We start from the raw sequence: 48,719 nt of genomic DNA, 5'->3' as shown, positions 1-48,719 counted from the left end.
CATCCAGTATCGAGCATCCAGTATCGAGCATCCAGTATCGAGCATCCAGTATCGAGCATCCAGTATCGAGCATCCAGTATCGAGCATCCAGCATCCAGCATCCAGAATCCAGCATCCAGCATCCAGCATCCAGAATCCAGAATCCAGCAACGAGGAGTAATCATGCCAGCCCCACTTTATCCGCAGGAATTGTTCAGCGAGCAGACCAGCTTCGTGATTGCGTTTCTGCTCGGCATTCTCTTTGGCTTCACGCTGGAGCGTGCCGGCTTTGGCAGCAGCCGCAAGCTGGCCATGCAATTCTATTTTCGCGACATGACCGTGCTCAAAGTCATGTTCACTGCCATTGTGGTGGCGATGCTGGGCCTGCTCTATCTCAACTGGATGGAAGTGCTCGATCTTTCGCTGGTGTCGCTCAATCCCACGTTTTTGTGGCCGCAGATCATGGGCGGCGCGCTCATGGGCATCGGCTTCGTCGTCGGCGGCTATTGCCCCGGCACTTCGCTGGTTGCCGGCGCCACGGGCAAGCTTGACGGCATGATCTATGTCGCCGGCGCGCTGTTCGGCATGTTGCTTTACGGCGTGGCCTATCCGGCCTTGCAGGGCTTCGCCGAAAGCGGCAGCCTCGGCGAGGTTACACTGAGTGATTGGCTCAATCTCCGCCCTGGCGTCGTGGCGTTTTTGGTGGTACTGATGGCACTGGGCATGTTTTACGGCGCGGAATGGCTCGAAAAGAGATTCCAACCGCAACCGGCAGCGGCCGCTGCGGGCGCGGAACGCCGCGAGCAATCCGCCGCCGCACTGCAATTGGAGCAGACGATATGAAATGGCACACCCTCCTGGATCGGCGGTTCGGCGTGGCGTTGTTGATCATTCTCGGCGGCTTGTTGGCGCTCTCGCCCGCGGGTTTGCGCACCGCCACCGCGGTCTCGCCGCAGCAGTTGGCTGAGGCAATCATCAATGAACAGGATCATCTCACCGCGGAAGAGCTCGCGGCCTGGTTGATTGACAAAAAACCGGATCTGCTGGTGGTGGATATGCGCTCGGCGGAGGAATACGCGCAGTATCATATCCCCGGCGCGGTGCATATTCCCTTCAACCGGCTCTTCGAGGCTGAAGCGCTGGAGATGATGGCAGGCGACAAGACGGTGGTGCTATATTCGAACGGCGGCACGCACGCGGCGCAGGCGTGGGTGTTGCTCAAACAGCAGGGGATCGACAGCCGCGTGCTGCTGGGAGGTTTGAATTATTGGACGGCGGCGATTCTGAACCCCACCGCGCCGGGCGAAGCCGTGGCTGATGCGGAGATTCTCAAATACGAATTTCGCAAAGGCGCTGCGGGTTATTTTGGCGGCAGCGGCGTGGCGCCGGCACCACATGATTCTACTGCGCCTGCGAAGCCCAAAGTTTCGCTTCCGCCCGCCCAAAAGAAGAAAGCCCGGGCAGGCTGTTGAAACAAACTGCCGGGGCCTAACCTGCGGCACCGAGGCGGTGAAGACAACCAGGGCCTCGCGGCGTTTGCAAGACTTTGCGAGGCCATGCCGCAGGTGATCTGCCTTTTCCGTGCCGGCCGGAGAATCTTCTCAGAGCGGCCAGTCGCGCAGAATGCGCTCGGTTTCCTCGGAATGCCCGCTTTCATCCCGCACCATATCTTCGAGCTGCACCACGAGTCCCTTGTCCCCGAACTCTTCGGCGTCACGCGCGCGCTGGGTGTAATCCTTGGTGGCGCGGCGTTCGGCTGCCAAAACCGCTTCCAGCATCTCGCGATTGCCATGCGCTGCCGGCACCGGCCGCGGCGTGGTCGTCGGTTCGCCGCCGAGCGCAACGATCTTGTTGGCGAGAAATTGGGCGTGCAGTTGCTCATCCGCAATCTCCGCCGCAAAAAACTGCGACAATTGCGGCCGGAACGGCCCGCTCGCCTTGGCGGCGTACGTGAGATACTGAATGATGGCGCCCAATTCGCCCGCCAGATCTTCATTCAAGCGGTCAATCAACATCTGTTTGTTCATTGCTTGCCTCCAGGTTGGACCGCCGGGCCGCGGCGCGGCGACCCGCTGCGGCCCGGCCGAGCTTCATACGTTTTGAATGACTTGCTCGAGCTTGCGCCGCACTTCACCGGCGATGCGACCGAGCTGTTCGTTGCGCACGGCAGCCATCGAAGCCACCGGATCGACCGCGGCCACCTCGACGCCGCCGGCTTTCTCCTGCACGATGACATTGCACGGCAACATCGTACCGATGTACTCTTCCGCCTGCAGCGCTTGATGCGCAAAGGGCGGGTTGCAAGCGCCGAGAATCTTGTAACGGCGGAAATCGACGTCGAGCTTTTTCTTCAAAGTCGCCTGTACGTCAATTTCCGTGAGAATGCCGAAGCCTTCCTGCTTGAGCGCTTCGGTCACCCGCGCGATCGCCTCTTCAAAGCCATAGCGCGTTTGCTTGACAAAGTAGTAACTCATCTCATGCTCTCCACGTGAAAGGCCCTTTTCAAACACAAGCAAAGAGGTTCTGCCCAAGAAGACTCCGGCAGAATCACAACAAGACGGCGTGGTCAGGAACGCCTGAACGCTGCCGCGCTATTGTGTCGATTCCCCTTCCTCCTGCTGCTTTCCCGTCGCAGTGGAAGCCTTGCGGCGATCCACGCCGCATGCTGACGACATTCAGGTCGGCACGCCGAGTTTGGGCAGGATCACCAACTGCAAAAGCAAATAGACAGCGAGAATCAAACCCACACTCAGAAGATCCATTGTTTTTCCTTTCGTGGCGAAAATGCTGATTGCCGGCCATGCGGTTGAATTGCGCCGCTGCCCGGACTCAGTGTTCGTGTTCTTGTTCGTGCTCGCCCACCGCTTCACCGCTCTGCTCCCCGTGCTGCTTGCCTCTGCCAAGCGTCGTCTGCAAGCCGCCCATCAACGCCTGCTTTTCTGGTTGCGAAAGCCGGGCCTGTGCGTGCAGCGGCAGGTAGAACCAGGGCGGCATTTTCCCCTTTTGCACTTGCTCAGCGGCTTCGTCAGCTTCTTTTTGTGGAAGATCCCATTCGGAGAAATTCAATTTGCGGCGGCCTTCATCAACGTCGTTTTGCACCAACCAGGATACCGGTGCAATGTTACTGTACCACGGCCATTGGGTTTGATTGCTGTGGCAATCGAAACAGGCGCGCCGGGCCAGCGCTGCTGTTTGCGGCGAATCCCAAGCCGGCTCCTGCCGCACGGGCGGATTCGTATGATTGCGGCCATAAGGCACGAATTGCATGAGAACGAAAATGCCAAGGAGAATAATGCCAGCCCAGCGAACCAAAGTTGCAAGCTTCATCGCGCTGCCTCATCAACGTAGAAATTCATGAATTGCCCTTGCCGCTTTCTTGCCGGCGCCCATCGCCAGGATAACGGTTGCGCCGCCGGTGGCAACATCGCCGCCGGCAAACACGCCCGGCTTGCTGGTCGCGCCGGTTTCGGGATCGATAGTGATGATGCCGTGCTTGCCTGTCTTCAATCCCGGCGTCGTGCGCGGAATGAGCGGGTTCGGTCCCTGGCCGATGGCCACCACCACGGTGTCAACGTCAAGAGTATAATTCGAATTCTCGATCGGCACTGGCCGCCGCCGCCCCGATTCATCGGGTTCGCCAAGCTGCATTTTGATGAGCTCGATTTGCGTCACCCAGCCTTTGCTGTCGCCCTGCACCGCCACCGGCGCTTCGAGGAAGCGAAACTCAACGCCTTCTTCTTCGGCATGATGCACTTCTTCCGCGCGCGCCGGTAACTCGGTGCGTGAGCGGCGATAAACCAAATACGCATGTTCTGCACCCATGCGTTTGGCGGTGCGCACGGCGTCCATGGCGGTGTTGCCGCCGCCGATCACGGCCACAGCCTTGCCGACTTTGACGGGCGTATCCCACTCCGGAAAACGATAGGCGCGCATGAGATTGAGGCGCGTGAGGAATTCATTTGCCGAATAAACGCCATTCAAGTTCTCGCCCGGCACGTTCATGAAATAAGGCAGGCCTGCGCCCGTGCCGATGAACACGGCATCGTATCGTCCCAGCAACTCATCTACCAATTCCGTGCGGCCGACAACGTGATTGGTGCGGAACTCCACGCCCATTTCGGCAAGCTGATCGACTTCCGCCTGCAGAATTGCCTTGGGCAAACGAAACTCCGGAATGCCATAAACCAACACCCCGCCGAGCTTGTGCAAAGCTTCGAACACGGTGACACGATAGCCGAGCTGAATCAATTCCCCGGCCACGGTTAGGCCCGCCGGGCCGCCGCCGACCACCGCGACCGACTTGCTCCGCTTGTTTGAGATATTGCTCGCCGGCGTGCCGTTGCTTTGCTCACGAACGTAGTCTGCCACAAAGCGCTCGAGGCGGCCGATGGCGATGGGCTGATACTTCTTGCCCATCACGCACACCAGCTCGCATTGACTTTCCTGCGGGCAGACGCGGCCGCAAACCGCGGGCAAGGCATTCTTGGTTCGAATGATTTCCGCCGCGCGAATAAAGTCGCCTTGCGCGACCCGGTCCACAAAAGCCGGAATGTCGATGCCCACCGGACAGCCCGCAATGCAGACCGGTTTCTTGCACTGCAGGCAGCGGCTGGCTTCAAACACAGCCTGATCATCATCGTAACCCAACGCGACTTCATCAAAATTAGAAATGCGGCGCTGCGGCGCCTGCTCGGGCATCGGTGTTTTTTCGGGGATGATTCGCTTCGCCATAACTTCTTTCAAGAGACACTATTTGACAACAAGCATTCTTTTGACTTCAAAATGATCGCCTGCTCTCAGACTGTAGAAATAGAATCCTGATCCTGCTGACAGAGCGTTCCAAAACACTCTGTATTCTCCCGCACGTTGATGACCCTCCACCAACTTTGCGACTTGTTGGCCTTGGAGATTGTGAACTGCGAGAAACACATCACCTTCTCGAGGAAGACGATAATGGATCTCCGTCCTCGCATTAAAAGGATTGGGGAAGTTTCCAATAAGGGCAAATGGTTCCAAGCCGGACTCATGGTTGTTCGAATCTGCCAGCCGTTTCTCGCTTCCGCCAGTTCCTGTAACGGCCACAGCATTTGAGTAGGCCGACAATTGCCCGATTGCATCTTCGGCTTTGACTTTGTAGGTAAGTGTCAGTCCTTGGCCGATGATCCAGTTTTCATCAGTGTACGACGTGTTGACTGTGATGGCGATCTGCGTATCATTGCGAAAAACGCGATATTGCTGTAAATCAACCTCGGTGTTGGCATCCCAAACGAGATGAGGATGCTGACCCGTGGTGGCCGTTTGAGCCAGATTCTTGGGAGCTTTGGGGGCCAGATCGTATTTCCTGTAGTAGATTTCATCGTTACTGTGTCGAGTATCAGTCCAGACAACGTGCACATTGCCATCGACATCTGCTGTAACGACTGGAGCAACATTGCTATTTGCGGTCGCCACCAAGTCATTAATGCTGCCCCAGCTTCCACCTACTTTGAAGCGGTATTGTATTTTGGCCGCTTCGGACCAAAAAACACGCACGTTTTTCTCCGGATCAACCGCCAAAGAAGGCCAAGTGTCCAAGTCTAGCTGATCGGGCTCGACATCTTCGACAGCATTCCATTGCTGCTGCTGGACATTCAAAAACCTGTATTGAATCCAACCGTATTGATCATGCTCTCTTGAGCGAGTGCCGACCACATGAAGATTACCGTCGACATCGAGCTGCGACCAACCATGTCCGCTCCTTGCTACAGAGGTTCCTCCATTTTCATCTAATTGAATCACCTTAAAAAGGTTTTGCCAAGCATTGCCCGCGTTTCGTTTGACATAGTAAATGCCATCCCCCTGGGCTTTGTTCATAAGCAAGTGCAGCTCACCGCCGGCTGAGGCCACGACAAAAGGATGCAGTTCCAAAGAACTACTGCCTACTGGTACTTCTGCTTCACTGGCCCAACTGGTACTCTTAAAACGCCGATAGAAGATTTGATCATCGTTTGGGGCGAGATCGTAAGCATAGAAAGCAAAGACGGTGTCGCCGGCGCTGCTGCTTATGAGGCTGGGCGCTGATTTTATGTCATTGTCCCACGGCACCCGGTAGCCACCCAAAACGCTGAGAGGAGTCTCTTGCTCAAGAAAAAGATTTTGATCAACATCCCAAACCGAGTAATAGACTTCATAACCTCCGTCTTTATTGTCCAACCATGCGATCCAAACCTGATTTCTCCAAGTGGGGAGCTTGGCGAGGCGAAACATTAGGGTTGGGTTAACAGCTGTAAAGCTATGTGGGCCAAGTGTAACCTGCTGCTCTGCCTGCCAGCCGTTTTTGTTACGCCTCATGTAAATGTCCCAGTCGTTTCCGCCATTACGGTTGTCACGCCAGACGACATAGATGGTATTGAAAGGGTCTACCATGACTGAGCGCGCTTGCCCCGCCAGGCGGTTTTGCTGTGTGGCGCTATTGTTGGTTACTCGAAACTCTGGTTGCCACGAGCCAGTTGATTGAGCAGAAACCGCCGACGAAATCATCACACAAATGATGATCGCTGCCCGCGTTGTTTTGATTGTCCGCTTCATACTTGCCTCCTTGAGTTTTAATGATCCGATCTACCTCAACAAGATCATTTTTGCTGTTCTTGTGCTTTTATCCACGGATAATGAGTAAAAATAAATCCCACTTGCAATCCCCTTCTCATTGTCCGTGATAGCTGACCATTTGACGATATGGTAGCCGGGGGGCTTTAATTCATTTACCAGAGTTTCAACTTCTCGGCCAAAAATGTCATATATCGTGAGCTGCACTCGTGCTGAAAAACGTAAGCAAAATGCAATCGTGGTAGAGCTATTGAAAGGGTTGGGGTAATTTCGATATAATTCGAAGAAGGTTGTGAACGAGTAAACTGATTCACCCCCTACAGCCGTCACAGGAACGTACTCTAAAAGCTGATGAGGATGGGTGCCGTATAAGATCTCACTATAACCATTATTGTTCGCGTCATACGTATCTAAATCCGACCCCCCATAATCCATAATGAAAACACATTGAAAGTTGTTGTCTGCAACAGCATTGTAAACGCGCAAGTTTGACTCACTAGCGATAACAAATTCATCAACACCATCATCATCCACATCTCCAGCCACCATTTTACCAAACCCTAATGGAAACTCGCAGAGAGTATCTTGCCAAACAATCTCATACTGATTATTACCAATGGTTTCAAACATTGTATAAAGTTTATAACCGTGCTCAAAACTTGCAGCACCTATGACAAATTCCGGTTTGCCATCTTGATCAGCATCATTAATGGCTACACCTCTCATGGCGTTCTGGACAAAGGCCTTTCCCGTCCAGTGTTGATAAAAAGAATCGTTGTCAGCAGTCTCAAAACCGTGAACAACTCCGCGTGTATCTCCGACTATAATCTCTTTAAAACCGTCCATGTCAAAATCACCAAAGATCTTATCACCATAGTTTTCGCCAACAATGAGGCGTCCGACTTCTTTGTAGCCGCTACGACCATCCCACTCCCAGATAAAGATTGCTGCCTCCTGAAGAACAGAATCGGCAAAGCCAAAAACAAATTCACGCAGCCCGTCATTGTCAAGATCCTCGTCATAAACTGTCTGTCTGACCAAGAATCCAAAATCCCACATACGCAACTGCCATTTAAGATTGATAGAATCAGGAATAGGATAAGATAAGGAGTCCAGGCTTTCGTAAACAAACAGGTTTTGCCTGTCGTCTTGGTGGGATATGGCAAGTTCCACAAGGCCGTCCCCATCACTATCTCCGATCCACTCGGGATGATCAAAGCCACCTAAAACCGTTCTGCCTTCGTATACTTGCCTTGCATATCTGTTGTCACCAGTGTATTCAAATATCTTGAGGCGGTAGCCCCCATTGGGATTCCCTAGAGGCGGACCGGAACCCACAATATCCACAAGGCCGTTGTGATTCAAATCCGCAAAGCCGCGAATAAAGCCCAGGCCAGGAATTTCACCGAGGCGAACCATATTCAAACCACTGCAATCGCCTCGTTGCGCAAACAACACTGCCGGATACGGCTCGGTGCAGGCAAGCAAACAAAGAATTCCTAAGAATCTCGAAAGGCTCATGGCCGTTTTCCTTCAAAACCTGCCTTCGTCGAATCGCTTCAACAGTACTCGCTCTTCTTCGCGATACATGCCCTGCCGCCGCACCAGCTCGTCGAAATCGACTTGATGCGCGTCGAAATCCGGGCCGTCGACGCAGGCGAACTTGACCTTGCCGCCGACGGTGACGCGGCAGCCGCCGCACATGCCGGTGCCATCGACCATGATGGGATTCAAACTCACAATCGTGGGAATGGCATGTGGCCGGGTCAATTCCGCCACCGCGCGCATCATCGGCACCGGGCCGATGCAAAACACGCGGTCGAGGTTCTCGCCGCGCTGCAGCATTTCCCCGAGCGGCCGTGTCACCAGGCCGTGCACGCCGTAGCTGCCATCATCGGTGGTGACGATGAGATGATCCGCCGCCTGCCGCATCTCCTCTTCGAGAATGAGCAGTGCGCGCGTGCGCGCGCCGATAATGGCCGTGACTTGATTTCCGGCAGCGCGCAGCGCGGCCACCACCGGGTAAATTTCTGCAACGCCCACACCGCCGGCCAGGCAAACACAGTGTCCGAAATTTTCGATCTGCGTCGGCTCACCGAGCGGGCCGCAGACATCCGGCAGAAAGTCACCGGCTTGTTTCTGTCCCAGCAGGCGCGTAGTCCGGCCCACCTCCTGAACGATCAACGAAATAGTGCCGCGCTCGGCCTCCGCCTTGGCGATGGTGATGGGAATGCGCTCACCCTCCTCGTGCACACGCAGGATGACGAATTGCCCGGCTTGACGATGCCGGGCAATTTCCGGGGCCAGCACTTCAAAGCGTTGGATGCCGGCTGCCAAAGTTTGTTTCTGGAGAATCTTGTACATCATGTCATCCGCAATAAGTGAGATTCCGGCCCAGCTCTTTCACTGCTGGCAGCGGCGGAAATCGCCGCAAGCTTTCCTGCATCTCGGCGAGCACACGGAAGAACTTCTCCTCCTCCCTGGCGGAAATCCACTCCAGGCGCAGGCGGCTCGGTGCAATGCGGTAGCTTTCCATGGCGCGCCAGAGGTTGGCGACGTGCTGGCGGACTTCCGCGCGTGTGTGCCGGCAGAATTCGCTGGCACAGGCCGCCAGCAGAATGCCGTCGGCACCGTAGAGCAGCGCTTTGAAAATCTCGCGGGCATGCACCTGCAGCAGGCATTCCACCGGTATGCCGGTGAAATGAGCCGGCAGTCTTCGCCGCGCGGGATGGGAAAGATCATTGAAAACCTGGGCGCCGCTCATGCACAAAAAGCCCACGAGGCGCGGTTGCCGGCCGGTGTGACCTGGCTCGGTGATTTCTGCTGATTGCGGTTCACTCGCGGTCACATGCACCTCCTTCATTGACAACACCTGCCATTGCGGCAACCATGATGTCCGTGGTGCCGGCGCGGCGCCGTCATTCCGCTTCTGCGGCTCGCGCTGCCGGCGGCGGACCATTTCGGAATGCCATCATCGTCTGCCAATTCGATCCTGGCAGCGCCCTGGGTAATGGTGTAGGGATAGAAATGCAGGCCGTCATCCTCTTTCTCAACCTCGCCGCGTAGCTCGGCCTCACCCTTTTTCAGTTCATAATCGTTTTGCTTCCAAAACCACTGCGGCCCGAGATGCACGCTGTATTCCTTGCCTTCGCTCTTGAAAGTGGCCTGCGGCAGAGCGATCGCGGTGATTTCTCCTTTGCGCAGAATGATCGCATCACTGTCCCAACGCTCACGCGCCGAGCCGCGCCGGCCCGGTTGCGCCCAAGCAGCCGCAGTCAACAGCAGAACCAATATGCCCGCAATCGTCACGAGTTTTCTCATTGCCGAACCTCCTGAGTTGGCGAATATTTCCAAGAGAGCTTCTCATGGCAGTAGGTTTAGACGTGACAAACCACATGCCTGAATCCAGCCCATTTGAGGGCTGCACCGGCACACTGCAAGTGTTTGAATTTTAGAGGCGTGCGCCCTGGCATCCGGACTTGCTCCGCTGCGCACGTTCGGCAAGGTTTGCAGGTATGCGAAAAGAAGTCGAAGGTTTCGCAGACTTGAGAATCAATCGCATGTCGTCGCGCTGCTTCATGCACAATGCCGCTTTCCCGGCAGTCTTGCGCTCGCGTGGGCATCTGCAAAGGCTGCGCGCGCGCCGGCCCACGAGCAGCCGGGACTGCGCAGCCGCGTGAGAGAAAACGGCATTGTGTTCATGAGGTCCGGCCGAGCAGATTCAAAATGCGCATGCGCTGCCAATTACTGCGCAACAAAATGCTGGCAAGCAACGGCGGCAGACCCATGGTCAACATCACAAAGAGAATGGTCGCGAGCGTGTTCGCCTCCCAGGTGATGATGGGATAACAGGCGAACACGAGCAAGCCTTCCCACAGCAGCAGCTTGGCGCCGAAATTTTCCCAGCGCCAGGCAATGGCAGCGGTGAGCAGAAAGATCAGGCCGGGCAGGGCAATGTGCAGCAGCACTCTTGCAGGTGCCACGCCGGCGTTGAAGCTCGAGCTCAATCCAAAAAACACCCACCAGCCGGCCCACAGCAAAGTCAGGCAGCGCGCGATCGTGCGCGTGTGGCGGCAGCGGATTGCAAGGATTTCGGCAAAGCTCGCCATGAGCGTCTCCTTCACCCCTCACCCAATTGCGTCTGAACGGTTCGCAGCGATTGAACGGAGCGCAAGCGCGGCCCGGCGCTGCGCGCGATGCCGCTGACCCCGGCAATCGCACGCAACACCACCGCCCTGGCCTTGCGCCGCGGAAACTGCAGTGAGTTCACCGCTCAGTGATAGGGCGGAAAGACTCGCGGCAGCTCCGCTTCCTTCACGTAATCGGAATCCAACACCTGCCTGGCTTCTTCGTTGGTCAAAACCCAGATGGCATAAATGCCCAGCGCCGTGCCGAGCGGGATGATCACCAGGCTGAGAAAGCCGGTCACCAAAGCCAGGGTTCGCGACCAGGCGCGGGGCTTGAGCAAGGCGAAGCCGGCCAGCAGTGCGGGCAGCGCGATGATGACAAACATGAAGGAGACCACGCCGGTGAAGCCGCTGCTGGTGGAAAGGATGCTGATCTTCCCCACCATCGGCACTTGGCCGGCGAGCGCCTGCCATTTGATCCACGCCACCACCAGCCCGAACAAGCCGAACAACAGGTAGAGACCACCGAGTGTTTTGACGTGATTCTTCATCGTATCACCCTTGCCTCAAGTCTTGCTGGAAGTTTTGGCAAAGAAGCTCGAGAGCACTTGCTCGACCTTTTTGCTTTTGCACTTTGGGCATTCCGGCTTTTTCTTGTCGTGTTCGTCCAGCCGCAACACCTCGATGAATTGATGGCCACAGTCTTGGCAGCGGTATTCATAGGTCGGCATGTCGGCTACCTCCTTTCTGTTGAAAGAGAACTTTGCCCGGGGCTTGCAAAACCGGGCGGCGGTTGGCAGCCACCCGGCCCTTTGCCGGCGCCCGCGGCAGACGGGATCATTGGGCGATGGTAAAATCCAGCACGCTGGGCTGCACCAGCTTGTCATAATCCTGATAGAGCAGGCGCATGACATCTTCGTGGGTGCCGGCGTTGAAAGTGATCATGTGATCCTGAATGAGATGGTGGCTGACGTACACCGGCAATTCATAGAAGTTCCCGAAGGGCGGCATGGCGCCCGGCTCGCAATCCGCGCAGACATGCGCCACTTCGCTCTCCGTGGCAACGCGGGCCTCGCTGGCCTTGAGCGCCTGGCGCACCTTTTCCAAATCGATTTGATCATTGGCCGGCAACACAAACATGCAGTACTTGTGGTCGACCGCCACGATCACGGTTTTGGCGAACAGGCGGCCGGGCGTGTGCGTGTGTGCGGCAGTCTCCTGCGCGGTGAAATCCCGGCGGTGGTGAACCACCTCGTAAGGAATACGCCGCGCATCGAGATGCGCCTTCAAGACTTGCAGCATCGGCATGGCGATTCTCCTTTCTGAATATTGGGTCACACTCAAAAACGATCCTGAAGCCGCAGCGAACGGGGAGTGGGGAATAGGGAATAGGGTGTAGGGTATAGGGAATTTGATGATGAATCAGAAATCAATTACCACCTACCACCCATCACCTACAACCCATCACCTACAACCCATCACCTACCATCTACCTCCTACCACTTGCCCCGCATCCCGCCGGCGAGATCAGTCTCCTCCCGGCGCATCAGCTCCGAGATAGGCGTTCATGCCCTCCAGCTCATGCGAGAGATGCTCGACGATGTGCCGCATGAGATGGCGCACCGAGAGCATGCCCTGCAGTTTGCCGAAATGATCGGTGAGCGGCAGGTGGCGGAAATTTTTGTCGGTCATGAATTCGAAGGCGTCGCTGGCTTCCATTTCCTGCGGCGCCACCAACGGGTCGCGGGTCATGACTTTTTCGACGTGCGTTTCATGCGGATCGCGGCCGGGGCGCACCACGCGCAGCATGAGATCGCGCTCGGTGAAAATGCCCACCGGCCGGCCGGCTTGATCCACCACTGCCACCGCGCCGACGCCAACATCACACATCTTCTCCACGGCGGTTTGCACGGTGTCCGCGGGCGACACCACCACCGGCGGCACACGCGCGATGCGCAAGAGCTTCATAGGCTTTCCTTTCGTTGTTTGGATGCGACACGGTGCAAGTCAACAGGTCTCAATGCACCAAAACCATCTTTCTCACCTGAACCTGTCCGCCCATCTTCAGGTGATACACGTAAACGCCGCTGGCCACTTGGCTGCCTGCCTGATCTTTACCCTCCCATCTTGCTTCATGCCTTCCTTCCAGTTGATGCGTCGCCGGAAAGGCATACACCTCTTCGCCCCGTGTGTTGTAAATAGCCAGCTCGGCCAGGCCGGCGCGCGGCAACGAATAGCGAATCGTCGTTCCCGTATTGAAGGGATTGGGATAATTTTGCGCAGACACGTACCGGAACGGAATCCGCGGTTCATCTTTGGCTGCCAGCACCGGGCCCAAGTCGCATTGATAAACACCGGCACCCTGCGTTCCCGCAAACAGCTTCTTTCTCTGCTGCTGCACGGCAAACGCAAGCGCAACAATGCGATCCGAGGGCAGGCCATCCATTTTGGTGAATGAGTTGCCGGCGTCGGCCGAACGCCAAACGCCCTCCCGCAGCGTGGCAATGAAGAATTCCTGGTTATGGCTGCAGCAAACGATACCGGATATGTCATCGTGAAACGGCAAATACGTCCAACTTTGTCCGGCGTCCTCGCTTCTGTACAATCGTGTGCCGCCCAGATAGAGGGTGCTGGGCTGGCGCGGGTCAATCCGGATAATGGTCTGATTCGAGTCCATGCCGGCGCGAATTTGCGACCAGGTTGCGCCTTGGTCAAGACTGCGATCGATGCTGCCGTCGCGCCGCAGCAGGTAGAGAATCTTGTTGTCGGTGGGATGAACCGCCAAATCCGTGGGGAAAGACGGGCTGGCTGGAATCGGCAATGGCTGCCAGGAATCGCCCTGATCGCGGGAGACTCTGCCGCTGGTCATGAAAATCAGGTTTGTATCCACCGGATCAAAAACCCAATTCCCGCCCCAATTGGCAATGCCAGCCTGCCAGGTTTTTCCAGCATCAGTGGATTTGAAGGTGTATTTCGATTCAGAGGCGTCGTGGACGCTGCAAAGCAGCAGTTGAGGGTTATGCGGGCTGATCGCTACTTGCATCACGCTGCTCATGAGCTGGCCGATCAACATCGTCGTCGGAGTCCAAGTGCCGCCTTCCAACGAATAGATTCCTCCACTGCTCGCAGCAATGATCTTTCCCGCATTTTCCGCCGCCGCCAGCGAGACCAAGTTTCCAGAAGGCGCGCTGGCAAACTGCCAGGTCTTGCCGGCATCTCTCGAACGATAAATGCCGTCATTTGACGTGCCGACGAGAATCAAGTCCGGCTGCTGCGCTGAAGTCGCCAGCGCAGTGACGATAGTCGTGATGTAGGGTACCCGAAAATGAGGCATGGCCAGGCCGGTGTTCTGTTCCGCCCAATGCTCGCCGCCATCAATGGTTCGAAAAAATCCTTCAGTCAATCCGGCAGACATGTGATCGGGATGGTGCCGGGAGATTCTGATGGCCCACGGAATGGAGTATCGGTCGAGACTGGATTTATAGGGAAGGGTTGCGGAACGGTCAAGCCAGGTTTCGCCCTCGTCGCGACTGAGGTAGAGCCTGTCATGCCCCGGTCCGTAACCGAGAACACCGACTGCCACAACCTTTTCCTGCTGCACCGTTGCAACATCAAACGACTGAACCTTCCAAAGATCTTCAAACGCGAAGAGGTGATGGGTTTTGCCGGAATCGGGGCTACGAAACAAGCCTTGCTCGCCACTGACCCAGAGAATTCCCTGATCATCCCAAAGGATTTCATCGCCAAGCATCTTGTTGTTGCGCACCACCCAAGAATCACCCGCGTCTGCAGAAAAACGCAATCCGGACTTGCCGAGGGCGAAAACGAGGCCGCCACGGACACACAGGCCATGGACCTGCATATCATTCACAATTGCCCAACTCGCACCCCCATCGTTACTGCGATACAGCGCACCAGCATCATAATAACTGGCCGTCTTGATTACCACGAACAAGGTTTCTGGTTGCATCTCGTCCAGAATCAGCCTGTGCGGCCAGCGCCTGCGATCAGCGACAGCGTCGAATTCCAGCCCGTGGGCCAGGATCTCCCAGAATTCTCCACCATCTGAGCTCTTGAGTACGCCGGAATACGGCTGAGCAGCAACAGCATAGACAATACTCGGATCGCGCGGGTGAATCACAATGGCCGTAACCTCCCCGCCGGAAGGGCCGCTCGTTCCCTGCCACTGACCGAAGCAGGGAACGACGGCCGCCACTGTCACCCACAGCAGAACTAGAATTCTGTCCTGGCCTGAAAGTCTCATGGGACTACCGCAGTAAGATCATCTTTCTCACCCGAACCTGTCCGCCCATCTTCAGGCGATACACGTACACGCCGCTGGCCACCAGGTTGCCTGCCTGATCTTTGCCGTCCCACGTCACGGCGTGACTGCCCGCTGCCTGCATGGCCGTGGGAAAGGTATAGATCTTCTTGCCCTGTACCTCATAAATCGCCAGCTCCACCGCGGCGGATTGCGGCAGGTCGTAGCGAATGACGGTGCTCGGGTTGAAGGGATTGGGATAGTTCTGCCACAGCCGGAACACCGGCGCAACCTCGCCCGGGTCTGCAATGTCAGTGAGCTGCACGCGGCGCGCTTCCTTCAACACCCAATTCTCCGGATCGAGCCGCACCGCCGCCGGGGTGGCGCGCAGCGGCAATTCGAACGTCTGCACCTGCAACGAATCCCACACCGTGAAGCGCTCAGTGGTGCGATCGAGGAAGACGATTTCCACCTCGAGCGGCATCTTGTAGAGATGATCGTAATCCGCAGACACGCGCGACTGAGTTTGCTCGATCTTCATGAACAGGGAGCTCCCGCCCGGGGACGAGAGCACGGTCGTGCCCCATTCATAGACCGGATAGTACGGCTCATAAATCCACTGCTGGAAAAACCAATCAAGCTCGCGGCCGCTCACCTGCTCGCAATAGTCGCGGAATTGCGCCGTGGTTGCGGTCTTGAACTTGAAAGCCGGGTCATTGGGATACCCGCGCAGAATGTTCATGAACACCGAATCGCCCAGCACGCGGCGCAGCATGTGCAGCACCCAGCCGCCTTTGTCGTAGACCGTGCTGTGAAAAATGTACCAGGGATTTTGCGTGTCGTAGCGGTAGATGGGATCGCGGCCCCAGCCCTGCAAATAGTTGAGCGCGGCCACCTGATAATCCAAATAGGCTTTTTTGCCTTTCGTCGCCTCGACCCATAAGGCTTCGCAATAGGTCGCGAAGCCTTCGTTCAACCAAATGTCGCCCCAGTTCTGACAGGTGACGAGATCGCCGAACCACTGATGCGCCAGCTCGTGCGCGTAGGTGTATTCCCAGTTGGTGCCGACGCCGCCGATGCTGGTCAAGGTTTGATGCTCCATCGCGCCGCCCCACTCGAACACGGCGTGGCCGTATTTTTCATCGAGGAAGGGATAATCGCCGAAGAGGTTGGAATAGACACGCAGCATGTCCGGCAGCTTGGCGAAAGCGGTCTGCGCAGCGGCCAATTGCGCGGGATAAACATAGTACATCAGCGGCATGAAGCGGCCGGGCGCATACTCGAATTGCGCGCTGAATGTGGCGTAGTTGGAAACCGCGAGTGAAACCAGGTAGGTGGTGATGGGATACTTCTCCTTCCACACGAAGGTTTTGGTCGCGTTGCCGTTGTCGATCTCCGCCACCAGCACGCCATTGGAGCCGACAACCATGTTCTGCGGCACGGTCACGGCAATGCGCACCGAGTCCGCCTTGTCGTCGGGATCATCTTTGCAGGGCCACCAGGTGCGCGCCAAATAGGGCTCGCTCAACGTCGAGATCACGAGATCGCCGTAGGAATTCTTGTCGAAGCCGAAGCCTTTGAGGCCGCCGGCGCGCGGCACGCCGGCGTAGTGCACGGTGATCTGAAAGGTTTCTCCGGGATTGTAGGGCCGGTCAAGCTGCACGGTCAGCATCCAATTGGCATGCGACCAATTGCTGACGTTACCGGTGACTTGCAGAGATTGCCACGGCGTGAGATCTTCGCGCGAGTCGAAATCGAGCGTGATCGCCTGGAGATTGGCGGCCTGGCTGCGAAACACGCCGGTCACCGTGCCCGCGAGATTGTAGGGCGCCGTCGCCAGCACCAGATTCAGGTCATAGTACACCGCGTCCCACTGGCTGGCTTGCGGATTCGACACTGCCGGCGCAGCGAGCAGCCGCTTGGCGAGGCCGGCCTGCTCGCTTTTGCGAGCGGCGCGGCTGGTGTGATACTTTTGCCAGAAATCGGCGTCAGCGGCAGTTTGCGGCAGGGCGGATTGCAACACCAGAAACGACAGCAAACACCCCCACCGCAGCAGGGAAAAACCTTTCATGTTGGTCCTCACTCGAGTTTACTTGATGGTTGACAATAATTCTTCCAGCTTTTGCTTCGAGCGCGCTTCCACCTCGGCATGCAGACTGCCGCCGTGGCTGTCCATGGTGACCACGGCGGGAAAGTCTTCCACGCGAATCAGCCACATGGCTTCGGGCACGCCGAGATCGAGCTTGTACACGTCGATCACTTCCTTGACGGATTGCGCAATATACGTCGCGGCGCCGCCAATGGCATGGAAATAAGCCGCCTTGAATTTGCGGCAGGCTTCGAGCGTTTTGGCGCCCATGCCGCCCTTGCCGATCACGCCCTTGACGTTGAACTTTTCAATCACCAGATGCTCATAAGGCTCTTCGCGAATGCTGGTGGTCGGGCCGGCGGCCACAAACCGGTATTTGCCGTTTTCCTTTGCCACCACCGGGCCGCAATGATAGATGACATTGCCCGCCAGCGCGCGCCGCAGAATCTCATACATCTGCCGCTCGCTTTCCGGCGGCTCCCGCTTGATGAAGTTTTCGATCATGTAATGATGCGCGGCATCGCGGCCGGTGATGATGGTGCCGCTCAACAAGACTTGGTCACCGACTTTGAGCGCGGCGATTTCCGCGTCGGTGGCCGGGAGTGAAAGTCGAATCATGATTTCCATCCTTTCGGCTCACAGGCTTTTCAATGAATTTCCACTTTGCCGTCGCGGACAATCAGGGTGCGCCGGCGGTCGGCCCAGCACATGTAGGACACGCTGACGAAGAAACTGGCGGGCAGGCGATGCGCCCAATCCGCCTTCACGCCCAGCAGGGTGGTTTTGCCGCCAAATCCCATCGGCCCAATGCCGAGCTGATTGGCCTTGGCCAGCACTTCGTCTTCAATTTCGGCCAGCACCGGGTTGGCATTGCGATCATCCAGCCGGCGGAAAAACTGCTTCTTTGAAATCATGTAGCTGGTTTCGCGATCGCCGCCGATGCCCACGCCCAAAATGCCGGGCGCGCAGCCTTTGCCCTGCGCTTGAAAGGCGGCGTCGAGAATGACTTTCTTGATGCCGGCGATATCACGGTCGGCGCCGAGCTTGGTGTTGGGCAGGCTGTATTGCGCGCCCACATTTTCACAGCCGCCGCCTTTGAGCATCAGCCGCACGCGCAATTGCGGCTCCTGCCATTCTTCGAAATGCACGACGGGAAACTCGCGGCCGGAATTGTTGCCGGAGTTCTTGCCGGTGAGCGAGTCCACGGCATTGGGCCGCAGGAAGGACTTGGCGGTGGCTTCCACCACGGCGGCTTCGATCATCTTGCGCAGGGGAATGGTCGACATGGCGGCGGGATAGTCCACATAGAAGATCAGCGTGCCGGTGTCCTGGCAAATCGGCGTTGTGCCGAGCTTGGACATTTGCACGTTTTGCAGGATGGTTTGCAGTGCGCTGGCGGCCGCGGAGGCGGGCTGTTCCGCCTGGGTTGCCCGCGTCAAGGAGGAGATGACATCATCCGGTAGCTCGACCGAAGTGCGGCGAATGAACTCGACCAGGTCATCTTTGAAATTGTCATTGAGATGCATAGATGCCTCGATAATTTGTGACTGCCTGGGTGGTTTCTTCGTTGCTGGACCAATGCCGGTCAGGCGCGCTCGCGCCCTCCGGGAGAGAACTCAAGCACACTTACCTGATGGAGCGACCATGCCAGTGCCGGGGAAGATGCTTGCAAACATGAGAAATAAGACAACGACTCATCATGCAAACGAAAACCGTCAACATTGGTCACGAGTTGTTTTTCAGAACCGCAGGAACGCACCGATGCCGCCGGCGGCCTGCAGTTGCTGGTCAACACTGCTGCGCACCCGCTCCACCATGCCGCCGGCCGACAGCACGCGCTCGGCCATGGGTTCGATCAAATCCTCCACCGGCTGCAGCGCGGCGCCGCAGTAGTCGCAGGACTCATGCTGGTCCGCGAACAAGCTGGCGCAATTCGGGCAACTCCTGCCGGCGGCGGCGAAGCCCTCGGCGTAGATGAGATGCCAAACCCGGCCTTCCTGCAGAGCCTGCAGGGTGTCGGCCAAACCCAGCGCGGCATGATTCTGCTTGGCCGCAGCCGTCACCAGGTCCGTAATCATTTCGCGCTTGCCGGCCGTCTCGATTTCGCGCTCGATGCTCATGGTGGCCTCGAGCACTTGGGGCTGGCCGGCGGTGACGGGCAAGTTGAGCAAACCAATCACGCGCGAGCGCAGGCGCTTGGGCAGCAACCGGCGCAGCTCACTGGTCACTTCCGGCGGGCCCGCCAGCACCAGCCGGTCAAACGCATATTGGGCTGCCAGACGATCCATCTTGTCGGAGACGTTTTTCAGGTGCCAGAGGGCGTGCCGCTCGGCGTGGCGTTGATTGGTGGGCTGGGAGCGCAGTTGATCCCGCGCGGGCGTCTTGATGTGTTTCACCTCGGCAGCGGCAAAAGCCTCCTGGGCTTCTTCGATCTCCCCGAGATAAACCATGAAGAGTCGGCTGTGCGTGCGATTGGTGAGAATCACACCGAAGCGCTCATATTCGTGCAGGGCTTCAGCCAGCGGGCTGAGATGCGGGGCCGGCTCCCACCACACGCCGCCGCGCAGCGGCACGTTGAAATCGTACCAGCGCCAAAACCCCCGGGCCTCATCACTGAAAAGGGCGAGACTTTGCCGGAAGAGTTTGTGTTCCTCCAAAAAGCGCAAAACGCGGCTGGTATTCGCGCGAAAACTGCCGAGCGCCTCCTTCGCCAGCCGCTGTTCGATCGCCCGCAGGCGTTGCTTCAGCTCGATCATCATCTGTTGTACGGCCTCCAACCCACGGGAGCGATCCTGCTGGAGGTACACGCTGAGAACCGGATGGTCGGGGTCGGGTTGATGCTGCAGCAGAGCATCCATTTCAGATTTGATCATCATGGCCACTCACCTTCTTTCGTGAGATGCAAACTGTCTGAAACTCTAATATGGGGAGCGCTGCCTGGTAACGCAGACCAAATCACAGGCTGTCTTCCGTTTCTCCTCTTGGTGATCATTTGCACAATGCCGGCCCTGCGTAGCATGCAGATTGGGCGCAAGAAGAGTGCCGCCCGACTCCGCAGATTTGTGCTGTTTTTCAAATACTTATCCCATAAGCATCAAACCCGGTCAGCAGAGCTTTTGCAGAGTTGAAAATTGCCTCGTGGAATCTCTCAGATTTGGGAAAGTGACAACGCCCGGCATGCAAAACGGCTCACGTGTCGAACCCGCGCCACAACCCGGCCGCCCGCGCCGCACGCAGCACGGCATGATATTCGGGCAGCGTGAGGCGGCGCGCCAGTTCGGGCAAGCCGTGCGCCTTGAATGCCGGCCGGTACTGATCCATGATGTTCACGTAACTGTTGCGCGAAATCTCCTCCGCGATGAAACGCAGCACTGCCTGCGAACCGGCCACCTGCTGCGGCAAAACGAGATGCCGGATCAACAAGCCGCGCTCGGCGAGACCATAGCGATTGACTTTGAGATCGCCCACCTGGCGGTGCATCTCCTGCACCGCCGGCCGCACGCGCTGCCAATAGTCTCGCACGCCGGAAAAACGGCGAGCATTGGCATCATCGGAATACTTGATGTCCGGCATGTAGATGTCAATGATGCCGTCGAGCAGTTGCAGCGTTTCCACCGCTTCATAGCCGCCGCAGTTGTAAACGAGAGGAATCTGCAGGCCGCGCTCGGCCGCCAGCGCCAGCGCCGCGACGATTTGCGGCACGAAATGGGTGGGCGTCACCAGATTGATATTGTGGCAACCGCGGCTCTGCAGATGCAACATGTGGCCGGCCAACTCCTCGATGGTCACCGGTTGCCCCATTTTCAGGTGGCTGATTTCATAATTCTGGCAGAACAGGCACCACAAATTGCAGTTGGTGAAAAAGATGGTGCCGGAGCCGCCCAAGCCCACCAATTCCGGTTCTTCACCAAAATGGCGGCCCGCGCTGGCAATCACCACTTCCGCGGTGGCGCGGCACTTGCCGATTTTGCCGGCAGCGCGATTGGCATGGCACCGGCGCGGGCACAGCGTGCAATCGTGCAGATGCGCCTGCAGCGTCTCGGCGCGGGCGGCAAGCTCGCCGCTCTGGTGGAGCGCAAGGTAGGAGGCTTGCGACATGGATAGGCAGGTCTCCTGCGCCGGCGGATTCGAGCCGGACCGCCGGCGCGGCGTCGCGTCTTATGCGGCCAGCGGCTTGAGTCTGCTGCCGGCCAGTGTGATCAAAAATTCCGTGGCCGTTTCGACCTCGAAATGCGCGGTGTTGATGGTCACATCATAAGCGAGGGCGTCGTTGGCGTGCGCATGAAAATGATGCTGCAAAAACTCCCGCCGCTTCTTGTCCGCTTCGGAGATGATCTGCCAGGCTTTCTTTTCCTCACAGTTCAGCTCTGCCATCAGCCGCCGGCAGCGCGCCTCCGGCGGAGCGACGATGCGCACGCGCAACCCGGCCTCCGGCGGCAGAATGAAATTCGCGCCTCGGCCCAGAATGATCACCCGGCCGAATTTCGCGACACCCAGCACCACCTGGGAAAGATGGCGAATGTACTGGGTGTTGTCGAAGCGCTGGCCGGTGAAGAGATTGCGCAGATAGGTATCCATCGCGCTCTGATGATGTTCATCGAAACGCGCCACCAGTTCCTCGCGGACATGCGTGCGGCTGGCAATTGCCTCGATGATCTCGCGGTCGTAGAGATGCCAACCCAGCCTCTCCGCCAGGCGCTGCGAAATCTCGTTGCCGCCGCTGCCCTGCTCGCGTGAAATGGTGAGGTAGGGCCCGAAGGTTTGCGGCGGCCGCTGCAACGATGATTTCGCCTGCTGCGCCCACTCCGTGCGTACCATTTCCCAGTGGTGCATGTGCTTGAGGATCTGCTTCTCCACCGGAATGTCGTGGAAAATCTTGCTCATGGCGACCTCCTTGCCGGTGATCCGCCCCGGAATCGTGCCAACAGTAGAATCACGGCCGGCGGATCACCCTGTACCGATCACTGTTTCTGACTCACTCACTCGTCTCTATCACGCCCTTGCCAAATTTCACACTCGCTCGAGCGCTTCGCGCAGATCTTCGATCAAGTCGTGCCTATCTTCCAACCCAATTGCCAGGCGAATGCCACCGGGTTCCATACCCCTTTTACGCTTCTCCTCCTCGGGAAGTGCCGAGTGCGTCATGGAGTAGGGACATTCGATCAGGGTCTTGAGTTGGCCCAAGCTCACCGCCAGCGTGATGGAATAGGCGTGATCAGCAGTGTAGTCGATGAAGGCCTCACCGCGGCTGCCGGCGGGGCGCGCATCCGTTTCCTTGAGCACGAAGTAGATCATGGCGCCCGGCGCAAACTTGCCTTCATAGTCGAACATTTGACGCTTGGCCAGTTCGAATTGCGGATGTGACTCCAGCCCCGGATAGATCACCCGCGCCACTTTGGGATGCTCCTGCAGGAAGCGTGCAACTCTGCCGGCTGTCTTTTGCTGGTTGATCATGCGCGTCGACAAAGTGGGCAGGCCGTACACCAAAATATTCCAGGCGCTTTTGGGTGACAACACCCCACCAAAATCTTTGCGATAGAGCATAAGCGGGCCGTAGAAACGCCGCGGCCCAATCACCGCGCCGCCCATATCCGTGCCGAATCCGCCGATGTCTTTGGTGAGGCTGTGCACGGAAAAATCTGCGCCGAGCGCGATCGGGCGCTGGCAAAACGGCGTGGCAAAGGTGTTGTCGACCACGATCTTGATCTGCCGCTCCAGCGGCCGGTCGCGGTTGACTTCATCCACGACTTTGCGCACTGCGCCGATATCGATCAAACTCAAATCCGGGTTCACCGGCGTTTCGAAATAGACCACGCGCGTTTTGAAAGAAATGGCCCGGCGCAATTCCTCTTCGTTTTGCATATTGACGAATTTGGTCACCACACCGTAGCGCGGCAGCCAATTGGTCACCAGACTGTAGGTGCAACCATAAAGCACTTGATGCGCCACGATCTCGTGGCCGGATTCACACAGCATGCCCAAAGTGGCGCTGATCGCGGCCATGCCGGTCGCAAAGGTCACGCACATTTCTCCGCCCTCGGCATAGGCAAGATTTTCCTCCAGCATGCCGCGCGTCGGCTCCTCCAGGCGTTCGTAGATGTAAATCGGCACATGCTTGGTGAAGTCGGTGGTCTCGCTGGCAAACTCGAAAAAGCCCTGTGCCCCGCGCTGCGCCGAGCTGAGGCGGTAGGTCGCGGAAGAGGACATTGGCGGCACGACGTGGTGATCGTAGTCCCATTTCTTGCTGTCATAATTGCCGTGAATCAAGTGGGTGCGCATGCGGTATTCCGCTTTGGCTCGTTTGCGATTCCTGGGCTTGTCAGTCATGGGGGTGGTCTCCTGGTTTGTGGCTCTGCGAAGGTTGGGGATGAGATTGGCTCTGGCAGGCGGGAAAACACCAGAAGGTCGCTCACGGGCAGAACGGCACAAGCCACACCGCCAGTGCACACTGATCCACTTTGTTGAATATCAATAAGTGTACCGCAAATAAATCAGAGCCACGCGAAAACGGGGTATGATTATCAGGAGGTTAGAGCGGTGGGGTTGCCCGGCTGAGTGCGGAATTCCCCGAGATTGCGAATCGGGCGGGAGAAGATTCGCAGTTCTGAAAAAAGCGGAACCGCCAGCCGGCAGCCAAAGGCGGGCGCGATTAGAACGCCATTAGCTGAGCGCCCCGCGCCCGCTCCGCGAGCGAGAATTCCCCCGCCCTGCCGCGCGGTGCCGGTGAACGTCGAAGCCGTTTGATGGCGCACCGTCGAAGGCGAAAACCTACTGCCCGCCTCACAATTACGCGACAACCGGTTGCGCGCTGCGAGAGATTCGTGGTCAATGCACCACGGCCGCGACGGGTTGATTTTCAGCAGAGGCCGGTTTGTAGGCAAAGCTGGCCACCGCCTCCTCCACGCTGGTGTAAGCCTCCACCACGGTTTCCAGCTTGGTGAGATGGAAATACCGCTGCGTCATGTGATGCAGATTGGCAAAACGGATGTCGCCGCCATGATCGCGCAGGGCGGTGAGACAGGCAATAATAGCGCCGATGCCGCTGCTGTTGATCCACTGGACTTGGCCAAAGTCCATCACCAGGCAATTCACGCCGCCGGCAATCATGTCCTTCAGCCGGATGCACATCATTTGCGTTTCCGGATCACCCATGATCTTGCCCTGCAGATGAAAGATCTTGATCGGGCCGCGGTTTTCTTCGGTGCAACTCATTGGTTTCCTCCTGGATTTTTCAGTTTAGACGCGAGTGGTCCTCGAAAAGATGGCAGCCGCTTGAATCGAATGGCGCATCGCAGCCTGCAGCCTCGCTTCTGTCTCCGACCTCACGAAAACCACAGGCCGGCAAAATTCTGTGCCGGCTTTTCGGACAACGCGTGCTTGCTTCAATCCCTCGGGTGTCTGTCATGCCACCGCTTTTGCAGGGCGGCATGCTCTGATTGCGCAGGATTTAGACGTTACGACCCAACAAGTAGTTGCGCACTGCAGCACGACTGGCAGAAGAGCGTCGCGTCCGCCACCGTGGCGCGACGTGGGCCTGCGCCAAGCCGCGCGCGCATTTTGCGCTCATGGTGACGCAATCGCAATTCCACCTCAGGCCGGCTGCGTTTTGAGGTATTCACGGGCAATGTGCCAAAGCGCGACCAGCCACAACAGGGCTGCAAGAGGATACAAGAACTTGAGCGCCACCTGCCATCCCAACACTTGTGCCAGCGGGAAGAAGACGCCCGCCAGAATCAAGCACACCGCCACCCACGCCGGAAAAGTTTTGGCGCGCAAAAACCCAAACCCCAACAGAATCGAGGTCAACGGAAACAGCGGCCCGAGCAAGGCCACGGACAGGTATTCCCATCCGGGCGCGGCGTAGAAAGCCTGCCAAACCGCATCGCCGGCGCCGTGCTGCCGCAGGACATGCTCGAGAGGACGGCCCAGTTCGATTGCAAAGCCCGTGGTCGCGCCCAAGAGTCCGGTGAAGGAGGTGATCATCCCCCACACCGGATGCGTCGCGCTCAGCCGCCGCGCCAATTCGAGATAGATGGGAACGAAGAAAGCCAGGGCATAGGCGCCGAAGATGCCTTCCACCCAACTGGTGATGCCCGGCGGGATCAAACCAATGCCCAGCGTGAACGCGCCCACGGAAAACAGCAGCAGCAGCGGCCCTGCGATGAAAGCAAAGGCCAGAAACTTTCGTGTCATACGGTCGGACTGATTCGTCATGCCGTCGCTCCCTTCCAACCATCTTCGTCGATTTGTGGACTGTTGTCTCGAAGAATTCATCCATGCTTGTCAACCACGTGCACAGCACACGAGTGCTTTGTCACCTCGATTTGTACAAGTGATTTCGCGTGACATACCATAGGAATCCTGTGGGGTACTTGGTGCCGTGCTCAAAATTTCACAGGATCCTGACAGGAGGACATCTCTGGTGGCGATGCTTTTCTGAAGTGACAGACCACTAGCGCCGGCGATACCTTCCCATCAACCGGCTTTCTGCCAGAATGTGGCCTTCCATGGCGTGCAGCAAATCGGCCTTGTTCGCGCCGGCCTTGAGCTCGAGCAAGGCGTCGAGCGCATAGAGCTTGAAGTAATAACGATGCTCACCGCCAGGTGGACACGGGCCGCCATAGCCGATTTTGCGGAAATCGTTGGTACCTTGGCGTGCGCCGTTGGGCAGGTTCTTTTGCGGGGGCAGATTCTCCGTCAACTCGCGCGTTTCCGCCGGCAAGTTGAACAGCACCCAATGCACCCACATGCCCATGGGCGCATCCGGATCGTCACAAATCAAGGCAAGGCTCTTGGTCCTGTCCGGAACGGTCGCCCAGGACAGGGGCGGCGAAATATTCGCGCCCTCGCAGGTGAACTGTTTGGGAATCATGCCGCCGGCTTCAAATGCTGTGCTCTTCAGTTCCATTCTTGTTCCTCCTCTCTGAGCAAGCGGTTGCTTCTGCACATTGGTGGCGCGCGCTGCAGGCCAGCGCGCCCGCTGCCTGTGCACAGACGTCTGATCTGGCGTCAACAAGTTGTCTTCTCATGCCGGCTACAAGATAACATTTCCCGCCCCAAAACCAAGCGCGGTGAAGCGCCCGGCGCATTCGGCGCGAAGCGTTCCACGTTGTTGCAACCGGTTGCGCAGCCAGCCCGCTCGCCTGCCGGCAGAACGAATTCTGCCAAACACTACTCCGGCCGGCCCACCGGGATGAGATAAAGCGGCTGTTCGCCGGCAGCGAGCGGCAGCAAGCTTGCGAGGCGCGCATCACTGAATGCGCCCACCGGCACGGCGCCCAGACCCAGCGCGGTTGCCTGCAACAGCAGGTTTTGAGCGGCATGGCCGGCTTCAAAATCAACATAACGCCGGCTGCGCTCGCCATACTTGCGCGCCGTGCGTTCGGCGAATGCCGTGAGAATGAAAACCGCGGGTGCGTCGCGCACGCACTCTTGCTCCCAAGCCGCCCGGCTCAATTCTACGCGGCAATCGCGGGCGAGCACGCGTTGTACTTGATGCGCGCGCGGCTGGTAATGAAAGACACCTGCAGCAGTCGCAACATAAATTTCCAGGGGATAAAGCGCGCCGGCCGAGGGGGCGGTGCGCAGGCCCTCCCGTGGTTCGGTCACGCCTTGTGCCGCCCACAACAGTTGGCCGATCTCTTTCCACGCCAATGGAGCGGCACGGAAAGTCCGCAGCGACCGGCGCGCCGCCAACGCTTGTTCCAGAGAAACCTGGCCGCGTTGTTGCGGCGGCGGCAGCTTCACCAATTCTTCAGTCTGCCATTCCATCATGAGCATTGCCAGCAAAAAAATAGTCAGCATCTTGCTGCTCGTGCGCTAGTCATTCACACATAATCCAATGCCCGTTCTTGCCCGCGTAACACGCGCAGTGCGCCTTCCGCCAGCGCCTGCAATTCATCTTCACCGGGATAACAAAAAACCGGCGCGATCCACTGCACCTGGCTGGTCAAGGCTTCGGCCAACGCCTTCGCATGGACCATGCCGCCGGTCAGCAAGACGGCATCGACCCGGCCACCGAGCACGGCCGCCATCGCGCCGATCTCCTTGCTGATTTGATGAAGCATCGCCTCGTACACAAGCTGCGCCTGTCCTTCGCCGGCCTGGCAGCGGCGCAACACCTCCGCAAGATCCTTGGTGCCGAGATAGGAGTGTATGCCGCCTTCGCGAAAGATTCGAGTTTCGATTTCCTTTTGGTTGAATTTGCCGGAGAAGCACAGCTCGACCAGTTTCATCACCGGCAAGGTGCCGGCGCGCTCCGTGGAAAACGCGCCTTCTTCGCGCGAGTTGGTCACGTCGATCATCCTGCCGCCGGCGTGCGCGGAGATCGAAATGCCGCTGCCGAGATGCGCCACGATCAAACGTAATTCACCGTAGCCCCTGCCCTGCTCGGCCGCAAAACGCTTGGCAATGGCCTTGGTGTTCAACGCATGCGAAAGGCATTCCCGCTCCAAGCCAGCGAGGCCGGAGAGTCGCGCCACCGGCGGCCATTCATCCACGCTTACCGGATCGACAATGAACGCCGGGCAGCGGGCCGGCGTCGCAAGTTCGTGCGCCAGAAAAGCGCCGAGATTGGAAGCATGCTCGCCGCGCGCAGCATGGCGCAAATCAGCCAGCATGGCTTCATTCACGCGATAGGTTCCACTTGCCAAGGGTTTCAACAGGCCGCCGCGGCCGGCAACGGCGTCGATCTGCGCCAGGCCGATCGCATGTGCCTGCAGCGCCGCCCGCATGGCGTGCAAGCGAAATTCCAGTTGCGCCAGCATTGTCTGTCGCGCAAAGAGCGCCAAGTCCGCCTCGCGGTGGCGGAGGTTTTCCGTGAAGGTGGCATGGTCGTTTTCAAAATGGGCCAGCTTGGTCGAAGTGGAGCCGGGATTGAGGGCGAGAATTTTGAAATTCGGTTTGGCCATATCGTTTCTTGGATTGAATACATTGCGCCGAGCCGCCGGAAAAGTCGCAATGCCTGCAGTTCAGTCAGCCGCTGGCGCATGAGCCGCCAGCCATGATTTGACCTTCGCGCCCAGCCTGGGTGGAAAGGGCACGCCGTCCTCAACGCCAGCGTACAGCAAACACATCTGCGGCCGTTTCAGGAACACCCGCTCATATTTGTTGAGCCAAAACACCAGGTGCTGCCGGAGTTCGCCCAATTCTGGCAAGGCACGAGTCACCTCAGGGGACTGCTCGATGAGATCCAACAACGCTTGATTGCCGAGATACATGGGCCCTTCGGTGATGGCGCGAATCTGGTCAAACTCGAATTTCTCTTCCGCATTGAGTCGGTCGTAATAGCGCAGAAAGAATTTTTCATACTCGATCATTTTTTTGATCGCCAATCGCTTGCGCAAGGTCTGAACCAAGTCATTGCGCCGGCGGCATTGTGCAGCAAAAGCGGTGTGTGTGCCGGCAATATGCCTGCTTATCTCGCTCATGGCGGAGTAGAGGTCGCGACCGACAGCGGGCATAGCCGGAACAGCCGACTGGGCATGGCGCAAATCCTCATCGACCGCAAGGCTGAGCGCATTGAGAATCCGGTTCTGTTCCGCTGTTGGCAGTGCTTCCAGCGGCAGGTCGGGTTGATTGAAGGCTTGGTAACGTTCCAGCACACTCTGTTTATAGTTGCAGTATCCGACAATCAATGGATAAATCTTGACGCCGCGCGTTTTGGCGGCTTCCAGCAAATCGGGCAGCTCGTGCTCGGCAATGAAATCGGATGCCATGAAGCCCGGACCAATCAGCAAGATGGCTACGGCTGCCCGATCGATCGCTGCTTTGATCTCGGCACGCCAGTCTTGGCCGGCGCGAATCCGGCCGTCGTCCCAGATCTCGACCAACTGCTGCCGGCGCAACGCCGCGAGATAGAGTTTGAGCTGCTCCACCCAGTTGGTCGAAACGAGGTCGCGATGGCCATAGCTAATGAAAAGAGAATTTGAAATCATCCTGCTGTCCTCCTTTTCAGGTCAATGCAGATTCCGGCCTCCCTCCTGCAGTGTCACCCAAAGAATACTGCGCGCAGATTCTGCCAGAATCGTTCTCGCCTCCTGGCGATGCTTCTAGCCCGCCTGAATCACCACGCCCAACGCCACGGCATTGAGCTTGTCTTCGGCGCTTTCTACGCGCGAGGGAATCAACACCGGCACGGCCGCGCCGACGATCACATGGCCGCACGCAGATTGGCCGAAATACTTCACCGCTTTGCCGAGGAGGTTGCCGGCCTCGATATTGGGCACGACCATGAGATCGGCGCGGCCGGCAACCGGCGAGCGAATGCCCTTGGCGGCCGCCGCCGCTTCCAGCAAAGCATTGTCCAGCGCCAGCGGGCCAAAGACTTTACATTCACCCAACTCGCCGGTGGCCGCCCATTCGGTCAGCGCCTGCGCCTCGACGGTGGAGGGCACGGCTTGGCTCACCACCTCGGTCGCGCTCATCAACGCCACTCGCGGCCGGCCACAGCCGAGTGCGTGCATGACCGCCACGCCGTTCGCGATGATCTGCTTTTTTTGCTCGAGCGTGGGCAACACATTGATGCCGCCATCGGTCACGCCCACCAGGCGGCGGACGCCGGCCAGCGTGTCTTCATAAAGCAACACATCGCTCAACAGGCGGCCGGTGCGCAAGCCGTGCTGTTTGTCCAGCACGGCATGCAAGAGTTGATCGGTGCGCAAATGGCCCTTGAGCAACAAGTCGACTTCGCCGCTGCGGCAAAGATGCACCGCGGTTTCAGCGGCCGCGCTGGCGTTCGGCACGGAGATGAGAATCGCGTTAGCGAGTGCCGCGCCGGCCTCGACCGTCGCCAGCTTCTCGCGGATACGCGCCACCTCGCCGATCAACACTGGCGTTGCCAGGTTCAATGCCACGGCTTGCGCCAGGGCGGTGAGCGCCACTTCATCGTCAGCCATCACCACCGCGACCCGCTTGGGGCCGCGTTGTTGCGCCATTCGGCGCAGCGCAGAGAAATTCTCAATCACTTTTCCTTCCTTTCGATTTGCGCTGCCAGAGCTCCAGCAACGGAAACACGATGCCGGCGAAAATTCCCAAGCGCAACGAAGTCTGCCATTCCACCGTTGCCGTGCCGGACACAATCAGATTCCACAACAGCGTCACGATGACCGTCACTCCGAATGCCACCAGAAAGCTGGCGGCAAAATTGACCAGCAGATCGCCATACTTCATCTCTCCTCCATTGATTATGGCAAAGCCGGGCACAAGGTGGATCATTCCGGCCAGCAAGTCAACAGGAAAACTCGCGCGGTGAGATTCCCGCCGCGGCATTGTCGACAGGCACCCGGTCCGGCGGATCAATCCTGGCGGTAGACGTGCTGCACCAGCCACAGTGAATCACCATAGCTGCACACCACCACGTAATGATCTTCCGGCAGGTCTCTGAATTCCGCGCGAATGAGATAGGGACAAATGCAATGGCAAAGCCGGGCGGCCGTGTCCGCCACGGCGATTGCAATGGTATCCTGCCTCACCACACTCGCCAGTTTGAAGCGGTTGGTATCGGGGCAGCAATTGGCAATCACGCAGAATTCCAGCTTGAGATCATCTTCGAATTGATATGCGAAGCAGGAATCCGCCGTGGCCGCTCTGGCCAGGCCGGTGCGCTGGCAGCCCTTAACTTGCTGCAGCAGCGCGTCGTGCGTCTTGAGTCCATTGATCGGTCGCGTAATATCGGAGCAGAACAGATTACAGCAGCACAAGGTCAACATCGGCAGAAGAAGGGCGGCCGGCTTCAGCAACTGCCTTTGCTTCATGAGCAATGCACCTCCCGGCGGCATGACATGGTTCAGTTGAAAACGGTGTGGCGCAGGGCGCGCCGTCAAATTTGCCGCTGCTTCAACGCACCAGCAGCATGCGTTTGGTCTCGCGCCAGCCATCGCCGCTGAAGCGATAGAAATAGACTCCCGCCGGCTGGCTGCGGGTTTTCCAAACTGCCAAATGCGATCCTGCCGCAAAATAGCGATCGGCCAGCACTTCCACCAACTCTCCCTTCAGGTTGAAAACCTCCAGCCGGGCATGGCTGGCGCGCGGCAGACTGAATTCGATGGCGGTGGTGGGATGAAAGGGATTCGGAAAATTCTGCTGCAGCATAAACGTTTTGGGCTGAGGCGATTGCCGGCCGGCAACGAGCGTAGGATAGTCAAAAGGTTCATCGACCATATGCCAGTACGGCTCGGTTTGTCCGGCATAATCCCGCTGCAGATAGAAAGTCCGCAGCGGCGTGCGGGCGAACTCCGTGAGCGGAGTCAATGTCGCCGAGCCGTCACTTTGCCATTCATACACCGGAATGCGCCGGGGATCGAGCTGGCTGGACAGGCCGCGCTCGAGCGCAAGATGAAACAAGCCGAAGTTGCCCGGCTCGTGACCGGCGAGCCAATGGCCGACAATATCGACATGAAAGGCATTGCCGCCAAAGATGATGATATTGGTCATGTAATCGGTGGCCAGGCCGGCTGCACTCGGGCCGGCGACGAAATGGCCGTCGCGACCGTAGATGCCCTCGATGAGGTGAAGATCAGGATGCGTGACGGAATTGTTGTCCAGACAGCGCGTGGCCCAGGTTTCCTGCCACAACCCGCCGCTCTCGCCGGGCCGGTCCCAGCGCGGGATGCCATCGGCAAGATGGCGATAGTAGTTGGCGAGGATGTCCGCCTTGGCACTGGGATTGAGATGTTGCGCCGGCATGTCCATGTTGCGATTATGAGCCGTGCAGTGCGCCTGATAATTGTGGGCAATCGAGCCCTGCAGATTTTTCGCGCACAGCGTCACGCCCATGGCGTGCGTCTTAAATTTCGCGATATTGAGCAGAAACGTTTCGGGCGCGTTGACCGGCCAGAGATAGGGAATTCGACGGAACCACACGCCTTGCGGCACCTCGTGCCATTGCAAATCGCTTTCGCTGATGACGCCGACTTTCGCGCTCAGATCGCGCAGATCCGCGCCGGTGCGACCGGCCATCTCCCAATAGCCGCCCTCGGCAAAGTCTTCGGGACAATTGGACTCGCGCAGGAAAAACTGTCCACCGGAGAGCCCCAATTCCTTCATGCTTTCAATGAGGCCTTCCACAAAGAACGCATCGGTGACAACGCCCATGGTGCCGAGCACGGTGTAGCGGCTGTCCCATTTGCCCCGGCAGGTGAGATTGGGTTTGATGGCAACTTTGTGCGTGAGCGGCACACCGCCTTCGCCCTCACCCAAACGCACGAACAGCGAGCGTCCGAGGTCGCGTCCGACCTGCCGTTTGGCCTCGTCGTTGGTCTTGACGTCGACCTGCGTGCGCATAATGAAAACTGCCTCAGGATGACGCGCCACAAACGGATGCAAGCCGAAGTAATCTGGGGCAGCGCGGTACAGCGGGCGCAGCGCGTGCGCCGGTTGAAAGATCAGTGCACCGCCGGCGGCCGCGGTGGTTTTGAGAAATGTTCTGCGATTCATGATCATGGGCAACTCCTGCTACTCCAGGTTTATCGGGAGTGACCGTCAGAATACCAGAGGTTTTGCGAGCCAGTATTCGTGGAGGTGATCTCGCGATATGTTATGCAGACGCATCTTGTGAAATTCTAGGCGCTGTGCCCAGGTCTTTACAGGGTCCTTGCAGGATAACAATGTCACATTCCAAAATTCGGCGCAGCGGCGCACTTCATTCATTCTCTTCGAATTGCACTTCTGAGAAAGGCCAAAAACTCATGCCGGGTGTTGGCGCACTGTGCAAAAAAGTCACGCCAGCCACGCCACGGCCGCATGCGGCGCAAAGCAAGAATCTCGATCACCAAAGCCACCAGCCCGACATAGGCATAGAGATCGGCAAAATTGGCGCTGGGTGAATGCCACACTCGCAGAAAATCCGTGGTGAAGGGCACAAACAAATTATCCGTCAAATGCCCCAGACAGGCGGCACTGAGCGCGATGAACGCCGTGTCTGCCCAAATACTCTGTCGCCGTTTCTCCGTGTAAAACAAATAGACCGGCAGTGCCAACAGCAGAATGGCAACCAACAGAAGTTGGAGCGCGATCCCTGCCCAGGCCGGCAATGCCGGCACCCACCACGAGAAGCCGCGATTGTTCCGCACGTAGGTCAAGCGGAACCAGTCGCCCAGAACCGCAATGCTCTCGCCGGGCGACATGGCTTGGCGCACCGCTGCTTTCGCCCATTGATCGCCGGCTGCCAGCAGCGCGATCACCGTGGCGAGAAATTGCGTTTTGCTGGATGACAAAAGATGCCGCATCACACTCTCCCGAGAGCGACGACAAAACCGGTTCGTGGCGGCACCGATCACGGCTCATTACCTGACTCCGGCAGCCGCCACAGCCTGCCGAATTGCACGCACAACGAGATCACGGGAAAGTCCTTTTCCCGGTTCAGATTGAGCATGACCGACAAACCCGCGCCAAAGTACTCGGAGATTCTTCCAAACAACTGCGCTTCAGTGGAGAATCCCCACACCGGGTCGAAGTCATACAAGTAGTCACCGTGATGGCGATTGCCCTGCATCACCCCGGATCCAACTGCGAGCGAGAATGCCGACTTTCTGCCTCTTCTTCCCAAACCATACAGCACACTGTACGCCGTGCCGACTTCCGAGCTTTCCACGTTGTACGCGGTGGCACAATGAAACGAAAAGAGGTGCATGCCAAACTGGGCAGACAAGCCCAGGGCGTAAGCCCCGCCGAAATTCGTGCCGCCGAATCCGGCATTCATCCAAAAAAAGTCGTTCCGCTGCTGTGGCCTGGAAGTTTGGGCGTGGGCCGTCATGCTCCCGCAAAACCATACGAGCATGAGCATCACGACAATGGCGGCGGGTGGTTGGCAGGTGCGCTTCATTGGTTTCACCTCTTCTCAACTGTATTACTTGTAACCCGGCCCGGTTGCCGCCAGGTTCAATGCAAATTCCGAGGTGTTGCCGGCGGCATCGGTGGCGGTGGCTGTAACCAGCGTGCCGACGGCTACTGCCGGCAAAGTGGCGGTGAATTTGCCTTGCGCATTGGGCCGATCACTGCCCAGATAAATCGCGCCTTCGCCGTGGCCGGTGGGATCGCCACCGGGATCAGGCACCGGATTGGCAAAGAATTCGATGGTGACGGTTATGGGATTGGGCGTGTCGATATAGCCTTTCACGATGAGCTTGCCGGGCGTGGCCTTGGCCGATTCCAGCACGGGATAGTTCATCAAATCGTTGGGACCGGTGTCGGCGTCGCCGGGGTCGTTGGGACTCACGCCCTCGCTGTAGGAATAGTCAGGCGCCAGCTCAATGCCGAGCATGTCATTGGTATAGAAGCTGTTTTGTGAGATCGTGTAGCCGGTGCCCGGCCCGTTCACGCTCACGCCTGAGCCAAAGTTGGAATGAATCGCATTGCGCGCAATGAGCAGAGTGTTGGCCGTGGTGCTGCCATAGATGTGGATTCCAGACATGCCGTTGCGCGTGATCGTGTTGCCGAGAATCTGCGCATCTTCCAATGTCGCACCAATAATGATTCCGCCCTGAGGATTCCAGGCAATAAGGTTGGCTTGGCGGGAGGCTGTGCCACCAATGATGAGTTGTGAGATCAACTCTCCCAGTTGCAGCGCGTCAGCAGCGATGCCCTGCTGCTCGTTGCCGGCAAGGGCGTCCTGTTGTGCATCCGGACCGATGATATTCCCCTCGATGCGAATATCATGTACCAAACGCAGCCCTATGCCTTTGTAGAGATTTCCAGAGATCACACTCCCTTGAATCAGAATGTCGTGGCATTGATCAGTGACGATGATGCCGGACCCATTGCGCACGGCGATCAAACCGCCGGCATCCGTGCCGATATAGTTGTTTTGAATCGTCGCGTGCTGCAAATAATTCGCGAGCCAAATGCCACTGCCATCATTGCCGGAGATGACATTTCTTTCCGCCGGCGCCGGCCCGCCAATGAGGATGCCGGAGGCAAAATTGGCCGCACAAACACCCCACATGCGATTGGCATGCGCGGTCACGCCATCCGGGGCGAGACCGACAAAGCAACCCGTGATGTGATTGTCATTCGCGCGATCACCGCCAATGCTTACGCCCTTGCTGAAGCCTCCAATCGCCAGTCCATGAATATGATTTGCAGCGGACGCGATGCCAATTCCGTGGGACTCGACATTCGGATCGATTGAGTTTCCATCCAAAAAGATTTCGGGTCCTGCTGCATTCGTGTTGCCAGTGAAGGCGGATTGGGAGGCGCCATCTACGATCGTGCCATCATCTAATAGTTCCGGCAATTGCGCAGGATGGGGCTGAATGGTAAAGACACTGCCATCAAATCCCGCGTCGCTGGTCGAAATGTTGAATCCGATCACATTCGGCCCGGCAGTGTTGTTGGCCGCGATAATGGCTTCCCGCAACGAGACGAGGCCATCCGGGCCGGGCAAATCGCTGACTTGTTGGCCGCCGTCAAAATCGGCGAGATCAGAGGTGGTGGTTACGATAATGTCCGGTGGGCTGGAGAGGTAAGCCGGCAGCGAGCTTTTCTCCGGGGCTGGTTTTGCAATGGTCGCCTCGACGCCGGTGGGAGAATTTTGCTCGAGCCGTTCACAACCGTGCAACGCCAACAGGGCAATCGTGAGCAGAGTAATCGCCCAGCCAGGGAATGGGTTTGGTCTCATGTTGGACTCCACATAAAAGTTCGGAACAGCGCACATGGTGTTGCCACAAATTGTCATACCTCCTGCCGGCGCCTCACTTGATACGCCGGCGGGAGGATCACTTGCAGCCGTAACATTCAACCTGCGAAAGCAGGTTGGTTCAGCGCAACAGACTCATCTTCCTCACCTGCACAAACTCGCCCACGCGGAGTTGATAGAGGTAAATGCCGCTGGCGACGGGCTTGCCGTCATTATCCTTGCCGTCCCACAACACGCGATGATGACCCGCTGCGAACGGCGCGGCTGCCAGCGTGCGAATCTCCTCGCCGAGGGTGTTGAAGATCTTCAGCACGACGCTGCCAGCCTCCGGCAGCGCGAAACGAATTTCGGTTTCGGGGTTGAAGGGGTTGGGATAATTCTGCGCCAGCACGAAGCGCAGCGGTTTTTCCGTTGCGGCTTCGTTCATACGCAGCAAGCTTTGGTTTTGGGAGGATGCGGCAGGCGAGAACCAATCGAGGCTGCCCGGCCCGCCGTAGATCAACAAATGAAAAGTCTCCGTGCCGCCAGAAGCAAGATTCATCGGCCCGAAATGCGGCTCCATGTCTCTGCCATTGTCGCCGACCCCTTCATAGAGCCATGCGAAAGCGGGACGGTGATCCAGGAAGACCGTACCGAAGAGTGCGTCGCGCGTTTCCACTTCCATGGCCATCCATTGGAAATCGAAGTTCTCCACTACTTGCCCTTGTGTGATGATCGTGACCGCGTTCGAGCCATGCTCGCCATAACCCAAACGGCCGCCCGACCCGGTGTTCGCGGTTGATTCCAATGTGAGCGCAGTAAATGCAATCGTGTGGTCGGTGCGATTGATGAGCTTATACTCGGCAGCAATGAGATAAGAGTTTTGGGTCAGCAAAAAATTCTTCACGACTTTCATACCGGTGGCTACTCCGCCTTCTGAAAGCGCGAGGCTCTGCCGCACCAGCGCGCTGGCGCGCGAATTGGAGACGATTTGATTCGTCCACGTGGCGCGGCCGACCTCCGTCGGCCAGCCACCTTCTTCATCCCAATTCCCAGTCCAAATACGCGCGCCCAGCAAGCCCTTGCTGCCAGCCTGGTCAAAATAAGCCAGCTCTTGGCCCGTAGCTTTGATGAGCCAAGAAGTGATCATGCCCTGTTCCGCGGCCAACGTGACTTTGATGAAACGGTTTTCAAGGACGAGGTCGCTGCCTTCGAATCTCGCAATTTGGCTCACCGCAACAGCGGGTAATGCGAGCAGGGCCCATACGAGGAGCTGCGCGGCCAGTTGATTCGTGCGCATAAGATTCCTCCTGTGGATTGAATGTGAAGCATTGAATGAAAATCCTCACTGGATTAGCGCAGCAGGGCCATCTTCCTCACCTGTGAAAGCTCTCCTGCGCATAGTTGATAGAGATACACCCCGCTCGCCAAACCCTTCGCCTCCCACACGCGCTGGTGCCTGCCCGCCGGTAGTTTTTCCGAAACCAACGTGGCGACTTCATTGCCCAGCAGATCATAAATCTTCAGGGTGACAAAGCTCGCTTGCGGTAGGGCAAATTCGATGGTGGTGCTGGGGTTGAAAGGATTGGGATAATTCTGGTGGAGCACATAAGCTGAGGGAACTGCCCCACCGCCGGAATCTGCAGCGCCGCCGGGTTTGGCGAAATCCATGTCAATGACTTTGCCAATTGCGGAAAGGTAGTACCCGTCGACCATGCCCTGCTTGATGGCAAAGAATACTTCACCATGCTGGCTGATATCGATGCCACCTCGACCGCCCGATCCGATGCTGCTGCCAACCGCTATCCAGGCCATTTCCTCGCCGCTTTGAGGATTGACTTTGTATATGCGTGCTTTCCGATCGCTTGCGTAAGCCTCCATATGCAGGAAATAAAGCGCATCCTCTTTGCGGTCACATATCATGGAGGGCACGTTGCCAGCCGGCACATAACCGACGGAAAAGCCCTCGTCCCTTGTCCAAACTCCGTTCTGGTTATCCCACTTGGTGATCGGCGTGTCGTACGGTGTCTCTCCGGGAAGAGTCCACGAGCTGACATAGATCGTCTTCTGCGCGTTGACCGGCAACACATACTGCTGGTTCAAAATAACGCCGCTTTCGAACAACACTTCCGCTTCGAATTCGTTTGGCCTAGTTTGCACACAACGAATCACCAGGCCCAGCGTGCCGGAAACATACACCACAGTGTTTCTGCCCTGCCCCACTGCTTTGATGCCTCGGGGCGATTGCGGCAAGCCGCAAAGCCGCTCCAGCTTTTTGCCGTCTGCGCGGCAGCGCCACAAGGCGTGATCGGCGTCATTCTCCGCCCACACCGCGAGGTAGACCCAACCGTCGGTCGCGACATCAATACCGTAGGGGCCAACCCAACTCGACCAGGCAGGATCGCCAAACGTGAAAATGGGCGTTCCGCTCGGCTCATCTCGGAAGACCAGCACGGCATCGGGGTACGAGTCGGAAACATACATTTGCTTGCCGGAATTGGTCAGGGCAATTGCTCGCACTTCATGATTCTCATTGCTGGGCGTGGTAGCATACCACTCCAGCACCAACTGGCTCGACGCGCGATCGGCAGCAAGCAGAGCAAAGATCACGACGAGCCAACATTTCACCAAATGCAATTTCATACCACATCTCCTTCAGAAAACCTGGCACAAGAATTACACAACCACATGATCTGAATTGCATGCCGGAAGCCGTCTCCGCACTGGAAACTTTGTCAACAGATTCCGAGCCTAATCCGCGCGACACTCGGCTCCCGGCATTTTGCTGCGAGCAACATTCAGATTCAGATTGATCCGGGGTTCACCGCAACAGACTCATCTTCATCACCTGCACGGATCCGCCGGCGCGGAGTTGACAGAAATAGACGCCGCTGGCGGCAGACTTGCCATTGCGATCCCGGCCATCCCAGCGCACGCGATGATATCCGGCCTCGAAGCGTGCATCCACCAGTATGCGAATTTCCTCGCCGAGGGTGTTGAAGATCTTCAGCACGACGCTGCCGGCCTCCGGCAGCGCGAAACGAATTTCAGTCTCCGGGTTAAAGGGATTGGGAAAATTCGGCAACAGAGCAAACTCCTGTGGCCAAGCTGCAGTCTTCTCGTCCATCACTCCAGCCGGCTTCGGCAATTGCTGCATGGAGGAATGATGCAGAAAAACCGCCCGCTTGAGTCCCGTGATCGAATCAGCGTAAATCGCGCCCTGCATCCGCAATTCACTCGAGGTCTTCACGTGCGCCTGCGGTGCCAGCAACGTTCCCATGAACGTCACGGCATTGCCGAGGCTTACCACGCCGTCGTCCAGCACGGTAAACAATACCGCGCGGGTCGTGCTGGAGCCGGCCGGCGCAATCGCAATCACGGCATCATCACCGGTGGTCAGGCTGCCAACGATGTTGACCTGCAGCGATCCCTCGCTCAAATCCATCAGGATTTCACTGCTTTGCCCCAGCCGTAACGAAGTCCAGTAGTACTCACCCGCGCGCAAATAGAGCTTGCCGGATTTCCCCACCGTGACATTGCCATAAGAGCCGGGCGTAAGGCTGCGAGAGCCTTTCTTCGCCACCACAACATTGTTGCCGCCGGCGGTGAAAACAGGATCTGGCAGCGGCAGCGGCAACCGCGCCGCGTGCTCAATGGTTGCACCGGTCACCGTGGAGCGGGGGTTGAGATGAATACTGGCATTGGAGATGACGTCACCGGCAATGGTATTGTCACGATAGATGGTAATATCACCGAGGGCACGCAGATCAATCGCCATCGTGCTCGGCGTGCCGGTCAGCACGGTGAGTTTTCCGTTGGAGCCGGCCCATCCTTCCGAGCCGTCACACTCGCGTATCTCCACGAATTTGTTGGCGTAGAGCGCAAACATCTCCAGGCCCTCTTCCACGGTGATGGTGACTTGATCGGTATCGGCGCCGCCTTTGTCATCATCGACTGTCAGCTCGAGATCGTGAACCCCGAGGGCGAGGGAGATTTGTGAGGTTGCCTCCGAAGTTGGTCCGGCAATGACCTCGCCGTTTTCGTACCAAGTGTAGGTAAGGGGATCATGATCAGGATCGGTGGAGCCAGAACCATCCAAAGTCACAGCAGCGCCGGCAGGTGAAGTGGCTGCCAGGGTTTGATCTGCGCCCGCCGCGGCGATCGGGGACTGGTTCACACAAACGGCGATGGTGAAGTAATCATCACTGAGGTCAAAGGGTGCGCCGCTGCCTGCGGCAGCGATTCGCACCAACACCTGATCGGCGGGGTCGAACGGCACGGACCAATCGTAACTGCCATGATTGGGGAAGTACTTGACGATCGACTTCCAGGTGATGCCACCATCGGTAGTGTAATCCAGATCCACGCCGCCGATGAAATTCCCCGAGCTCCACACGATGGTTTCGCTGGTGCCTTCCGTCCAGGATTCGCCGCCGTTGGGCGTCACCAGTGTCAGCGCCGGATCATTGGGGTCGAATTCGAGAATGCGAAAGTAAACGCCGGTGGCAGTTTCGCCAGTGTAGCTCACCACCACTTCCCGCCGGCCGTCACCATCCAGATCGACACCAGGAATGTCGATTTGGAAGAAGCCGCCGGGCCAGGCAGAGGCCAGGTCTTGAAAGATCACATGCTCAACGTAACTGGCGGGAGCGAGGAGATCGCTGCCGACGATCTCGAAATCCTGAATGAAACCACCCACGCCCTCGCTGCCAAAGGAGGTGAGATAGATATCCGGACCGTCGCTGCCGGCGCCGTGATCCTGGTCGCCGATGGCCAGGCCGTAGCAGCCGGCACCGTCGTCGCGAAGATAGCGGACATTATCTGCAAACGTCATGGCCGCAACTTCGTCGTCGCCGCTGCTGACGAGGATCAGAGGGCCGCTGGAAGCGACGTTGCCGGTTCGTTGGAGGGCGACATAAAGCTCATCTTTGCCGTCGCTGTTCACGTCAGCCGCGGCCATACCTTCCAGGCTGTAGCCATTGGCGTAGGGATCGAGGTGCAACGTGATTGCGGGAACGTAGCTGTCAGGCCCCGTTGCTTCCACGATGAACATTCCCCCGCCGCCGTCGCGTAACGAATAGATGGCTTCTTTGAAACCGTCGCCATCCAAGTCAGCCACGGCGACATCCCAGGGAGAGCCATTGAGATCTCCGGCTTCCTGACGATAGACGGCTTCTGCATTCACTGACCAGGAACTTTCAAATGATCCCGTAATCGAGAGCACATAGCAGCGGTTTTGCTCGAAGCTGCCGCGGTTGAGGTAAAGAATCTCAGGGCGCAGATCACCATCGAGATCAGCAACCGCGAAATCTTCAGTGAAACCGCCGGTCAGGGTGGCATCAATGGGAATAACGGCAATCGGCGTGGCCCCATAGCCATTGTCGGTCACGCCGTCCCATTCGAACACATGAATTCCGGCAGTTCCAGGGGCGGCGCCATTCTGGCAGATCGAAAGCAGGATTTCCCCGCGGCCATCGGCATCCAAGTCCGCCACTTGTACGGCACGGGCGGGCGCCCACTCAGGCGAGTCGGTACCGGGAGAGGACCACACCCAGGCGAGCGCGTCGTTGCCCACGATTTCATAAACGTGTGCCCGGCCACCGTAGCTGTAATCGGTGATGATAATTTCATACCTGCCGTCTTGATCCAAATCGCAACCGGATACGATGTCTCTGGCATTGGAATCGGCGCTGTCATCGGGCGCGTCGGTTACCGCCAGGCGAAAGTTGTTATTGCCGTCCCCAGCCCACAGGCTCGGCGCCAGCAGCAATCCCAAAAGCAGCAGCGCAGCGCCCAAGCCCAAACGTCTCATGTCACCATTCATTTCGCACTCCATCATTGAACTTGCAGATCACGACAACCATTTGATGAGACTCCTCCCCCTCCCACCTGCGCAGACAGAATCAAACGGAGAGGATACATTCTGCCCGCGCCCGCTGTGAGCGGAGTCCGACAGGACTCCCTTTTCGGCTGCAATCAGCGTTGCGGGGGCGCGCTCAATGAGCCAAAACTATCGAGTCACAGTAGAAAAATCCTCCCGGCAATGTTTTGTCTCTGTTTGATCGTTTGCCAAACCGGCCACCACTTCGCCAATTGAGCAGGAAGTTGGGGCCACGCGTCATTCGCACCGGCTGCGCCAAGGCGCGGCCGCCGGACGCGCTTATTGATTACCGCAAAAGTACATCGCCCCCCGCTCGCACGATGTGCCGCCTCCTCACTCCGCCACCAGCTTCCGCAAGATGCCGGCCAGGCGATGGCGTTCCTTGACGCGGCGGCCGAGCAGCACGTAGAATCCGACCAGCAGGAGTCCCAGCAAAAGTCCGGGCACAGTGGCCAGCAGAATCCAACTGTCGGTGAGGTGCCGCAGGGTGAAGATGAAAGTCGACACCATCAGAATGCCGCCAAAGATCAACGCCAGATTGGAAAGCGCCCATTCCACGGGCCGGCGCTGCGCGTCCCAGGAAAGCAGATCGCGCACGAATTGTTCTTCTTCTCTCAGCAATCGTTCAGGCATAGGCATGCTCCGTTTCAGGTTGCGGCCGGCGCGCCGGGGCAGCATGATCGCGAAGACGCTGCGCTCCGGTCGCGTGCCTGCGCGACGCCGGCCAAGTGCAATTCTTCCGCCGGTTCAATCCGGCGGGGCGAGTTTTTGCCATTCTCGAATTCCCTCCGCCACCTCCAGCGCCGAGAGGCGCAGCGCCTCGCGTTCCTCCGCGCTCAATTCGATCTCGACGATCTTCTCAACACCGTTGCTGCCGATGATGACCGGCACGCCGATGAACACGCCGTGCAGGCCGTATTCGCCTTCGAGATAGGCAGAGGCCGGCAAGAGGCGGCGTTCGCCGAGCACGATGGCCTCCGCCATTTGCGCGGCAGCAGCCGCGGGCGCGTAGTAGGCGCTGCCGGTTTTGAGGAGCTGCACGATCTCAGTGCCCGCCTCGCGCGTGCGCTCGAGGAGTTTGGCGATTGCCGAGGCCGGCAGCAACTGGGCGAGCGGAATGCCGGAAACGGTCGCGTAGCGCGGCAGCAGTACCATGGCATCGCCGTGGCCGCCCAAAACCATGGCCTGTGTATCTTCCACGGAAACGTTGAGCGCGGTGGCGATGAAATAGCGCAAGCGCGCTGAATCCAACCCACCGGCCATGCCCATGATGCGCTGCTTGGCAAAGCCCGTGGTCTGCCATGCGGCATAACACATGACGTCCAGGGGATTGGTGACCATCACGATCAGGGCTTGCGGCGCCAGCTCCGCCACCTGGCGCATGACGCTGGTGACGATGGCGGCATTGTGGGCCAGCAAATCCATGCGGGTCATGCCGGGTTTCCGCGCCAAGCCGGCGGCCATCACCACCAGATCGGAGTCCAGCACGTCTTGAATTTGGCTGGTCCCCACGATGTTGCTCTCAAAGCGATCCACCGGACTGGCTTCCGCCATGTCGAGCGCTTTGCCTTCCGGCATGCCCGGCACCACATCCAGCAGCACAATGTCACCCAGGCGTTTTTGTGCCAAGAGCAGCGCGATGGTGGCGCCGACATTACCGGCGCCAATGACTGAGATTTTCATGAGGGCAGTTCTCCCGAATCGAAACAACAGCCGGTTGACGGTGAAAAGAATAAATGCGGGTGCGGAAATTGGAAAGGATGGGAAACAAAGCAAACTGGCTGGGGCAGGCGCGAAAATTCTTGGCTGGTTAAAGCACTAGCTCTAGCGGTGATTTCATTGCGGGCGAAATCACTGTGACCGGTCAAAGCCTGGGCGGAGGTTGGAGAAATCTTGCGACACCAGCTTTGGCCGTTTCGGCGCGAGGCAAGAGGATCGGCTGGCAGGCGCGCGGGCAACTCGGCCTGCGGCAGTCCTCGCGGGAACATGGCTTGCTCCACGTGATGATTGGGCTATCCCGCCGGATCGCCGCGACAGAAGGTTTGATCCAATCTCATTGGTCTGCAGAGAAAAGAAAATCGCGTTCATGAAATCCGCCGCGCCGGGCAGAGAGCCCCGGCGGCTCAGTTGTGCCGGCCGAGGGCTTGCGCCAGCGCCTGCTTCAGCTCGGTCAAATCCGATGACTTGGTGACGAAGGCATCGGCGCCCCAGAGGTGAAAATCATCCCGCCATTGGCCGTAGGCCGTGTTGATGATGATGGGTACGTTCCGCTGTCGGGCGAGGATCTCGTCCAGCAAATCAATCCCCCAATGATCCCACAGGCGGAGGTCCAACACCACGGCATCGATCTTTTCCCGTCCCAATTTTCTCAGGGCCTCGGCTTCGGAATCGGCATCGATAACGTCGTAGCCTTCCAGCCCGAGTTCGAGCCGATAAAGCCGCCGCAGATTGGCCTCGTCCTCAATCAACATGACGCGTGTCATGGGTCCACTCCTTTTTGGCGCTGGGTGCCGGTGGCCGGGCGGCGCGGGGACCGGCAGCCAGCGTCCAGGTTCACTGCTTACACCCGCTTCTCGCTCGGCACATAGTCGCGCTTGTCGGCGCCCAGGTAGACTTGGCGCGGCCGTGCGATCTTTTGCTCGGAATCGAGCAGCATTTCCTGCCACTGGGCAATCCAGCCGGCGGTACGCGGAATCGCGAACAGTACGGTGAAGGCATCCGTCGGAAAGCCCATCGCCTGATAAATGATCCCGGAATAGAAATCGACGTTGGGATAGAGTTTGCGCTTGACGAAATAGTCATCTTGCAGCGCAATGCGCTCCAGCTCGATGGCGATGTCGAGCAGTGGATTGCGGCCGGTGACTTCGAACACCTGGTCCGCGGTCTCCTTGATGATCTTGGCGCGCGGATCATAGTTCTTGTAGATGCGATGGCCGAAGCCCATCAACCGGCCTTCCCCGGCTTTCACGCGCTTGATGAAATCGGGCACCTTGTCTTTGGAACCGATCTCATGCAGCATGTGCAAAACTTCTTCGTTGGCGCCGCCGTGCAGCGGACCGTAGAGCGCCGCCGCCGCCCCGGCCATGGCCACGAAGGGATCGGCCAGCGAGCTGCCGATGCTGCGCATGACGTTGGCGCTGCAGTTCTGCTCATGGTCGGCGTGCAGGATGAACAGCACGTCGAGCGCGCGCTCCATGATCGGATTGGGCTTGTATTTGAGCTCGGTCATCCTGAACAGCATGCTGAGGAAATTGCCGGTGTAGCTCAGCTCGTTGTCCGGATAGACATAAGGCAGGCCGCGGCGATGGCGATAGGCAAAGCCGGCGATGGTCGGCATCTTGCCGATCAAGCGGTAGATCTGCAGCATGCGCGCTTCCGCGTCGCGAATGTTCTTGGCATCCGGATAGAAGGTGGAGAGAGCCGCCAGCGTGCTGATCACCATTCCCATGGGATGGGCGTCATGGTGAAATCCTTCCATGAACTTCTTGGCGTTCTCATGCAGCAACGTGTGGTGGGTGATGTTCCGGGCCCACGCCTCGCGGGCCTCCGCCGCCGGCAATTCGCCGTGAATCAACAAGTAGGCGACTTCGAGATACGTGCTCTTTTCGGCAAGCTGCTCGATGGGATAGCCACGATAACGCAAAATGCCCTTGTCGCCGTCAATGTAGGTGATGCGGCTTTGGCAACTGGCGGTGTTCATAAAGGCCGGGTCGTAGGTCATCAACCCAAAGTCGTCATCAGAGACTTTGATCTGCCGCAAGTCCATGGCCTTGATGGTGCCATGTACAACCGGGACTTCGTATTTCTTTCCGGTCCGATTGTCGATGATGCTGAGGGTTTCGGGCATGGTAGGCTCCTTGAGATGGTTCACAGCAATGAACAGCGCATGCGAAAGGTCGTCGCTCGTGCATCCGCACACGGTTGGCGCAGGCGCGGAGGAGTGTGCAAAGGGAGCCCGGAGAACGACAAACGCTTGCTCACCATTTCCCGGCCAATGAGCAGAAGTCTCCGGCGGACGGCGGACCCGGCGCCAACCTATTTCTCCTTGATTGCCAATGAGTTTCAATTTTTATGCCGCGCCTGCCCGTCCGCTGGTTGGGTCAGCCGGCTAATTTTCAAATGCTTAAACTTGCCGCCTGGGTACCAAGCTTGCAATTGATTCCCAACCTCGCGAATAATTCCTCAATTTGTCGCATATCTGCGAAAGCCGGCCCGGCTAATTTCTTGATTGTCAAGCAGCGGCGCCTGCGCACAGAATTTGCCCACGTTTGAAAGTGGACAATCTCAGGGAGGCTGTCATGGATCATCCCTTCTTGGTTCTCGTTGCCATCACCGCGCTCGCCTTGCTGTATGTTATGACGCCGGTGGTGCTGGGTACGTTCCAGCGATATCGCAAACAGCGGCAGCTCATTTGCCCGGAAACAGGAAAGGCTGCCACCATCCACATTGACGCCAAAGCGGCGGCAATGGCCTCGGCGATCGGCCGGTTCGACGTGAAGGTCATTGGCTGTACACTCTGGCCCGACAAGGCCGGCTGTGCGCAAGGCTGCCTGCTCGCGCCGTACAAAAACTGAGGCAGCTCCTGACCACCGGTGCGCCGCAACCACTGCCTGCGCCGGCTTCCGGGCAAAATAAAAACCGGGAGTTGGCGCGCTGAAACAACGGCCTCGCCGGCAAAGGTGGAAATGCCACGGAAGAAATGCAAAGATCTTCCCAACCGAATGGCACTTCTGTGGGCGGGACGCTTCTGAGATTTTATTCTGCAGGAAGTGCCTGGCTGGCAGGCGCGAACCGGAAGCTTGCAGCGAACGGCGCTACTTTTTCTGAGATTCTTTCAGCACGAAGTTCAGCGGGACGGCCACCCACACCGCCACCGGCTCGTTTTGCTGCAGTGCAGGTTTGAACACCCATTGCATGATCGCCTGGATTGCCGCCTCGTGGAAAATCTCGTGGCCCTGAATCGGTACGACTTTTTTGACCTGCCCGCGTTTGTCCACCAGTGCCTTCACCACAATCTTGCTCTGCAGGCCGGCTTTGCGCGCCAGCTCAGGATAGACCGGCTCCACTCGCTTGACCACCATGGGCGGCATCTCGAACGGAATGAACTCATCCATGCCGGGCTCTTCCGCCGACTCGCCGTAAAGGATTGCGCCCGGCGCCACCACCATGGAATCCCCGCCGGTTTCGCCGGCTGTCAAAGGCGCCTGCATTTGGGACATCTCCTCCTGAGTTGCCAGCGTCGCCTCCGGCGTGATCAGCGCATCAGGAACGGGAACCGGCACACCAACGGACGGCCGTGCGACCGGGCTTTTGATCGCCAGAGCTTGCGCCGCGCTGGCAATGGCAGGCGGCGGACCGAGCTCGGCCACATCCCGAATCACCCGCAAGTGCACCAAGCGCACCTCCGGCTCCTCACTGAGCAGGCGCCCACTCAACCAGAATCCCAGCACCAGAAGATGAAACACGATGGCGGCGCTCGCTGCCCACGACAGGTACACGTTGTGGACCCCCTGCAGCTCGGGCGCCCCGTAAGGAAAAAGCTGGAAAAGCGGCTCACGTTTCCAGTGCAATATCATTTGCCACCTCTCTGCTGACCTCGGGCTCGGGCAGGGACGGCGGAATCTTGCTCATCGCCCGCTCGGTGAGCGCCAATATCGTGAGTGAGGGATTGACTCCGGGATTGGCGGAGATCATGCTGCCGTCGCAGACGTACATGTTCGCATAGCCAAACACGCGATTATCCTTGTCGATCACGCCTGCGCTGCGATCCTGGCCCATCACTGCGCCGCCGAGAATGTGAGCCGTGGTGGGAATTCCGAGCAGCGTCTCGGTGGAAAGTGCGGTGGGTTTGCCATTCACAATCTTGCTGAAGCGCTCCGCCAGCTCTTTGGCTTCGGGCATGAAGGGCGTGGGCGCCACGCCCTGCGCCAGCGTGGACTTCATCCCCAGGCGGCCGCGCGAAAACCGCAGCGTGCTCTCCAACGTGCGCATGAATAGCAGGATCTGCGTACGCTTCGACCAATCATCCACCAGAAAAAGCCGCAAGTTGTCGAGCGGGTGCCGCAGCAAATCGCCAATGATCCGGGCGGCGCGACTGAAGGCATTGCTGCCGTAAGCCAGCGGCGACATAAGCAGGCGCCAAAAGCCCGAACCGGCAGAATAGCGCACCGGCTCGAGGTGGCTGTGTTCGTCGGTATGCAGAATCGAGCCGATCGCAATGCCCTCGGAGAAAACGGTCTCGCGGTCGAACGTCGTCACCCCGATCAGGCTCTCCGAGTTGGTGCGAATGCCCGCGCCGACTTGGTCGGAGAGCTGCGGCAGCGAAGTCTGCCGCAGCTTCAGCAGCAGCTTGACCGTGCCGGTGACGCCGCCGGCAAACACGACACCGCGGCAGGTGAATTCGCCCCGCCTTTTGAAATATTTGGTGGACGACCGCCACTTGACGCGATATCCGGACGCACCCGGTCCGCCATCCAACGGGATCACATCGTAGACTTCCGCCTCTGCTTGAATCTTCACGCCGTTTTGCTGGGCAAAATGCAAATAGTTCTTGTCCAGCGTGTTCTTGGCATTGTAGCGGCAGCCCAACATGCAGCCGCCGCAGAAGCAGCAGCCGGTGCGTTCCGGGCCTTTGCCGTTGAAATAAGGATCCGGCGCCGTCACTCCCGGTTCGCCGAAATAGACCGCCACATCGGTCACATTGAAATGCTCTGCTTTGCCCAACGCAACGGCCAACTGCTGCAGGGCGCGGTCACCCACCTCCAGGCGGGGATTGGGCGCCGCGCCCAGCATACGCAAAGCCACGGGATAAAACTCGTGCAGCTCCTTCTCCCAGTCCGCCAGATGCGCCCAGGTCTCGGCGGCAAAGAACCTGGCTTTGGGAATCGCCAACGTGTTGGCGTAAACCAGTGACCCGCCGCCCACGCCCACGCCGGAGAGAATCGCAACGTGGCGGAAAACGGTGATTTTGAACAATCCAAAACAACGCAGCGCCGGCAACCAGAGCCACTTCTTCAAATTCCAGTTGCGCTTGGGAAAGTCTTCCGCCCTCAACCATTTGCCCTTTTCCAACACCAGAACACGGTAGCCTTTTTCGGAAAGGCGCAGCGCGGCGGCGGCGCCGCCAAATCCGGAGCCGATGACGAGGTAGTCATAATCACGAGACGGAAGCGGTCGCATGTCCG

The 48,719-nt window shown here is 58.2% G+C and carries 48 protein-coding genes; 4 read left to right on the top strand and 44 right to left on the bottom strand.

Annotated elements, in window-relative coordinates:
- The first annotated feature begins 162 nt into the window (after positions 1–162).
- Positions 163–822 (top strand): YeeE/YedE family protein, encoded by a 660-nt coding sequence (locus L6R21_22690; GenBank protein MCK6562017.1) that lies wholly within the window; start codon positions 163–165, stop codon positions 820–822.
- Positions 819–1,451, top strand: coding sequence for a rhodanese-like domain-containing protein (locus L6R21_22685; GenBank protein ID MCK6562016.1), 633 nt, complete (start codon positions 819–821; stop codon positions 1,449–1,451). Before L6R21_22690 ends, L6R21_22685 begins: the two co-directional genes overlap by 4 nt.
- Before the next feature lie 129 nt (positions 1,452–1,580).
- Here L6R21_22685 and L6R21_22680 read toward each other — a convergent pair whose 3' ends face one another.
- The 15 genes from L6R21_22680 to L6R21_22610 form a co-directional block, all read right to left on the bottom strand.
- A complete protein-coding gene (locus tag L6R21_22680; protein ID MCK6562015.1) occupies positions 1,581–2,006 on the bottom strand; it encodes a ferritin-like domain-containing protein in 426 nt (141 codons plus the stop codon).
- A gap of 63 nt (positions 2,007–2,069) precedes the next feature.
- Positions 2,070–2,453: a DUF302 domain-containing protein gene (locus tag L6R21_22675; protein MCK6562014.1), complete on the bottom strand. Its 384-nt coding sequence runs from the start codon at positions 2,451–2,453 to the stop codon at positions 2,070–2,072.
- A 355-nt stretch (positions 2,454–2,808) separates the two neighbouring features.
- Positions 2,809–3,306, bottom strand: coding sequence for a heme-binding domain-containing protein (locus L6R21_22670; GenBank protein MCK6562013.1), 498 nt, complete (start codon positions 3,304–3,306; stop codon positions 2,809–2,811).
- Between the two features lie 12 nt (positions 3,307–3,318).
- Complete coding sequence (gene gltA, locus L6R21_22665; protein MCK6562012.1) at positions 3,319–4,710, bottom strand: NADPH-dependent glutamate synthase; 1,392 nt, start codon at positions 4,708–4,710, stop codon at positions 3,319–3,321.
- Positions 4,711–4,728: 18 nt separating this feature from the next.
- Positions 4,729–6,546, bottom strand: a complete 1,818-nt coding sequence (locus tag L6R21_22660; protein ID MCK6562011.1) for a T9SS type A sorting domain-containing protein — start codon at positions 6,544–6,546, stop codon at positions 4,729–4,731.
- Positions 6,547–6,576: 30 nt separating this feature from the next.
- A complete protein-coding gene (locus tag L6R21_22655; protein ID MCK6562010.1) occupies positions 6,577–8,085 on the bottom strand; it encodes a T9SS type A sorting domain-containing protein in 1,509 nt (502 codons plus the stop codon).
- Between the two features lie 12 nt (positions 8,086–8,097).
- A complete protein-coding gene (locus tag L6R21_22650) occupies positions 8,098–8,928 on the bottom strand; it encodes a sulfide/dihydroorotate dehydrogenase-like FAD/NAD-binding protein (GenBank protein MCK6562009.1) in 831 nt (276 codons plus the stop codon).
- Between the two features lie 4 nt (positions 8,929–8,932).
- Positions 8,933–9,412, bottom strand: a complete 480-nt coding sequence (locus L6R21_22645; protein ID MCK6562008.1) for a hydrogenase iron-sulfur subunit — start codon at positions 9,410–9,412, stop codon at positions 8,933–8,935.
- 11 nt (positions 9,413–9,423) lie between these two features.
- Complete coding sequence (locus L6R21_22640) at positions 9,424–9,885, bottom strand: hypothetical protein (protein MCK6562007.1); 462 nt, start codon at positions 9,883–9,885, stop codon at positions 9,424–9,426.
- 377 nt (positions 9,886–10,262) lie between these two features.
- Positions 10,263–10,673: a hypothetical protein gene (locus L6R21_22635; protein MCK6562006.1), complete on the bottom strand. Its 411-nt coding sequence runs from the start codon at positions 10,671–10,673 to the stop codon at positions 10,263–10,265.
- A 164-nt stretch (positions 10,674–10,837) separates the two neighbouring features.
- Positions 10,838–11,242, bottom strand: coding sequence for a hypothetical protein (locus L6R21_22630; GenBank protein ID MCK6562005.1), 405 nt, complete (start codon positions 11,240–11,242; stop codon positions 10,838–10,840).
- Between the two features lie 15 nt (positions 11,243–11,257).
- On the bottom strand, positions 11,258–11,422 hold the full coding sequence (locus tag L6R21_22625) for a zinc ribbon domain-containing protein (protein ID MCK6562004.1): 165 nt from the start codon (positions 11,420–11,422) through the stop codon (positions 11,258–11,260).
- A 106-nt stretch (positions 11,423–11,528) separates the two neighbouring features.
- The gene (locus L6R21_22620) at positions 11,529–11,999 is read right to left on the bottom strand and encodes a YbaK/EbsC family protein (protein ID MCK6562003.1); all 471 of its coding nucleotides are present in this window, start codon (positions 11,997–11,999) and stop codon (positions 11,529–11,531) included.
- Positions 12,000–12,218: 219 nt separating this feature from the next.
- Positions 12,219–12,659, bottom strand: coding sequence for a CBS domain-containing protein (locus L6R21_22615; protein ID MCK6562002.1), 441 nt, complete (start codon positions 12,657–12,659; stop codon positions 12,219–12,221).
- Positions 12,660–12,708: 49 nt separating this feature from the next.
- Positions 12,709–14,274 carry a T9SS type A sorting domain-containing protein gene (locus L6R21_22610; GenBank protein ID MCK6562001.1) on the bottom strand — a complete coding sequence of 522 codons (1,566 nt, stop codon included), beginning with the start codon at positions 14,272–14,274 and terminating at the stop codon, positions 12,709–12,711.
- Between L6R21_22610 and L6R21_22605 the strand changes: the two genes are divergently transcribed.
- Positions 14,239–14,760 carry a hypothetical protein gene (locus L6R21_22605; protein ID MCK6562000.1) on the top strand — a complete coding sequence of 174 codons (522 nt, stop codon included), beginning with the start codon at positions 14,239–14,241 and terminating at the stop codon, positions 14,758–14,760. The genes L6R21_22610 and L6R21_22605 overlap by 36 nt on opposite strands.
- A gap of 199 nt (positions 14,761–14,959) precedes the next feature.
- Here the strand turns inward: L6R21_22605 and L6R21_22600 are convergent, their stop codons facing one another.
- The 27 genes from L6R21_22600 to L6R21_22470 all read right to left on the bottom strand — a co-directional run bounded on the left by L6R21_22600 (position 14,960) and on the right by L6R21_22470 (position 45,382).
- The gene (locus L6R21_22600; GenBank protein MCK6561999.1) at positions 14,960–17,023 is read right to left on the bottom strand and encodes a T9SS type A sorting domain-containing protein; all 2,064 of its coding nucleotides are present in this window, start codon (positions 17,021–17,023) and stop codon (positions 14,960–14,962) included.
- Positions 17,024–17,041: 18 nt separating this feature from the next.
- A complete protein-coding gene (locus L6R21_22595) occupies positions 17,042–17,659 on the bottom strand; it encodes a fumarate hydratase C-terminal domain-containing protein (GenBank protein ID MCK6561998.1) in 618 nt (205 codons plus the stop codon).
- Between the two features lie 29 nt (positions 17,660–17,688).
- On the bottom strand, positions 17,689–18,567 hold the full coding sequence (locus tag L6R21_22590; GenBank protein MCK6561997.1) for a fumarate hydratase: 879 nt from the start codon (positions 18,565–18,567) through the stop codon (positions 17,689–17,691).
- Between the two features lie 213 nt (positions 18,568–18,780).
- Positions 18,781–19,917 (bottom strand): host attachment protein, encoded by a 1,137-nt coding sequence (locus tag L6R21_22585; protein ID MCK6561996.1) that lies wholly within the window; start codon positions 19,915–19,917, stop codon positions 18,781–18,783.
- 313 nt (positions 19,918–20,230) lie between these two features.
- Complete coding sequence (locus L6R21_22580) at positions 20,231–21,139, bottom strand: radical SAM protein (GenBank protein MCK6561995.1); 909 nt, start codon at positions 21,137–21,139, stop codon at positions 20,231–20,233.
- Between the two features lie 60 nt (positions 21,140–21,199).
- Positions 21,200–21,925 carry a cytidylate kinase-like family protein gene (locus L6R21_22575; GenBank protein ID MCK6561994.1) on the bottom strand — a complete coding sequence of 242 codons (726 nt, stop codon included), beginning with the start codon at positions 21,923–21,925 and terminating at the stop codon, positions 21,200–21,202.
- 126 nt (positions 21,926–22,051) lie between these two features.
- Positions 22,052–23,368 carry a PLP-dependent aspartate aminotransferase family protein gene (locus tag L6R21_22570; protein ID MCK6561993.1) on the bottom strand — a complete coding sequence of 439 codons (1,317 nt, stop codon included), beginning with the start codon at positions 23,366–23,368 and terminating at the stop codon, positions 22,052–22,054.
- A 498-nt stretch (positions 23,369–23,866) separates the two neighbouring features.
- Positions 23,867–24,253 carry an STAS domain-containing protein gene (locus L6R21_22565; protein ID MCK6561992.1) on the bottom strand — a complete coding sequence of 129 codons (387 nt, stop codon included), beginning with the start codon at positions 24,251–24,253 and terminating at the stop codon, positions 23,867–23,869.
- Positions 24,254–24,631: 378 nt separating this feature from the next.
- A complete protein-coding gene (locus L6R21_22560; GenBank protein MCK6561991.1) occupies positions 24,632–25,234 on the bottom strand; it encodes a hypothetical protein in 603 nt (200 codons plus the stop codon).
- A gap of 259 nt (positions 25,235–25,493) precedes the next feature.
- Positions 25,494–25,949, bottom strand: coding sequence for a YbhB/YbcL family Raf kinase inhibitor-like protein (locus L6R21_22555; GenBank protein MCK6561990.1), 456 nt, complete (start codon positions 25,947–25,949; stop codon positions 25,494–25,496).
- 263 nt (positions 25,950–26,212) lie between these two features.
- Positions 26,213–26,845 (bottom strand): SagB/ThcOx family dehydrogenase, encoded by a 633-nt coding sequence (locus L6R21_22550; protein ID MCK6561989.1) that lies wholly within the window; start codon positions 26,843–26,845, stop codon positions 26,213–26,215.
- Between the two features lie 23 nt (positions 26,846–26,868).
- On the bottom strand, positions 26,869–27,951 hold the full coding sequence (gene buk, locus L6R21_22545) for a butyrate kinase (GenBank protein ID MCK6561988.1): 1,083 nt from the start codon (positions 27,949–27,951) through the stop codon (positions 26,869–26,871).
- 60 nt (positions 27,952–28,011) lie between these two features.
- Entirely contained in the window at positions 28,012–28,977 is a 966-nt protein-coding gene (locus L6R21_22540; GenBank protein ID MCK6561987.1) for a toll/interleukin-1 receptor domain-containing protein, read from the bottom strand.
- Between the two features lie 114 nt (positions 28,978–29,091).
- Positions 29,092–30,006, bottom strand: coding sequence for a phosphate butyryltransferase (locus tag L6R21_22535; GenBank protein MCK6561986.1), 915 nt, complete (start codon positions 30,004–30,006; stop codon positions 29,092–29,094).
- Complete coding sequence (locus tag L6R21_22530; protein ID MCK6561985.1) at positions 29,999–30,211, bottom strand: hypothetical protein; 213 nt, start codon at positions 30,209–30,211, stop codon at positions 29,999–30,001. The genes L6R21_22535 and L6R21_22530 overlap by 8 nt, the downstream gene beginning before the upstream one ends.
- A gap of 125 nt (positions 30,212–30,336) precedes the next feature.
- A complete protein-coding gene (locus L6R21_22525) occupies positions 30,337–30,795 on the bottom strand; it encodes a hypothetical protein (protein ID MCK6561984.1) in 459 nt (152 codons plus the stop codon).
- Positions 30,796–30,877: 82 nt separating this feature from the next.
- On the bottom strand, positions 30,878–32,482 hold the full coding sequence (locus L6R21_22520) for a DUF362 domain-containing protein (GenBank protein ID MCK6561983.1): 1,605 nt from the start codon (positions 32,480–32,482) through the stop codon (positions 30,878–30,880).
- Between the two features lie 203 nt (positions 32,483–32,685).
- A complete protein-coding gene (locus L6R21_22515; GenBank protein ID MCK6561982.1) occupies positions 32,686–33,267 on the bottom strand; it encodes a signal peptidase II in 582 nt (193 codons plus the stop codon).
- Positions 33,268–33,314: 47 nt separating this feature from the next.
- Entirely contained in the window at positions 33,315–33,740 is a 426-nt protein-coding gene (locus L6R21_22510; protein MCK6561981.1) for a hypothetical protein, read from the bottom strand.
- A 147-nt stretch (positions 33,741–33,887) separates the two neighbouring features.
- Positions 33,888–35,657: a right-handed parallel beta-helix repeat-containing protein gene (locus L6R21_22505; GenBank protein MCK6561980.1), complete on the bottom strand. Its 1,770-nt coding sequence runs from the start codon at positions 35,655–35,657 to the stop codon at positions 33,888–33,890.
- Positions 35,658–35,796: 139 nt separating this feature from the next.
- The gene (locus L6R21_22500) at positions 35,797–36,954 is read right to left on the bottom strand and encodes a T9SS type A sorting domain-containing protein (protein MCK6561979.1); all 1,158 of its coding nucleotides are present in this window, start codon (positions 36,952–36,954) and stop codon (positions 35,797–35,799) included.
- A 53-nt stretch (positions 36,955–37,007) separates the two neighbouring features.
- Positions 37,008–38,297, bottom strand: a complete 1,290-nt coding sequence (locus L6R21_22495; protein ID MCK6561978.1) for a T9SS type A sorting domain-containing protein — start codon at positions 38,295–38,297, stop codon at positions 37,008–37,010.
- Positions 38,298–38,475: 178 nt separating this feature from the next.
- Entirely contained in the window at positions 38,476–41,466 is a 2,991-nt protein-coding gene (locus L6R21_22490) for an FG-GAP-like repeat-containing protein (GenBank protein ID MCK6561977.1), read from the bottom strand.
- Between the two features lie 402 nt (positions 41,467–41,868).
- The gene (locus L6R21_22485; GenBank protein MCK6561976.1) at positions 41,869–42,168 is read right to left on the bottom strand and encodes a hypothetical protein; all 300 of its coding nucleotides are present in this window, start codon (positions 42,166–42,168) and stop codon (positions 41,869–41,871) included.
- Between the two features lie 114 nt (positions 42,169–42,282).
- Positions 42,283–43,218, bottom strand: a complete 936-nt coding sequence (mdh, locus tag L6R21_22480; protein ID MCK6561975.1) for a malate dehydrogenase — start codon at positions 43,216–43,218, stop codon at positions 42,283–42,285.
- 440 nt (positions 43,219–43,658) lie between these two features.
- The gene (locus L6R21_22475) at positions 43,659–44,018 is read right to left on the bottom strand and encodes a response regulator (GenBank protein MCK6561974.1); all 360 of its coding nucleotides are present in this window, start codon (positions 44,016–44,018) and stop codon (positions 43,659–43,661) included.
- 77 nt (positions 44,019–44,095) lie between these two features.
- Positions 44,096–45,382 (bottom strand): citrate synthase, encoded by a 1,287-nt coding sequence (locus L6R21_22470; protein MCK6561973.1) that lies wholly within the window; start codon positions 45,380–45,382, stop codon positions 44,096–44,098.
- A gap of 451 nt (positions 45,383–45,833) precedes the next feature.
- On the opposite strand from L6R21_22470, the gene L6R21_22465 reads away from it, so the two are divergent.
- A complete protein-coding gene (locus L6R21_22465) occupies positions 45,834–46,109 on the top strand; it encodes a hypothetical protein (GenBank protein MCK6561972.1) in 276 nt (91 codons plus the stop codon).
- A gap of 240 nt (positions 46,110–46,349) precedes the next feature.
- Here L6R21_22465 and L6R21_22460 read toward each other — a convergent pair whose 3' ends face one another.
- Positions 46,350–47,111: an energy transducer TonB gene (locus tag L6R21_22460; GenBank protein MCK6561971.1), complete on the bottom strand. Its 762-nt coding sequence runs from the start codon at positions 47,109–47,111 to the stop codon at positions 46,350–46,352.
- Positions 47,089–48,714, bottom strand: coding sequence for a GMC oxidoreductase (locus L6R21_22455; protein ID MCK6561970.1), 1,626 nt, complete (start codon positions 48,712–48,714; stop codon positions 47,089–47,091). The genes L6R21_22460 and L6R21_22455 overlap by 23 nt, the downstream gene beginning before the upstream one ends.
- Positions 48,715–48,719: the final 5 nt, after the last annotated feature.

This window comes from bacterium (assembly GCA_023150945.1).
In the GTDB taxonomy this organism is placed as follows: domain Bacteria; phylum Zhuqueibacterota; class Zhuqueibacteria; order Zhuqueibacterales; family Zhuqueibacteraceae; genus Coneutiohabitans.
The sequence above is the reverse complement of the archived record's forward strand: the minus strand, read 5'-3'. Positions and strand labels throughout refer to the sequence as shown.

What these genes read in the sequence shown, in the direction of transcription:
- L6R21_22690 (MCK6562017.1), top strand. Translation starts at nt 163, where the DNA reads ATGCCAGCCCCACTTTATCCGCAGGAATTGTTCAGCGAGCAGACCAGC.
- L6R21_22685 (MCK6562016.1), top strand. Translation starts at nt 819, where the DNA reads ATGAAATGGCACACCCTCCTGGATCGGCGGTTCGGCGTGGCGTTGTTG.
- L6R21_22680 (MCK6562015.1), bottom strand. Translation starts at nt 2,006, where the DNA reads ATGAACAAACAGATGTTGATTGACCGCTTGAATGAAGATCTGGCGGGC.
- L6R21_22675 (MCK6562014.1), bottom strand. Translation starts at nt 2,453, where the DNA reads ATGAGTTACTACTTTGTCAAGCAAACGCGCTATGGCTTTGAAGAGGCG.
- L6R21_22670 (MCK6562013.1), bottom strand. Translation starts at nt 3,306, where the DNA reads ATGAAGCTTGCAACTTTGGTTCGCTGGGCTGGCATTATTCTCCTTGGC.
- gltA (MCK6562012.1), bottom strand. Translation starts at nt 4,710, where the DNA reads ATGGCGAAGCGAATCATCCCCGAAAAAACACCGATGCCCGAGCAGGCG.
- L6R21_22660 (MCK6562011.1), bottom strand. Translation starts at nt 6,546, where the DNA reads ATGAAGCGGACAATCAAAACAACGCGGGCAGCGATCATCATTTGTGTG.
- L6R21_22655 (MCK6562010.1), bottom strand. Translation starts at nt 8,085, where the DNA reads ATGAGCCTTTCGAGATTCTTAGGAATTCTTTGTTTGCTTGCCTGCACC.
- L6R21_22650 (MCK6562009.1), bottom strand. Translation starts at nt 8,928, where the DNA reads ATGTACAAGATTCTCCAGAAACAAACTTTGGCAGCCGGCATCCAACGC.
- L6R21_22640 (MCK6562007.1), bottom strand. Translation starts at nt 9,885, where the DNA reads ATGAGAAAACTCGTGACGATTGCGGGCATATTGGTTCTGCTGTTGACT.
- L6R21_22635 (MCK6562006.1), bottom strand. Translation starts at nt 10,673, where the DNA reads ATGGCGAGCTTTGCCGAAATCCTTGCAATCCGCTGCCGCCACACGCGC.
- L6R21_22630 (MCK6562005.1), bottom strand. Translation starts at nt 11,242, where the DNA reads ATGAAGAATCACGTCAAAACACTCGGTGGTCTCTACCTGTTGTTCGGC.
- L6R21_22625 (MCK6562004.1), bottom strand. Translation starts at nt 11,422, where the DNA reads ATGCCGACCTATGAATACCGCTGCCAAGACTGTGGCCATCAATTCATC.
- L6R21_22620 (MCK6562003.1), bottom strand. Translation starts at nt 11,999, where the DNA reads ATGCCGATGCTGCAAGTCTTGAAGGCGCATCTCGATGCGCGGCGTATT.
- L6R21_22615 (MCK6562002.1), bottom strand. Translation starts at nt 12,659, where the DNA reads ATGAAGCTCTTGCGCATCGCGCGTGTGCCGCCGGTGGTGGTGTCGCCC.
- L6R21_22605 (MCK6562000.1), top strand. Translation starts at nt 14,239, where the DNA reads ATGCCCCGGTCCGTAACCGAGAACACCGACTGCCACAACCTTTTCCTG.
- L6R21_22600 (MCK6561999.1), bottom strand. Translation starts at nt 17,023, where the DNA reads ATGAAAGGTTTTTCCCTGCTGCGGTGGGGGTGTTTGCTGTCGTTTCTG.
- L6R21_22595 (MCK6561998.1), bottom strand. Translation starts at nt 17,659, where the DNA reads ATGATTCGACTTTCACTCCCGGCCACCGACGCGGAAATCGCCGCGCTC.
- L6R21_22590 (MCK6561997.1), bottom strand. Translation starts at nt 18,567, where the DNA reads ATGCATCTCAATGACAATTTCAAAGATGACCTGGTCGAGTTCATTCGC.
- L6R21_22585 (MCK6561996.1), bottom strand. Translation starts at nt 19,917, where the DNA reads ATGATGATCAAATCTGAAATGGATGCTCTGCTGCAGCATCAACCCGAC.
- L6R21_22580 (MCK6561995.1), bottom strand. Translation starts at nt 21,139, where the DNA reads ATGTCGCAAGCCTCCTACCTTGCGCTCCACCAGAGCGGCGAGCTTGCC.
- L6R21_22575 (MCK6561994.1), bottom strand. Translation starts at nt 21,925, where the DNA reads ATGAGCAAGATTTTCCACGACATTCCGGTGGAGAAGCAGATCCTCAAG.
- L6R21_22570 (MCK6561993.1), bottom strand. Translation starts at nt 23,368, where the DNA reads ATGACTGACAAGCCCAGGAATCGCAAACGAGCCAAAGCGGAATACCGC.
- L6R21_22565 (MCK6561992.1), bottom strand. Translation starts at nt 24,253, where the DNA reads ATGAGTTGCACCGAAGAAAACCGCGGCCCGATCAAGATCTTTCATCTG.
- L6R21_22560 (MCK6561991.1), bottom strand. Translation starts at nt 25,234, where the DNA reads ATGACACGAAAGTTTCTGGCCTTTGCTTTCATCGCAGGGCCGCTGCTG.
- L6R21_22555 (MCK6561990.1), bottom strand. Translation starts at nt 25,949, where the DNA reads ATGGAACTGAAGAGCACAGCATTTGAAGCCGGCGGCATGATTCCCAAA.
- L6R21_22550 (MCK6561989.1), bottom strand. Translation starts at nt 26,845, where the DNA reads ATGCTGACTATTTTTTTGCTGGCAATGCTCATGATGGAATGGCAGACT.
- buk (MCK6561988.1), bottom strand. Translation starts at nt 27,951, where the DNA reads ATGGCCAAACCGAATTTCAAAATTCTCGCCCTCAATCCCGGCTCCACT.
- L6R21_22540 (MCK6561987.1), bottom strand. Translation starts at nt 28,977, where the DNA reads ATGATTTCAAATTCTCTTTTCATTAGCTATGGCCATCGCGACCTCGTT.
- L6R21_22530 (MCK6561985.1), bottom strand. Translation starts at nt 30,211, where the DNA reads ATGAAGTATGGCGATCTGCTGGTCAATTTTGCCGCCAGCTTTCTGGTG.
- L6R21_22525 (MCK6561984.1), bottom strand. Translation starts at nt 30,795, where the DNA reads ATGAAGCAAAGGCAGTTGCTGAAGCCGGCCGCCCTTCTTCTGCCGATG.
- L6R21_22520 (MCK6561983.1), bottom strand. Translation starts at nt 32,482, where the DNA reads ATGATCATGAATCGCAGAACATTTCTCAAAACCACCGCGGCCGCCGGC.
- L6R21_22515 (MCK6561982.1), bottom strand. Translation starts at nt 33,267, where the DNA reads ATGCGGCATCTTTTGTCATCCAGCAAAACGCAATTTCTCGCCACGGTG.
- L6R21_22510 (MCK6561981.1), bottom strand. Translation starts at nt 33,740, where the DNA reads ATGAATGCCGGATTCGGCGGCACGAATTTCGGCGGGGCTTACGCCCTG.
- L6R21_22505 (MCK6561980.1), bottom strand. Translation starts at nt 35,657, where the DNA reads ATGAGACCAAACCCATTCCCTGGCTGGGCGATTACTCTGCTCACGATT.
- L6R21_22500 (MCK6561979.1), bottom strand. Translation starts at nt 36,954, where the DNA reads ATGCGCACGAATCAACTGGCCGCGCAGCTCCTCGTATGGGCCCTGCTC.
- L6R21_22495 (MCK6561978.1), bottom strand. Translation starts at nt 38,297, where the DNA reads ATGAAATTGCATTTGGTGAAATGTTGGCTCGTCGTGATCTTTGCTCTG.
- L6R21_22490 (MCK6561977.1), bottom strand. Translation starts at nt 41,466, where the DNA reads ATGAGACGTTTGGGCTTGGGCGCTGCGCTGCTGCTTTTGGGATTGCTG.
- L6R21_22485 (MCK6561976.1), bottom strand. Translation starts at nt 42,168, where the DNA reads ATGCCTGAACGATTGCTGAGAGAAGAAGAACAATTCGTGCGCGATCTG.
- mdh (MCK6561975.1), bottom strand. Translation starts at nt 43,218, where the DNA reads ATGAAAATCTCAGTCATTGGCGCCGGTAATGTCGGCGCCACCATCGCG.
- L6R21_22475 (MCK6561974.1), bottom strand. Translation starts at nt 44,018, where the DNA reads ATGACACGCGTCATGTTGATTGAGGACGAGGCCAATCTGCGGCGGCTT.
- L6R21_22470 (MCK6561973.1), bottom strand. Translation starts at nt 45,382, where the DNA reads ATGCCCGAAACCCTCAGCATCATCGACAATCGGACCGGAAAGAAATAC.
- L6R21_22465 (MCK6561972.1), top strand. Translation starts at nt 45,834, where the DNA reads ATGGATCATCCCTTCTTGGTTCTCGTTGCCATCACCGCGCTCGCCTTG.
- L6R21_22460 (MCK6561971.1), bottom strand. Translation starts at nt 47,111, where the DNA reads ATGATATTGCACTGGAAACGTGAGCCGCTTTTCCAGCTTTTTCCTTAC.
- L6R21_22455 (MCK6561970.1), bottom strand. Translation starts at nt 48,714, where the DNA reads ATGCGACCGCTTCCGTCTCGTGATTATGACTACCTCGTCATCGGCTCC.